The organism is Phaeodactylibacter xiamenensis, assembly GCF_965229835.1.
GTDB lineage: Bacteria > Bacteroidota > Bacteroidia > Chitinophagales > Saprospiraceae > Phaeodactylibacter > Phaeodactylibacter xiamenensis.
Genome location: NZ_OZ245931.1, coordinates 4,066,344 through 4,124,014, shown reverse-complemented (window position 1 = coordinate 4,124,014; position 57,671 = coordinate 4,066,344). Strand labels below are relative to the sequence as shown.

Annotated in this window: 40 protein-coding genes (2 of these 40 cut by a window edge); 21 read left to right on the top strand and 19 right to left on the bottom strand. The window is 53.2% G+C overall.

Annotation, left to right across the window (positions count from 1 at the left end; translation table 11 throughout):
• A protein-coding gene (htpG, locus tag ACO08I_RS15640; RefSeq protein ID WP_044217958.1) for a molecular chaperone HtpG crosses the window boundary here: on the bottom strand, positions 1-835 show its beginning. 1,031 nt of this gene lie to the left of the window's left edge; the window shows 835 of its 1,866 coding nt (coding positions 1-835); it begins with the start codon at positions 833-835; the stop codon falls past the left edge of the window.
• A 980-nt stretch (positions 836-1,815) separates the two neighbouring features.
• Here htpG and ACO08I_RS15635 point away from each other — a divergent pair.
• The gene (locus ACO08I_RS15635) at positions 1,816-4,596 is read left to right on the top strand and encodes a VPS10 domain-containing protein (protein WP_282779654.1); all 2,781 of its coding nucleotides are present in this window, start codon (positions 1,816-1,818) and stop codon (positions 4,594-4,596) included.
• 20 nt (positions 4,597-4,616) lie between these two features.
• Positions 4,617-5,465, top strand: coding sequence for a hypothetical protein (locus ACO08I_RS15630; protein ID WP_282779652.1), 849 nt, complete (start codon positions 4,617-4,619; stop codon positions 5,463-5,465).
• A gap of 3 nt (positions 5,466-5,468) precedes the next feature.
• Here the strand turns inward: ACO08I_RS15630 and ACO08I_RS15625 are convergent, their stop codons facing one another.
• The 5 genes from ACO08I_RS15625 to hemN all read right to left on the bottom strand — a co-directional run bounded on the left by ACO08I_RS15625 (position 5,469) and on the right by hemN (position 11,237).
• A complete protein-coding gene (locus ACO08I_RS15625; RefSeq protein ID WP_282779650.1) occupies positions 5,469-5,837 on the bottom strand; it encodes a YraN family protein in 369 nt (122 codons plus the stop codon).
• Positions 5,838-5,839: 2 nt separating this feature from the next.
• Positions 5,840-7,057 carry a M20 metallopeptidase family protein gene (locus tag ACO08I_RS15620; protein ID WP_282779648.1) on the bottom strand — a complete coding sequence of 406 codons (1,218 nt, stop codon included), beginning with the start codon at positions 7,055-7,057 and terminating at the stop codon, positions 5,840-5,842.
• Positions 7,058-7,114: 57 nt separating this feature from the next.
• Positions 7,115-8,419, bottom strand: a complete 1,305-nt coding sequence (locus ACO08I_RS15615; RefSeq protein WP_282779646.1) for an APC family permease — start codon at positions 8,417-8,419, stop codon at positions 7,115-7,117.
• A 3-nt stretch (positions 8,420-8,422) separates the two neighbouring features.
• A complete protein-coding gene (locus ACO08I_RS15610) occupies positions 8,423-9,778 on the bottom strand; it encodes a vanadium-dependent haloperoxidase (protein ID WP_421946416.1) in 1,356 nt (451 codons plus the stop codon).
• 103 nt (positions 9,779-9,881) lie between these two features.
• Positions 9,882-11,237: an oxygen-independent coproporphyrinogen III oxidase gene (hemN, locus tag ACO08I_RS15605; RefSeq protein WP_421946415.1), complete on the bottom strand. Its 1,356-nt coding sequence runs from the start codon at positions 11,235-11,237 to the stop codon at positions 9,882-9,884.
• A 622-nt stretch (positions 11,238-11,859) separates the two neighbouring features.
• Here hemN and ACO08I_RS15600 point away from each other — a divergent pair.
• From ACO08I_RS15600 to ACO08I_RS15590, 3 genes are all read left to right on the top strand, one after another.
• Complete coding sequence (locus tag ACO08I_RS15600) at positions 11,860-15,057, top strand: M43 family zinc metalloprotease (protein ID WP_421946414.1); 3,198 nt, start codon at positions 11,860-11,862, stop codon at positions 15,055-15,057.
• A 77-nt stretch (positions 15,058-15,134) separates the two neighbouring features.
• Positions 15,135-16,679, top strand: a complete 1,545-nt coding sequence (locus ACO08I_RS15595) for a hypothetical protein (RefSeq protein WP_421946413.1) — start codon at positions 15,135-15,137, stop codon at positions 16,677-16,679.
• A 419-nt stretch (positions 16,680-17,098) separates the two neighbouring features.
• The gene (locus tag ACO08I_RS15590; protein WP_044149575.1) at positions 17,099-17,707 is read left to right on the top strand and encodes a hypothetical protein; all 609 of its coding nucleotides are present in this window, start codon (positions 17,099-17,101) and stop codon (positions 17,705-17,707) included.
• 152 nt (positions 17,708-17,859) lie between these two features.
• Here ACO08I_RS15590 and ACO08I_RS15585 read toward each other — a convergent pair whose 3' ends face one another.
• Entirely contained in the window at positions 17,860-19,317 is a 1,458-nt protein-coding gene (locus tag ACO08I_RS15585; protein ID WP_421946412.1) for a RapZ C-terminal domain-containing protein, read from the bottom strand.
• 31 nt (positions 19,318-19,348) lie between these two features.
• Complete coding sequence (locus ACO08I_RS15580) at positions 19,349-21,742, bottom strand: TonB-dependent receptor (protein WP_421946411.1); 2,394 nt, start codon at positions 21,740-21,742, stop codon at positions 19,349-19,351.
• Positions 21,743-21,864: 122 nt separating this feature from the next.
• On the opposite strand from ACO08I_RS15580, the gene ACO08I_RS15575 reads away from it, so the two are divergent.
• Positions 21,865-22,728, top strand: coding sequence for a DUF4625 domain-containing protein (locus ACO08I_RS15575; RefSeq protein ID WP_421946410.1), 864 nt, complete (start codon positions 21,865-21,867; stop codon positions 22,726-22,728).
• A gap of 57 nt (positions 22,729-22,785) precedes the next feature.
• Here ACO08I_RS15575 and ACO08I_RS15570 read toward each other — a convergent pair whose 3' ends face one another.
• From ACO08I_RS15570 to ACO08I_RS15560, 3 genes are all read right to left on the bottom strand, one after another.
• Positions 22,786-23,208, bottom strand: coding sequence for a Fur family transcriptional regulator (locus ACO08I_RS15570; RefSeq protein ID WP_282784559.1), 423 nt, complete (start codon positions 23,206-23,208; stop codon positions 22,786-22,788).
• 259 nt (positions 23,209-23,467) lie between these two features.
• Entirely contained in the window at positions 23,468-23,914 is a 447-nt protein-coding gene (rpiB, locus tag ACO08I_RS15565; RefSeq protein ID WP_282784558.1) for a ribose 5-phosphate isomerase B, read from the bottom strand.
• On the bottom strand, positions 23,901-27,158 hold the full coding sequence (locus ACO08I_RS15560) for a protein O-mannosyl-transferase family (RefSeq protein ID WP_421946409.1): 3,258 nt from the start codon (positions 27,156-27,158) through the stop codon (positions 23,901-23,903). Before ACO08I_RS15560 ends, rpiB begins: the two co-directional genes overlap by 14 nt.
• A gap of 258 nt (positions 27,159-27,416) precedes the next feature.
• Between ACO08I_RS15560 and ACO08I_RS15555 the strand changes: the two genes are divergently transcribed.
• Complete coding sequence (locus ACO08I_RS15555; RefSeq protein WP_282784554.1) at positions 27,417-27,599, top strand: hypothetical protein; 183 nt, start codon at positions 27,417-27,419, stop codon at positions 27,597-27,599.
• Here ACO08I_RS15555 and ACO08I_RS15550 read toward each other — a convergent pair.
• On the bottom strand, positions 27,596-28,867 hold the full coding sequence (locus ACO08I_RS15550; RefSeq protein ID WP_282784553.1) for a GAF domain-containing SpoIIE family protein phosphatase: 1,272 nt from the start codon (positions 28,865-28,867) through the stop codon (positions 27,596-27,598). The genes ACO08I_RS15555 and ACO08I_RS15550 overlap by 4 nt on opposite strands.
• A 106-nt stretch (positions 28,868-28,973) precedes the next feature.
• On the opposite strand from ACO08I_RS15550, the gene ACO08I_RS15545 reads away from it, so the two are divergent.
• The 4 genes from ACO08I_RS15545 (at position 28,974) to ACO08I_RS15530 (ending at position 32,321) form a co-directional block, all read left to right on the top strand.
• Complete coding sequence (locus ACO08I_RS15545; RefSeq protein WP_421946408.1) at positions 28,974-30,077, top strand: tRNA-queuosine alpha-mannosyltransferase domain-containing protein; 1,104 nt, start codon at positions 28,974-28,976, stop codon at positions 30,075-30,077.
• A gap of 45 nt (positions 30,078-30,122) precedes the next feature.
• Positions 30,123-30,932 carry an alpha/beta fold hydrolase gene (locus tag ACO08I_RS15540; protein ID WP_421946407.1) on the top strand — a complete coding sequence of 270 codons (810 nt, stop codon included), beginning with the start codon at positions 30,123-30,125 and terminating at the stop codon, positions 30,930-30,932.
• Entirely contained in the window at positions 30,932-31,627 is a 696-nt protein-coding gene (locus tag ACO08I_RS15535; protein ID WP_052515830.1) for a PrsW family intramembrane metalloprotease, read from the top strand. The genes ACO08I_RS15540 and ACO08I_RS15535 overlap by 1 nt, the downstream gene beginning before the upstream one ends.
• A 388-nt stretch (positions 31,628-32,015) precedes the next feature.
• The gene (locus tag ACO08I_RS15530) at positions 32,016-32,321 is read left to right on the top strand and encodes a hypothetical protein (RefSeq protein ID WP_293567012.1); all 306 of its coding nucleotides are present in this window, start codon (positions 32,016-32,018) and stop codon (positions 32,319-32,321) included.
• 95 nt (positions 32,322-32,416) lie between these two features.
• On the opposite strand, the gene ACO08I_RS15525 is transcribed toward ACO08I_RS15530, so the two are convergent.
• The 5 genes from ACO08I_RS15525 to ACO08I_RS15505 all read right to left on the bottom strand — a co-directional run bounded on the left by ACO08I_RS15525 (position 32,417) and on the right by ACO08I_RS15505 (position 37,087).
• Entirely contained in the window at positions 32,417-33,244 is an 828-nt protein-coding gene (locus ACO08I_RS15525) for a DUF6089 family protein (protein WP_282784545.1), read from the bottom strand.
• A 190-nt stretch (positions 33,245-33,434) separates the two neighbouring features.
• On the bottom strand, positions 33,435-35,318 hold the full coding sequence (locus tag ACO08I_RS15520) for a CocE/NonD family hydrolase (RefSeq protein ID WP_421946406.1): 1,884 nt from the start codon (positions 35,316-35,318) through the stop codon (positions 33,435-33,437).
• Positions 35,319-35,359: 41 nt separating this feature from the next.
• Complete coding sequence (locus tag ACO08I_RS15515) at positions 35,360-36,028, bottom strand: HAD family hydrolase (protein WP_421946405.1); 669 nt, start codon at positions 36,026-36,028, stop codon at positions 35,360-35,362.
• A gap of 31 nt (positions 36,029-36,059) precedes the next feature.
• Positions 36,060-36,614: a PIN domain-containing protein gene (locus ACO08I_RS15510; protein WP_421946404.1), complete on the bottom strand. Its 555-nt coding sequence runs from the start codon at positions 36,612-36,614 to the stop codon at positions 36,060-36,062.
• Between the two features lie 17 nt (positions 36,615-36,631).
• On the bottom strand, positions 36,632-37,087 hold the full coding sequence (locus tag ACO08I_RS15505) for an excisionase family DNA-binding protein (protein ID WP_282784538.1): 456 nt from the start codon (positions 37,085-37,087) through the stop codon (positions 36,632-36,634).
• Positions 37,088-37,206: 119 nt separating this feature from the next.
• On the opposite strand from ACO08I_RS15505, the gene ACO08I_RS15500 reads away from it, so the two are divergent.
• Entirely contained in the window at positions 37,207-38,265 is a 1,059-nt protein-coding gene (locus ACO08I_RS15500; RefSeq protein ID WP_282784536.1) for an alkane 1-monooxygenase, read from the top strand.
• Between the two features lie 13 nt (positions 38,266-38,278).
• Here the strand turns inward: ACO08I_RS15500 and ACO08I_RS15495 are convergent, their stop codons facing one another.
• Both ACO08I_RS15495 and ACO08I_RS15490 read right to left on the bottom strand, forming a co-directional pair.
• Complete coding sequence (locus tag ACO08I_RS15495; protein WP_421946403.1) at positions 38,279-41,692, bottom strand: sensor histidine kinase; 3,414 nt, start codon at positions 41,690-41,692, stop codon at positions 38,279-38,281.
• 59 nt (positions 41,693-41,751) lie between these two features.
• A complete protein-coding gene (locus tag ACO08I_RS15490; protein ID WP_421946402.1) occupies positions 41,752-42,591 on the bottom strand; it encodes a dienelactone hydrolase family protein in 840 nt (279 codons plus the stop codon).
• Positions 42,592-42,746: 155 nt separating this feature from the next.
• Between ACO08I_RS15490 and ACO08I_RS15485 the strand changes: the two genes are divergently transcribed.
• From ACO08I_RS15485 to atpG, 9 genes are all read left to right on the top strand, one after another.
• Positions 42,747-44,747, top strand: coding sequence for an alpha-ketoacid dehydrogenase subunit alpha/beta (locus ACO08I_RS15485; protein WP_421946401.1), 2,001 nt, complete (start codon positions 42,747-42,749; stop codon positions 44,745-44,747).
• Between the two features lie 200 nt (positions 44,748-44,947).
• The gene (locus tag ACO08I_RS15480; RefSeq protein WP_421946400.1) at positions 44,948-49,591 is read left to right on the top strand and encodes a gliding motility-associated C-terminal domain-containing protein; all 4,644 of its coding nucleotides are present in this window, start codon (positions 44,948-44,950) and stop codon (positions 49,589-49,591) included.
• Positions 49,592-49,837: 246 nt separating this feature from the next.
• Positions 49,838-52,441: a transglycosylase domain-containing protein gene (locus ACO08I_RS15475; protein ID WP_421946399.1), complete on the top strand. Its 2,604-nt coding sequence runs from the start codon at positions 49,838-49,840 to the stop codon at positions 52,439-52,441.
• Positions 52,442-52,805: 364 nt separating this feature from the next.
• Complete coding sequence (atpB, locus tag ACO08I_RS15470) at positions 52,806-54,089, top strand: F0F1 ATP synthase subunit A (RefSeq protein WP_282784059.1); 1,284 nt, start codon at positions 52,806-52,808, stop codon at positions 54,087-54,089.
• A gap of 38 nt (positions 54,090-54,127) precedes the next feature.
• On the top strand, positions 54,128-54,319 hold the full coding sequence (atpE, locus tag ACO08I_RS15465; protein ID WP_044217773.1) for an ATP synthase F0 subunit C: 192 nt from the start codon (positions 54,128-54,130) through the stop codon (positions 54,317-54,319).
• A 119-nt stretch (positions 54,320-54,438) separates the two neighbouring features.
• The gene (atpF, locus tag ACO08I_RS15460; protein ID WP_282784062.1) at positions 54,439-54,960 is read left to right on the top strand and encodes a F0F1 ATP synthase subunit B; all 522 of its coding nucleotides are present in this window, start codon (positions 54,439-54,441) and stop codon (positions 54,958-54,960) included.
• 51 nt (positions 54,961-55,011) lie between these two features.
• Complete coding sequence (atpH, locus tag ACO08I_RS15455) at positions 55,012-55,578, top strand: ATP synthase F1 subunit delta (protein ID WP_421946398.1); 567 nt, start codon at positions 55,012-55,014, stop codon at positions 55,576-55,578.
• A gap of 54 nt (positions 55,579-55,632) precedes the next feature.
• Positions 55,633-57,237 carry a F0F1 ATP synthase subunit alpha gene (gene atpA, locus ACO08I_RS15450; protein ID WP_282784064.1) on the top strand — a complete coding sequence of 535 codons (1,605 nt, stop codon included), beginning with the start codon at positions 55,633-55,635 and terminating at the stop codon, positions 57,235-57,237.
• 55 nt (positions 57,238-57,292) lie between these two features.
• Positions 57,293-57,671, top strand: the 5' portion of a protein-coding gene (gene atpG, locus ACO08I_RS15445) for an ATP synthase F1 subunit gamma (RefSeq protein WP_282784066.1). Its footprint extends 524 nt past the window's final position; 379 of the gene's 903 nt are visible here — the first part of the coding sequence; the start codon lies at positions 57,293-57,295; its stop codon lies off the right edge, out of view.

The window sequence follows — 57,671 nt, the reverse complement described above, 5'->3', positions numbered from 1 at the left end:
ACAGGATACCGGTCAGATTGAAGGGGTAGTCGATATTCAGGTGGATCCAGAACATCGGTGGGGTGCTGAATGGGTAGAGCTCGTTGTAGAAGGCTTTGTAGTCCTCATCCGTCAGGTCAGCAGGCTGTTTGCGCCAGGCCGGGCTGGGGTTGTTGATGATGTTGTCAACCTCCACCTGCTTTTCCTCTGCGTCATCGCCTTCGCCCTCGGTTACGGTTTCAGTCCGGGTGCCGAACTTAATCTCAACCGGCAGGAACTTGCAGTACTTGTCGAGCAGCTGCTGTATGCGGTGGTTTTCCAGAAACTCCTTATCCTCATCATTGATGTGCAGGATCACATCGGTACCGCGGAAGTCTTTATCATTTTCCTCAAGGGTGTACTCCGGGTTGCCTTCGCAGGTCCAGGTAACCCCCTGTGCACCTTCCTGGTAAGAAAGGGTTTTGACCTCCACTTTAGAAGACACCATAAAGGCAGAGTAAAAGCCCAGGCCAAAGTGCCCAATGATGGAAGCATCATCTTTGTACTTTTCTAAAAATTCGGATGCGCTGGAGAAGGCCACCTGATTCAGGTATTTTTGTACTTCATCAGCGGTCATGCCGATCCCTTTGTCCCGGATGGTCAGGGTTTGGGCGTCCGCATCCAGCAGGATTTCAATCGTGGTATCGCCAATATCGCCTTTGACTTCACCGCGTTTAGCAAGGGTGCGCAGCTTGTTGGTGGCATCTACCGCATTGGAAACGAGTTCCCGCAGGAAAATTTCGTGATCAGAATAGAGAAACTTCTTGATGATCGGAAAGATGTTCTCCGTTTGTACAGATATGTTGCCTTTCTGCATTGGTCAGGAATTTTTTAGTTTTTTTGATTGCAAGTGTATTCAAATAACTATCAGGAATACAGCACCTTACAACAGTGCCCGGTGCAGGGATGCGTGCAAACAGCGTGCCAGCCGGAAAAAAACTGACAATTTGACGTAACCTTACTGTTTGGAGGGCGTACAAGTAGACAGAAAGAGCAAAAAGAGAGTATCAAACAAAAGCAACAGTTGACCTTTATTAGGATTTTTTCTAATATTGTGTCATCAGCGCGAAACGATTTTCGCCTGTTCTGAAAGAGCTATTCAAAAAGAGAGGTGCATCCGCATTGTTTGGGTGGTACCCCCTATCTACATACCAATTTTATTTACCAAGACATCGTTTGCACGGTAGCCCCAAACAGGTGGTAGCTGTGTATAAACAACAGGTTATGCGCCCCTGCTTCGCATACCTGGATAAAAGCCGATGTAGGCTGCCTTGTGTAGCTTACAAAGGTCTATTGTTGTGAGCAGCGTGGTCAATACTGGGGGGTAGTTGACCCGTTGCTCGCGCAATAGGACCTTTTAGAGACCAATGCCATCAGGCATTTAAAAAGTGCGTGCTTGCTCGTTATTGGGGGGTAAGGGCAAGTGCCACACAAAGACTGGGTGGAAGGTTATCCTTCCGCCCTTTCTTTTTGCGTAAAGTACACACAAGTTGCCATCACAAGGCCACGCTGTAAGTGCTCCGGCCCGTTGCCAGGCAAGGTGTGAACTCCATGAGTACCGCTGTATGCTGTATTGGCTCATCGTAACAGGGTATTTGCAGAAAATCAGTATTCCTTCCCGTTGGGTTGCTTTTTATCCTACCAAGTTCTTGCCCTATTCCGGAATGTAAATACAAGTCATTCCTTATCTTGTGGCAGGAGAAGTTCCGTTCAAAACACTCCGATAGCCTCATATCCTGCAAGCAGAGCACTTGGTATCTCTTATTTTGCCTTTTTGGCACCTCAATTGTAATCCCTATGAGAAACTTAAACCTAATCCTTTATTTTATTTTGTTTGCGCTGCTCGGGCAGGGCTGCCATTCTGATCCTGGTATTGCGAGTTACGAAGAAGAATACGAGGAGGAAGAACCCAGCGACTGGCTATTCCGGCAGCGGGCGTATCCGGATGGTATTAACCACAAGGTGTACACCCGCAGCGTGCGACAGCACCAACAGGCCATGGCGCAATTGCTGGCCCGCAGCCCGCAAAATGCCGGTTGGAATTTTGAAGGACCCATGAATGTTGGTGGCCGGATCACTGCTCTTGATGTACATCCGGATTTTCCGGATACCATCTGGGTCGGGGCGGCATCAGGGGGCGTATTCCGGTCCTATGACCGTGGGGACACCTTTGAGGCCGTCTTTGATGATCAGATCAGCCTTTCCGTTGGCGACCTTGATATTGCCCCTTCTGATCCCTCTATCATTTATGTGGGTACCGGTGAAGCGAATGCAGGGGGCGGGTCTATAGCCTACGATGGCGTTGGTATGTACAAGAGTACCGATGGCGGTGCTTCCTTCGAGCCCATTGGATTGGAGCAAAGTGGGAGCATTGGCCGGCTGGAGGTGCACCCGCAAGACCCCAACCGGGTCTACGTGGCAGCCATGGGCCGGCTGTATGCCGATAATCCGGAGCGGGGCGTGTACCGTACCGATGATGGCGGAGCGACCTGGGAGCAGGTTTTGTATCTCAACGATTCCACAGGGGCGATCGACCTGGTGCTGCACCCGCACAATCCTGATACCATTTATACGGCGACCTGGGAGCGGGTACGCACGCCTGGCTACTATCGCTATGGCGGCAATAGCTCTGGCATCTATCGCTCTTATGATGGCGGCGATACCTGGGAACATCTCACCAATGGGCTGCCGGGCGGAGCAACCGGTCGTATCGGCCTGGCCTTGTCGCCTGCTAATCCGCAAATCATCTATGCCCAACTGATTGATACGGTCGGATACCTGGAGGCAGTTTACCGAAGTGATGACGGTGGCGACAGCTGGTATAATGCCGGTATAAGTGGTGTCAACGGGGTCGACTTTATGTGGTGGTTTGGCCGCCTGTTCCCCCATCCGCATTTACCGGAAACGGTATTCCTGCCTAGTCTCAGGCTCTACCGCACGGACAACGGTGGTGGAAGCTGGGCCAATATCACGGGCACTTCCGTACACGTTGATCAGCATGATCTGTATATTGACCCGAATAACCCGGATTACATGGTCCTTGGCAATGATGGAGGACTGTACATTTCAGAAGACGATGGCGAAACCTGGACGCATAAGCCTACTTTACCCATCACTCAGTTCTACACCTGTGAGGTCGCTAACCTCAATCCTGACCGGCGCTTCGGTGGCACACAAGATAATGGTACCATACGCACCACTACAGCGGGGCTGGATGACTGGGGCCTGATCTGGAGTGGCGATGGTTTCCGCTGCCTGGTTGACCCCACCAATAATAACTTCGTCTATCTGGAATCTCAGCGTGGACGACTCCGGCGTTCCGTAGCCGGCGGTATCCCTTCTTTTGCTGCCCTGAATGGTATTATGAGCGGGGACCGGCGCAACTGGAGCACCCCCGTGGCCCTCAATCCGCTTAACCCGAATAGCCTTTACTATGGCACTTATCGCCTCTATAAGTCGACCAACCGCGCAGTGTTCTGGAATATTCTGAGCGATAACCTGACAGGTCCCGATGAACCCGGCAATCTGGTCTATGGTACGCTTACAGACATCGCTGTTTCTCCGGTGGATACAAATATTATCTTCGTAGGGACTGACAATGGCTTTGTTCAAAAAAGCACCGATGGCGGACTGACTTTTGAAGATGTCTCCGGCAGCCTGCCTGACCGCTGGGTGACGCGTGTTGCTGCGAGCCCCGTGGACAGCCTGACGGCTTACGTCACCTTCTCGGGCTATCGGTTTGACGACTACCTGCCCCACGTGTTCAAAACTGAAGATGGCGGGCAAACCTGGCAGGACGTTTCCTTCGGCCTGCCTGAAGTACCGGTGAATGAGATCATCATTGACCCTGAAAACCCGGAACACCTTTACCTGGGCAACGACGTGGGGGTCTACATCAGCTACAACGGAGGGCTGACCTGGCAGCCGCTGGGCTTTGGCCTGCCCCCTGTGGTGATTGGCGATCTTTGCCTGCATCAGCCTACGCGTACGCTTTATGCTGGTACCTACGGCCGGTCCATGTACAGCATCAACCTGGAAGACTTGCCTCAAACCGCTGGTACGATTTCAGGCGCTATACGGACTGCCTTTGGTGATGCTACTGACGCCACCGTTTCCATAGACGAAATCGGGCTCAACCTGGATGCCGACAACGGAACTTACGCCATCAGCGGGCTGCCCTTTGGCCAAAACTTTACCCTGAGTTTTTCTAAAGACGGGGATGATATCAACGGTGTTTCTACCCTCGACCTTATCCTCATCAGCCAGCATATCCTGGGTATTAGCCCCCTGGACAATCCCTACCTACGCATAGCAGCGGATGCCAACAACTCTCAATCCATTACCACCCTTGACCTTATTCAGTTGCAAAAACTCATCCTCAATCTGGATGTGGAGCTGCCCGATCAGGACAGCTGGCGCCTGATACCCGCTAACCATACCTTCATCAACCCGGAAAATCCCTGGGCAGAGCCACTGCCCGAAGTACTAATGGTGGATGACCTGCCCGCCCAAGCGGTGCAGTTGCCGGATATGATTGCTGTAAAAATTGGTGATATTAACGGAAGTGCGCTTCCATAACCTTCAAAATGACACTTAAAATGATTGGCTTGACTCGTTTTTTCTTCCTCGGACTGACGCTTGCCCTGCTCCTGCCCGGTTGTGCGATGCGGCAACTGGACCGGGCTCAAAAAGCGTTCAACGAAGCCGCTACTATTGAGAATCAGCAGCGTTTTTCTCCTCAGTCGGGCGTGTTTGTATCACCGACCTTGTCCTATGCAGTTGCCTACCGGCATGTGAGCAAGGCGGTAAAAAAGCGCGGCCAGCTCTCGCGAAACAACCTGGAAGGCAACGCCCTTGCCCTCAAAGCCCTCTGCGAATGGAAATTGAACGCCTATGATGTCTCAAAGCAATCGGCACTGGAAGCATTGCAAACTTTCAATCGGCTCGAAAGCGAAAAGCGCATCCGCATGTCCCGCGATGAGACACTGATGAGAGCCTTACCCGATATTCTGGTACTGGATCAGGTACGCAGCGACCTGTTTTCTTTTCATAAAGGCGCTGTCAATTTTGCGGCAGCAAAGCAGCAGTATCAGGAGCAGGTGTACCATAATGCCGAAGATACGGAGGCTGATCTGGAAGAAGCCCTGAACCACCTCCGGGACAGGGAACCCACGGCCGGCATCAGTACCGAAATGGAGACCTATCTGGTATTGGTGCAGCTTGCCGGTCTAAAGACCTGGGCAAAGGGCATCGACTTCCTGCGGGAGAGTATCACTGAAGACCGCAGCCTTTCGGACGAGGGGCGGCGGACCGCAACGGACTTCTTCCTGCAGGAGCGGCAGCAGCACTTGGCTCCACGCAAGGCACTTCTATTGGCTGAACTCTCGGCCCTCCTGCCTGGTGGTACTGGTCATGAGCTTTACCAATTCTGGGACAGCGCGCTTTAATAACTATTCCAGGCCTGGGAAAAAGGCATCCTCGATGTGCTTCACGCTGTACGATTGCTCATCAAGGTACAGGATGGCGATGATATCGAAGCGGATTTCCCAGTCGTGGTCGATGTGCTCCATGTACGCATGGGCTGCCGCGATCAGCAGATCTTCTTTTTTCCGGGTCACAAAGTCTTCAATTTCCCCAAAGGCAGTGGTGTTACGGGTTTTGACTTCCACGAAAACCAGGGTCTTTCCATCCATAGCAATGAGGTCGACCTCTGCACGGCGGTAGCGCCAGTTGGTTTCCAGAATGCGGTAGCCACGTTCCTCAAGGTAGCGTTTGGCAATGGATTCCCCGGCATGGCCGATGTCATTATGGCGGGCCATAACTAGGCTTCCTCCAGTTCCTGTAAAGCCAGCCAGGCCATAAGACCAGTGCTCAGCGCCAGGCAGTCCTCGTCCACATCAAAGGTATTGGTATGGATGGGGGAAGTGATGCCTTTGGCCGGATTGCCGGTGCCCAGGCGATAGAAGCAGGCGGGCATTTCCTGAGAATAGTAGGCGAAGTCCTCTGCTGTCATTCGGATGGGCAGTTCCACTACATTTTCTTTGCCCAAATAAGCCTCGGCCCGGGCGCGGGTTTTATGCGTCAGCGCTTCGTGGTTGTGCAGTACGGGGTAGCCAACCTGTATGTCCAGTTCGCAACGGCCGCCCATGCCCTCAGCAATGCTCTCTGCCATCTTCTTCATCCGTTGGTGGGCATCGAAGCGCCACCGCTCATCCATAGTGCGGAAGGTGCCTTTGAGCTTGACTTCATTTGGGATCACATTGGTAGCGCCCCCGGTGGAGGCAATCTGCCCGAAGGTGAGCACCGTTGGGGTCCCCGGATTGGCATTGCGGCTCACAATCTGTTGTAAAGCCGTGATGATGTGGGCGGTGATGACGATAGGGTCGATGCAGTCCATTGGCAGTGCCCCGTGCCCGCCCTTACCGGTAACGGTCATATAGAGCTCATCGGCGGAAGCCATGTACTGCCCGGCTTTGATGCCGATTTTGCCCGCTTCCAACGGAGGATGCACGTGTTGCCCCAAGATACTTTCGGGTCTGGGGTTCTCCAGCACGCCTTCCTTAATCATAATGGAAGCACCGCCCGGCAGCCGTTCCTCCGCAGGCTGGAAGATGAGCTTGATAGTGCCATCGAATTCCTCCCTGAGTGTATTGAGTATGCGGGCTGCGCCGAGCAGGGAGGAGGTGTGCACATCGTGCCCGCAGGCATGCATCACGCCCTCGTTTTTAGATTTATAAGGCACCTCGTTGGCTTCCGTGATGGGCAGCGCATCAATATCGGCACGCAAAGCCACCACTTTGCTGCTGCCATTACGGCCGTGGATAAGCCCCACTACACCATTGTCAGCTATCCCATGCTCGTAGGGGATGCCCATCGCCTCCAGTTGGGCAGCGATGTATTGCCCGGTCTGCACTTCCTCGTAGGAAAGTTCCGGGTTTTGGTGGAGGTGCCGGCGGATAGCCACCACATCGGCATGAAAATCTTTAGCCAGTTGCTGTATCTTTTCCTTAAGGGTTGTCGCGGTCTTGAGGGCGGTCATATTGATCTGATTTGCGACTAAAATAGGGAATTGGCAGCTGTAAGCCGAACGCCACCCTTATTTATGACGGAAAAATCGGAAAGCCGCCATGCCCAGCCCCAGCATAAACAACCCGGCAAGGGCCTGTACCGGGCGCTGGTAAAGGGTGTTGAGGACAAAAGCCGTACTGATGAATACGAAAATGCCCGGCACCAGCGGATAGCCCCAGCAGCGGTATACCCGATCCCGCTCGGGCTGTTTCCGGCGGAAGTAGAAGATGCTGCCGCCTGCCAGCGCCATAAAGGCAATATCCATGAAGGTGACGTAAGTGATCAGGTCGGAAAAGGTGCCCCAGAACAGCAGCAACAGTACCGCCCAGGCGGCCTGTACCAACATAGCTGCCGCCGGGGTGTGAAAACGGGGGTGCACCTTAGCCAGTTGCAGGAAGAACACCTTGTCCCGAGCCATGGCAAAGTAGATGCGTGGAGCAGACATGGTGTAAATTCCTATCGTGCCGAAGATGGAAATGGCAATAGCGACCGTCATGATTTGCCCGCCTGCCGGCAGAACTACCGCCGCTGCATCCCCGGCTACCCGGGTCGTTTGCGCAATCGCCTCCACCGGAAGGAGCAGCATGTAGCCGATATTGACCAGCACGTAGGTAAGCGTGACAATCAGCGCGCCCAGCACCATCGCCCGGGGCACGGTACGCTGCGGCTCTACGGCTTCCCCCGCCAGATAGGAGGCATGGTGCCAGCCGCCAAAAGACCAGAGAACGCCAACCAGTGCCAGAAGGGAAGCAGAAAGGATGTTATCAGGTAGATTATGGGCGGTGAAAGGGTCAAATGTGACTTGCTGCGCATCATAAAACCAAAAGCCCAGCCCAATCAGCCCGGCAATAGCCAGCAGCTTCAGCCCGGTGAATACATTCGACAGCCACTGACTGGCACTGACGCCGACCAGGTTGAACAGGGTCAGCCCGGCAATTACCCCAATGGCTATCCCGATTTTGGCGGAAGCCGAAAAAGCGTAGAAAAAAGAAAGGTACTCCGCAAGGGCAATGCCCAGCGCCGCCAAAGCGCCGGTGTTGATGACCAGCAGGATGGTCCAGCCGTACAGGAACCCGGCAAAGGGGCCGTAAGCTTCCCGAAGAAAGACATAAACACCGCCTGCAGTGGGGAACATGCCGCCCAGCTCCGCGAACGTCAGCGCACCGGTTAGGGCAATCAGCCCGCCCAGTATCCACACCAACAGTATAATGCCCTGATGGGGCACCGCCGCCGCCACCTCGTAGGGCGTTACGAAGATACCACTGCCAATACAGGAACCCACCGCAATCATGGTGAGCCCGTAGAGGGTGAGTTTGCGGTCGAGCCCCGGCATGGGTTACTTCGAGCTCAGTTGCTGCTTCAATTGTAGTTCTTCAACCACATATTCGCCCACTTTCTCGCCCTGCGCCACTCCGTAGTCAATGGCCGGCCGGTAGTGAATGCCCCCGTACAGGCGGCTCACGGCTGCTTCATTGGAGGCATGGTAGAAAGACTTGAATTGACGGGCGGGCAGGCCATATTCTTCTTCGGTGGTGTCATTAAAGGCAAAGTCATCGCCAAAAATCGAAGTCAGGGCTACAGCGGCAGCGCGGGAAATCACGCTATGCCCGCTCGTATGTTCCGGGAATGGTGGCGTTTGGAGCGTTGGCACCCAGTCTTCGTCAATGTATTTGTTGATGACCGTCTCAGGCCGGATTAGATTGCTCCGGTATTTCTCGTCCCAGCAGCTGATGAAACCATCGAACAGGGCGATTGAGGTCAGGGTATACGCCTCCACGCTTTTTATCAAGCTGGCCTCATCCTGTTCACAGGCAATCTTGGTAATGCCGATCCAGTGACCGCCCGGGGTAATTTTCTTGGTGGCAAACATAACATGACCAGTGTGGTGGGATACGTAGGGATTGCAATCCCAAAACTTAGCAATCGACCGGCGTTCCGTTTGCTCAGCGGTATCGGCAACAGCGAGAGCGTTGTAGACCTCCATGGTCTCCTTCATAAACTTGCTGTCCTTTTCCGTACTGAACTCAGTGGGCGGCGGTGGTGTAAATTGCTGTGGAGATTCCAGCACCAGCGTCCGGATTTCCCGCCAGTGGGGCTCAATACCGTCCATGTAGTCAGGAGGCGTGGGCTGCCAGCGGGCGGGGTCATCATTGATGGAAAACTTGGGATATGTCCGCGTTTGCTTGTACATATCTTTGTCTGCCCATTCCAGAATATGGTCGGCTACCGCCTCTCCGTACAGCAGGGAACGGTCCCAGACATCCTCCGGCACATGTATGCTGTCGAGGCGCTGATAGAGCTCCTGCTGATAGGCATCCATTTTGTCTTCTGAGAATGTCAGGGCTTTGCCGACTTTCAGAAAGGCATGCAGGGACGCAAGCGGGTGGCAGTAGACCTGCCCTTCCTCGGGCTGCGGCAATGCTTCCAGACCATTGATTTGGCCGGCCAGCGTTTTGTATTCCGGATAGTTCGGCTGCAGGGCCTCGTAGCCCGCAATGCTAGCGTAGGCATAGATGCGGCTCGCGACCGGTGGCGAAAAAATATCGTACACAATCACGTCGCTCAGCTTCTTCATGGACTCATGGAAGTAAGCCGCGTCATTGATGTCCTCCTGATAATTGGGGTTTGTCGGTTGGCAGGACCAGGTGATGGCCGCCAGTACAATGAGGTACAATCCAACTTTCCAATGCATAATCAACCGGGTTGTGGTTAAAAGTTCATCAAAAGTAACAACTTAATCCCCAATCTTGATGGGGAAAAGGGGATTCATTTACAAAGCTTGACTTTGGAAGGGCCTAAACCGCCTGACTAAAGAGCTGCCCTTCGGGTTTTTTACGCCAGTAGCGGGCATCAAGCGCCATGCAAATGTTGCGGATGAACGGCTTGCCGATATCGGTCACTTCGAGTTCGAAGGGGCGCCGGATGATAAGCCCATCGGCTTCCAGCTCGTCCATGCGGTCCAGCCCGGCGTAGAGCGCCTCGCACTGCAGCCCGGCATCGGCCCAGTTCGTCCGGTAGCGGCACATGATATTGAGGATGTGCTGCCGCAGGGTGCGGTCTTCTTCCGTCAGGAGGTGCCCCTTTACGATGGGCAACTCCCCGGCATTGACCAGCTCCTGATAGCGCTCGATCTTTTTCTCATTCTGCACAAAAGCGCCCCAGCTGTCGCTAATGGAGGAAGCGCCCAGTGCCAGGTTGAGGTGGGTCGTGAATGGGGTGTAGCCCATAAAGCTCCGGTGCAGGGAGCCCTCCTGCATAGCCTGATAGAGGCTGTCTTTGGGCAGTGCGAAGTGGTCCATACCGATTTCCACATAGCCCGCTTCTTCCAGCAGTTCCCGCCCCAGCTCGTAGAGTGCCCGTTTGTCTTTGCCTTTCGGTAAATCATCCTCGGAGTAGGCTCTTTGGGCAGGGCTGATCCAGGGCACATGGGCGTAGCTGTAGAAGGCAATGCGCTCCGGTGCCAGGGCTTTGGTCTTGCGGATGGTCTCCATGATGTGGGCCGGGGTTTGCAGGGGCAGCCCGAAGATGAGGTCGTAGTTGATGGATTCATAGCCCAGTTCCCGCGCCTTTTCGGTTACGAAGCGTACATCCTCAAAAGTCTGCTTGCGGTTGATGATTTCCAGAATCTCCGGTGCGAAGTCCTGAATACCGATGCTCAGGCGGGTGAAGCCGAGGTCGCGCAGGGTGGACAGGTGTTCGGCAGAGGTCGTGCCCGGATGGGCTTCGAAGCCAAACTCATAGTCCTCCGCCAGGTCTACATCCTTCAGGATATTGGAAAGCAGGTGGTGCAGGTTCTCCGGCGCAAAGAAAGTCGGTGTGCCCCCGCCCAAGTGCAGTTCCCGGAGGATAGGGCGGCCCGGCAGCAAGTCGCGGTACAAGGCCCACTCTTTGAGGACTGCCTCGATGTAAGGCGACTCCACAGCGTGGTTTTTGGTGATGCGTTTATTGCAGCCACAGTAAGTGCAAAGTGCTTCGCAAAACGGCAGGTGAAGGTAAAGGCTGATTTCGCGGCTTTCGCCAAAAGCCTGCAGTACACTGCCTTTCCAATCTCCGGTGGAAGGGCAGGAAGCATCCCAGTAAGGTACAGTAGGATAAGACGTGTAGCGGGGAACGGCGACATTGTATTTGTCGAGCAATTGCTGCGCGGTCATGTGTGTCTTGTTTGTGAGGTCAATTCAATGGGGCAAATTTAGGGCCTGGCTGCTCCCTTTCGGGTGATGGGGGTCATTGATGGCGGGTGATTAAAGTCAGGTCAAACCTGAAAAGTTTCGTAGGCCTGCACGTGGCTCTTTTCAGGTTAGCATAGCTGCCCTTGGACTGGCTTTCACCGCTGTACTTTGCATGGTCAGGGGTCAGCACGCCGGGCGAGGGAGCCTCACCGGGTGTACTAAGCCAAGCCGTTGCCTGGGCATTCACCCGGTGTGCTTTGTTAGGCAAGGCCAGTATGCCCGGCGAAGGGACCGACTCCGTTTTTAACTACGTCGGACGGAGAGTGCGCCGGGCGAGGCTGCTTCACCGGGTGCACTAAGCCAAGCCGTTGCCGGGGGATTCACCCGGTCTGCTGTGCCAGGTTATTGAACCAGCAACAAGTCCTCACAATGTTAAAGTTTTGATTTGGTAATCGAGCTTTGAGCTAAAATGTTATCTTGCAGTATGCGCTTGATAAAAAATGTACTGCGCTCATCTGTGGCTAACTATGTTACTATTGATGTAGAGTACATAAACTTTCAGCCGCTGTCTATCTGTATTCTAAATCTTTTAAAATAGTTTAACATGTTTAATCTTAACTTTTACCCCCCCGCCCGCGGTGCAAACCGCTCAAAATACGGGCTGCGGGTTTTTCTGTTGATGCTAATGCTAGCAGGCCTATTTGGAGCCGTTCCTTCGAATGCTCAGATTTATTGCGGAACAGAAACGCATACTCCTCAGCCGTTCATCAAGGGAGGAACTGGAATAAATCGGAATCCACCGGTCCAGGGTGTCATAACTATTCCGGTAGTTGTGCACATTGTTTATAACACCATGCAACCTGCTGGAAACATAACTGATGCTCAGGTAATCTCGCAAATTAACGTATTGAATGAAGATTTCCGACGTTTGAATGCCGATGCTGTTAACACACCTTCGGTCTTTTCAGGAGTAGCGGCTGATGTGGAAATTGAGTTTTGTCTGGCCTCAGAGGATCCGAATGGACTGCCTACAAATGGGATTACCAGAACGCATACTCCGCTCACACCGACATCCTATCAAATTTCGAGTAATGATATGAAGTCTAGTGCTACTTATGGTAAAGACGGTTGGCCTCCACAATCTTATCTAAACGTTTGGGTAGTTGGGTTGCAAACTGGTGCCTATGGAAAGTCTTCTACTCCTGATCAGTTAAGTACCAATCCAGAACTTGATGGAATTGTCGTCGAATATCAAGCCTTTGGCACAACTGGTGCTGTATTGCCTCCTTTTGATAAAGGTAGGGTGCTGACGCACGAAGTAGGGCATTGGCTTGATTTAAGACACACCTGGGGTGGTATAGATTTGAATACAACAGGCTGTAACATAGACGATATGCTTCAGGACACCCCTACCCAAAATGGTCCAACGATTGGCAATGCCTCAAATTGCATTTATCCAGGCCTCAATTCCTGTACTGATGCAGGAACAGACTATGCTGATATGTTTCAAAATTACATGGATTATACCGATGATGAATGCAAGAACCTCTTTACCCAAGACCAGAAAGCGGTGATGAGGGCGCTGTTTGAACCCGGCGGAATCAGAGCGTCCATCCTGAATTCCACCGGCTGCTGTACGCCAACGACTTGTGCCTGTGCTTCTGCTCAGGATTTGATATTCAACACGTCAGGCAATGTGATAGCTGGCACCCAAATTATAAACGGCACTATCTTTGTCGAAGCCGGAGGTGAGCTTACCGTTACCGGCACGTTGCGGTTTACGTCGAATAGTGGGATAGTGGTTCGGCGAGGAGGCCGTTTGCATGTAAATGGTGGTCATTTGACCCGCTGCGAGGACACAGGCTATTGGGACGGAATAGTGGTAGAGGGCAATAAGAACCTGCCCCAGCCTAATGTATTTGCAGTGCCAGGTCCGAATGAAGCCGGTATCCTGCGGTCCAGCAATGGTGCCATTATTGAATGGGCGCGGCATGCCATTTCAGCCAATACGTATAACCCATGGTGGGATGATACCTACCGGGGAGGCTTGGTGTATTGCACAGATACGGAATTCCTGAATAACTTCCGGTCTGCCTCTTTCATGAGCTATGATTTTACCAATAACAGCCGGTTCATTGATTGCAATTTTGATATCACGGACCTATCAGCCTCCCCTAACCTTGGCGGTGTGTCCATATGGGAAACGGATGGCATTGAATTCAATAGCTCTGACTTTTCCCAAATGACAAACTTTGCCATAGAGGCGGTTGATGCCGGGATGTCTATTATTAATGGATGCTCCTTCAATTCCTGTGGGCAAGGCATTAATTCTGAGGTGACCTATCCGTTCTCCAGTGGGGCGGGACTTTATGTGGGGCCTGGCGGCGGCGCTCAAAACGAGTTTCATTTGTTCAATCCGCAGCTAGGGATTATGCTGTCTACCCCCGAGTCTAAGGGTAATCAGGACGCCTTGATCGAACAGAACCGGTTTAATGGCGGAGATGGCGTATGGCTGGCCGGGCTGAACAACGCGGTCATACGGGAAAATGTTTTTAGAGACAATTCCGTTAGTATGCTTGGTGTGTACGGTGATGATACGGGCAATGGGATCGTTGAAATCACGTGTAACGATATGCTTGATAATGGAATATACCTGCCTGTCGTTTTCACAGGCGAAAACAATAGGTCATTCGTTACGCGAAATTTCTTCTTTTCCAATTACGGTAACATCACCCTTGACGGTTCTCATGTAGCAACTAATATTGCGCTGTCTCAGGGTTCCCCCGGCAACCCAGCTCGAAACTGTTTCACCAATGGGAGTGCCGAACACATTTGGACTTTTGGGACTACAACACCATTTAGGTATTTTCACTTGGCTAACCCTTGTGAAGCACCTCAAAGTTCTACCGCTACTGGAACCACTAATAATTACTTGCTAGCAAACACCTTTTTGAATGGTGATGAATCGTGCTACCTCTTTCTAAGAAACCCTAAGGAGCCCCCCTTTGGCTACAGTGATTATTCCGATGCAAAACAGCTATACAATGATCTGGAAACCGCATCAAATGACAACCCTGAGAACTTAGAGCTACAGTACGCCGCTCTTCATGCTCAGGAGCAGATGGAGCGTATTTCGCACTGGGTTATTAATGCAGGAATTAATGATGAGGCGCTTGCTGCCGATGCAGAACTGGTATTTGCTGCCGAAGAGGCGAATACTTCCTATCAGCGATTGGAATTTGGCTATCGGGTAAGGCGCGGCGAATTTGGACAAGCAGAAGAATTGCTGAACAACCTGGCGGAAGAGGGGGATCTCACCTCTTCGGATGGCTTGTTCAAAGCAGTACAAATGATCAACCTTCAGCGGCTTTCTGAATCAGAAGCGGCGTTTACGCTAAGCGCAGACCAAATCAGCACCCTGGAACAAGTCGCCGCCAAATCAGCCCCGGAAAGCAGTTACGCCAGGGCTTTGCTGGGGCTGTTGCTAGACCGGCAGTTTTGGCCGGATTATCAGTTGCCGACAGAAATAGACTTACCAGAAGTAAAAGGAGCTTCAAACAATGAGATGCTTGTCTTTCCAAACCCAAGTAATGGACTTATCAGATTAGAACTCCCGGCTTTCAATTCAGAAACAACAGTTTTACAAGCAGTCGATTTGACTGGGAGGAGTATCCAAACTATTGAACTTTTTCCAGGGAAAGTGTTTGACGTAGACTTTACATCCTTGCCTAAAGGAATGTATATTCTTCAGGCATATTCCAAAGAACAGGTAATTGGTTCTACAAAAATCATAATTGACTAAAGGACTTAAGCGTGTAGAGGGTTCATAGAAACGTTTTACGAATCCTCTACGCGATTTTTTAACTGAAAGCTACAGTAATGAAGGTTTTATTATTGAGTTTGTGCATCTGTTTGCCAGTGTTTATAGTTGCTCAGTCCAAATTTAGTATGCCCCTGGAGCTCCAGCATTATTCGAAGATTGCATCAATCAGGATATATGATAGTACTTATTATCTAACTGCTTTGAGTGAACCGACAGGATTGTCAGGTTTTGGAGGTATTTTGAAGTTCGCAAATATTTCGACGGAAGGTGAAATAAATTGGGAAGAAGATTATTCTAATGGGATTTATATGGGGCCACCTCAAGAATGGGGAAATCAAGGATTGTATAAACATAGTGAGACTGAAGTGTATTTAGCAGGCAACCATTTAGAACAAGAGAACGGCTACTCAGATGGTTTTCTAATGAAGACTAATATACAGGGCGATAGTATTTGGATGAAAACTTATGGAAGCCCATTTAGTGACTTGATTGGTGGAGTTGAATCACTAAATGATAGCACTTTGCTTATCTATGGCAATTACAATAAATTTTCCTCTGAACCTTCCCAGATTTGGACTTTTGCCGTTGATCTAGAGGGGAATGTACTTTGGGAAAGGTTTTACGCAGGGGAGTATGGATTTGTTACTCAAAGGGACATCGCTGTTCTGGAAAATGGGAATATAGTCATTCTCTACAATGAATGCCTTTCATATGAATCATGTGGTTCAGGGGTAGACAAAAGGCTACGACTATTGTGTATAGATGCTGAAGGAAATGAGCTTTGGACTACCACCCTAGCAGAATATTATTTACAGGGAGCACTCAGCAGTAATGTTATCGAATTGAATAATGGGCAATTTTTGGTCTCCTTTTTTCGAGAGATTGGACAGGGAATTCGGCGCCCACCAATTTTACTATGGGTAAGCCCGAACGGAGAAGTCTTACAACAATATAGCTTTGATGAGTATATAAGTCTTTCCAATTACATTACAGACTTATTTCTAACTGAGTCAGGTAATATAATTGGATTAGGGGTTTTAGACACAAGTATTGAAGGTGAGTTTTATGGTGGCGTTGGATGGGTGTTTTCCATGACACAGTCGGGGGAGCTCAACTGGGAGCGTATGTTTTTGGACAATAGCGGAAATTTCCATATTGGAGTATTGCACTGTGGGCTTGAGACAGAAGAGGGAAGTCTAGTTTTTGGCGGTTATCTTGAGGATAGTGTTTCTTTTAAACATACCGCCTGGCTCCTAAAACTAGACAGCGCCGGCTGCTACCACCCCAACTGTGAGGAAGGCCTGCAGTTTGTAGATGTGGAGGAGATTGCGGCACCGACCTCTAGTGTAAGCGCTTACCGTACCTATCCAAATCCGATTTCCAGCGGGGAAGTCCTTCAATTAGCAGCTCTGGTGGATACGCCTCGGGCAGCGCGGGCACAATGGCTGGATGCGTACGGCCGGCAACTGGCGGAGCACGGGCTTGACCCTTTGCCGCTCCAAACTATTCCAGTTGGAGACTGGCCACCGGGCGTCTACTTCTTGCGGCTTATGGAGGAGTCTGGGCGGGCTTTGCAGGTGCTGCGGGTGCTGGTGGAGTGAGGGGGGGGATAAGGTTAAAGTATTCAAGTTTAAAGGGTAAAGGTTTTAAGGTTAATGGGGTAATGGATAAAGGTTAAAGTGGCAATAAACTCACCGGGTGCACTACGCCAAGCCATTGCCTGGGCATTCACCTGGTGTGCTGTGCTAGGCTAGGGTAAGCACGCCGGGCGAAAGAAGAGCGCCCGGCGAGACCGCCTCACTGGGTGCACTACGCCCAGCCGCTGCCGGGGCATTCACCCGGTGCGCTTTTGGTTTGCTCATAGTCAGTACGCCCGGCGAAGGGACCGACTCCGTTTTTAACTACGTCGGACGGAGAGTGCGCCGGGCGGGGCAGCTTCAAATATGCTTCTGGCAGCCTGCCCCGCAAAACCTCCCAAAACAAACCGCCCGCCCCACTGTTGAACATTCCAAAAAGCACAATGGATAAGCTGTGGTCATATTTCAAGAACCTGTTCCAGCAAGCGGAGGAAAGCTCGCCTTCCCAGCCGCTTATCCATGAGATGATTGAGCGCAGTGCGGAAGAACGGGAAGACTACCAGTTCTGGAAGGAAACGCTGGTGCTGCGCCGCCTGCTCAACTGGCTCAACGAACAGTATGCCATCTACCGCATCCGGCCCGATGATATCGACGAGGCGCTGGACTTCCTCAATACGCCTTCCTCTAAAGGTTTTGTGGTCCATTTTAGTCAGACGGGCTACAGTCAGCGGGATGTGCAGCACTTTTTTGATTACCTCAAGGAGCAGGTGCTGGCACTGAAGTACCGCACGCAAATTTCCGACCGCCGCAGCTATCAGCGGGCCAACTGGGTGGAAACCATCGAGCGGCACTACCTCAAGCCGGGGCTGAGTATCCGCAGCAATCAGGAGGAGGATGGGCGCTTCGTGCAGCACTTTGGCAACATTATGATTGAGCTGGAGCACCGCAACGACCGGGTGCACAACCTGCGCTTCCGGGCGACCACTTACAACGACAGCCTCTTCAAAGCCCCTGCTGAGTTTGGAGAGCTGATGCAGGGGGTGCTGAGCTAGGGGAGAGCCAGGTTGAGGTTGAGGCTAAGGTTGAGTGGCTTTGCGATGGCTTCCAGGCGGGAATAGCTTCCTATTCCTCTCCCCTGCAGCCCAAACCTGGTCTCAACCTCAACCTTATCCTCAACCTCCCTTGGGATCCCTCCCGGAACCCCCTACTTATTAATCCAGTTTTTCTTCTCCTGCTCGATATGCTCCAATTCCAGCGCCACACCGTACTTTTCTTTCAGATGCTTAGCCAGGGCGTCGGCTGCGTAGACAGAGCGGTGCTGCCCGCCGGTGCATCCAAAGCTGACCATTAGGTTGGTGAAACTGCGCTCTATGTAGTCCTCCACGGCTTCGTCCACAATTCGGAAGACATCGTTCAGGAATTCCCCCATCTTGCTATGGTGCTGCAGGAAGTTGATCACCGGCTCGTCCCGGCCCGTGAGCTGTTTGTAAGGCTCATAGCGCCCGGGATTATGCAGAAAGCGGCAGTCGAAAGTGAATCCACCGCCGTTGCCGGAAGGGTCAGGCGGGATGCCGCCTTTTTTGTAGGAAAAGCTATGGATACGTACCGTGAGCAGGCTCTGCGCGCCCCGCTCCGTATCGAAGGGCTCAAACTGACCGGAAGCCACCACCTGCTCAATGGCTTTTTTCAGTTCCGGCAGTTCCACCGCTATGCGGCCCTGACTGAAGAGTTCCTGTACGTTATCGAGGGCAAAGGGGATGCTTTTGAGAAAATGCTCTTTGCGCTCGTACAGCCCGCGCAGCCCGTAGGCGCCCAGCACCTGCACACTGCGCATCAGCACAAAGCCGTAGTAGTAGCGCCGGAATGCCGCCCGGTCAATCTTCGTAAGCTGTGTGGCGGTGTCGAGGTAGTGGTCGAGTAGGGCTTCGCGGTGCTCATCCGGGATATTGGCTTTGGCCTGATACAGGAGGGAAGCCAGGTCGTACTGCAAAGCCCCCCGGCGCCCGCCCTGATAGTCGATAAAGAAGGGCTTGCCACCCCGCACCATAATGTTGCGGGACTGAAAATCGCGGTACATGAAGTGATCGGTGCCGGCTTCCAGCAGGAAGTCTGCCAGGCGATGGGCGTCTTCTTCCAGCCGCTGCTCATTAAAATCGGTACCCGCCAGCCGCAGAAACTGATATTTGAAGGCATTGAAATCCCAGAGCATCGACTGTTGGTCAAACGCAGCGCGGGGGAAGCACTTGCTGTAGTCCAGCCCCTGCCCGCCCCTGATCTGCACCCGGGCCAGGTCTTCCACCACCCGCTTGTAGATGGTCGTCAGATGATTGGGGAAAGGGCCATCGTCGCGCTGAAGCAGGTAGCTGTAGAGGGTCGTCGCCCCAAGGTCTTCCTGCAGGTAAACGTTATTGTCCAGCTGTTCCACGTAAATCTCCGGTACCGGTAGCCCCTTGGCATGAAAGTGGCGGGAGAAGCCCACAAAAGCCTCATTCTCCTGCCGGTTGGGGCTGTAGGTGCCTATCGCACTTTTGCCATCGTGCTGCAGGCGGTAGTAAATGCGCGCCGAACCGGAAGGCGCAAGGGGCAGCATCAGCTCCGGGCTGACGCCTGCCCATTCTTCAAAAAGGTCGGATAAGTGCTTCTCGAGCAGGGATGTCTTCATGCTGCGAAGTTGCGAAAAATGCGGGAGATTCTTATCGTTTCAACCGCCCCCAAAAGGGCACTTTCAGGCTGATATTGACGTTGCGGCCCTGCTCGGGCACATTGATCAGGCGATAGCGGCTCAGGTGGTTGAGGTAGAAGACATCGAGGGCATTCTGCAACTGCACATTGAACTGCAGCGGCTGCGGCCCAAACCAGTGCAACTTCAGCCCCAGTGCTGCCCCGAATAGTTGATAAGCAGGCGTGGAGCGTTCCGACCGGTCTACACGGTAGGGGCCTTTCGCAGCAAAGGCGTATTGATGGCTGACCTCAGCGTAGAAGGAAGCGACCCGGCTGTTCCGGGGCTCCACCGTATAGCGTAGGCTACTTTGTACCGTGGGCTGAGGCGTAAAGGGCAGCGCCAGTTGGGTGCGAATATTGTAGCTCTGCACGAAGTCGGCGGTTTGCGAAAAGCGCCAGCGGGGGAAAAAATCCCAGTCGTACTGCACTTCAAAACCGGTATAAATGGCATCATCCTGCCGGTACTGGAAAATCTGTCCGGACTCCGGGAGAGGCGAAAAACGGGCCGGGAAAGTCGGTCCCAGGTAGATGTAATTGTCAAAATAATTGAAGTAGGTCGCGACCATACCGGAAAAGCGGGGGCGTTCCCACTCCAGGTTGAGGTCAAGCTGATACCCATGCTCGGAGTCCAGCCCGGGCGTGCCCATCTCGTGGCGGAAGGTGCCGTGGTGGATGCCATTGGAAACCGTCTCTGCCGGGTAAGGCACCCGGAAGCTCTTGCCAATATTGGCTTTGAACTGAGCGCGGTCTTCCCAAAGCACAGCTGAAAGCCCAGCTGAGGCGGACCAGTTGAAAAACTCCGGCGTCGTGACCGGCGTAACCAGGGAATCGGTGATATTCTCATTGCTGTCCCACACCCACTGCCGGTAGAACTCCGTATCGTTGGTGGCATAGTCGAGGCGCAGCCCGCCGTTGACAAGCAGGTCCTCCGAAAGCTGCTTTTCCACCAGCCCGAATACCCCCGCCCGGAAGGTGCGGAAGTCAGGCAACAGGAACTCGAAGCCTGCCCGTTCATTGAACTGCCACTGCGCGTTGCCGCCGTAGACTTCCCGCCAGCCGTTGGCGCCTTCGCGCTCGTAGTGGAGGTCAGCACTGAACGTTTCCAGCAAAAACTGCAGCCCGAGCGTATTGCCGGGGTCAATCTGCGAACTGGGAATACTGTGGAATTCCGGAAAGGAAAACTCCTGCCGCAGATTCCGTTGATAGCCGATGTTGAAATTGATGTGCCCCTGCGGCAGCACCAGGTCCTGATGCAGGCTCAGGCGCGTATGCTCCACCTCTTGTTTGGGAATGTCGATATCCCGGCGGTTACCATCATCGGTGAGGGCGTAGGAACGGGGGATACCTACGGCGCCCGAGAACAGCCCTGCTTCCAGCTGATAGCGGCTGAAGGTCAGGCGGGTGATGCCCCAGTCGCGGTTGAGCCCGGTGGTGACGCTGATAGTGCGCTCATTGCCTGCCGTATTTTTGAGCCTTTCGTCGATGATGGGCAGCCTAAAGGTGTTGTAGTCGAAGGTCTCTGCCGGCACCCGGTAATCGGCAAAGTCCTGATGGCTGTACTGGGCCTGGGTAAAAAAGCCATTGAGGTTGAAGCCCAGCTTGGCAGAGCCGCCCCAGTGGGCGTTGTTGGTGCGGTGCAGGCCCATTATGCTGCCCAGTATCACGCCTTCCGGGGGCACTCTTCCAGGCATAATGTTGATCACGCCGCCCAGCCCGTCTGAGCCGTACTGCAGCGAAGCGGGCCCCTTGATGATTTCCACCCGTTCCACCCCGAACTGATCGATTTCCAGGCCGTGGTCCGCTCCCCATTGGTGCCCTTCCTGCTTGATGCCCTGATGGTTGACGATGATGCGGTTGGAGGACAGGCCCCGGATCACCGGTTTGGCGATGCCCGTTCCTATGTTGATGGCGCTGAGCCCCGGGAGCTTGTCGATAGATTGGGCAAAGGTACCCTGCAGGTTTTCCTCGATCACGGTTCCGGTAAAGTGCTCGGTGGCTAGGGTTTCTTCCTGCTTGGCGTGCTCTTCGGTGACGACCACAGTTTCCAGTAGCTCCTGCGCATCCTGCAGCGTGACGGGGGGGAGCTGAATGGGAACGCCCTTGTAGTGGATGGGCTGTTCTATCGTCTCATAGCCTACAAAAGATACCCGGAGCTGATGCACCCCAGCGGGCAATGTGCTGAATCGGAACCGACCTTCTTCATCTGCAATCCGGACCAGGCTGTCCGGCAACAGCAATACTGTGGCTCCGGTCAGTGGTGCCGCCTGTGGGTCAACCACCCGGCCGGAAACCTGCGCGGCGGCGGACTGTAGCATCAGAAATGAAAGTACGGCTAGTATGTATTTTGAAAAGGCTCTTTTTCTCATATGCAGCTTGTAAGGACCTAAGTTAGCCCATTTTGCTATCAGGCTTGCAAAATAACGCACTTGATGCAACATAGTTGCATTTGAGAAGGTTATCTTTGTGAAGTAAATGACGCTTTTGACTTATGAATTCAATTCAAACTATTTTTACCGGAACTGTCCTTTTCGTTTTGCTCGCCATGAGCTGTGGCGGATCTGATGAAGTGGATATATCTGCCCCATCTATGCAGATACTCTCCCTGACTCCTGCTCCTGAGGCCGGCCTTGTTTGCGGAAGTATTGAAGACACGGTCTTTACAGTTCTTGGTGGAGAGACCCTGGTGGCATCTTTACGCTTTGCTGACGACCGCTCTTTGTCCCAGTACAAAGTGGATATCCATAATAATTTTGACTGCCACGGGCATGGGGGGAGTGCCGCACCAGGCGTCGCCGTACCGAATGTGAGCAATCAGACGGAGGACTGGACGGTGCTCGATATTAAGGGGCTTTCGGGCGAGGCTGCCGAAGAGCAGTTGCAGCTGCAGGTGCCTACAGACGTTACTTCGGGCATTTATCATTTTCAGATCCAAGTCATTGATGAAGCCGGTAATGACAACCCTTTGGCCAATTTTTACAGTATCCGTGCGATCAATCCTACAGACGGAGAAGCGCCAACGCTAACGGTTAGCTCCCCCTCTCAGACCAGCTTTACTGCCGCAAAGGGAAGTACCGTCACCTTTTCCGGGACGGTTGCCGACAACTACTCCCTGAGCGAAGGGGGCAATGGCATTGTCTTTCTGAGCTATACAGACCTGAGTTCAGGCAACACTTTTAGCACAGGCGCTTATGTCGCCTTTGATGCAGGGGTGGAAAAAGATTACAATTTCGATTTTGAATATACCATTCCCCAAACACTGAAAGCCGGAAACTTTCGCTTTAGGGTGGACGCACACGATGGGGTGCGGAATACAGCTGAACCGGTTATTTTCGAAGTGGTCGTTACGGACTAGTGACTCAAGGTATAGATCTCTGAAGCTTGGGGTGTCAAGGATTTATGGTTTGAGGCACTAAAGGCATTCATCACAGAGCCCTTCAAGGGTGAGGTTTTCCCGCTCGACTTTATAGCCCTTCGGGGCTTGGGCACGGATGACGACTTCGCCTTCGAGGCAGATGGTTCTGCCGCAGGTCCGGCACTGAAAATGCGCATGCTGATCGTGGTGGGCGTGAGTGGTGCAATCGGCAAGGCACAGTGCATACCGGCTAATGCCACCACTGTCTGCTGCCAGGTGGATCAGCCCCTTGTCCTCAAAGGCTTTGAGGGTGCGGTAGAGGGTAATGCGGTCCGGGTTATCGAGTTGAGATTCGAGTTCCTGATTAGAAAGTGCCTCCCCTTCAGAAGCCATGAAAAGCTCAAGGACTTCCTTTCGGAAAGCGGTCTTCCGTAGTTGGTGCGATTCCAGTTTCTGGAGAATGTCTTCTTCCCGGACCATACTGCGCGGTTTATAAATTAATTGCCTTTCAAATGTACAAAATTGAGGGGGATTAGGTTGAATGGGAGGCGTACACAATAAAAATTATTGCAACGGCGTTGCATTTAGAAGGTTTGTTTTTTCATACTAATTCAATATACCGCAGCCCGGGATGGAAATTCCGGGCTTTTTGCTTTCGGAAGTTAAGAGATGAGCCCCGGGCAAAAAAAAGCCCCGCCTGATTTTGCAGGCGGGGCTTTTCCAGTACTACTACAGAGGGTTATCCACAGGCAATTTTGCCGACTCTCCGGGCGTGCCGCCCTCCCTCAAAGGAAGCGGCCAGAAAAGCCCGGGTAATCTCAACAGCGGTTTCTTCCTCAATGAAACGGACCGGCAAAGCGAGCATGTTGGCATTGTTGTGCTCCCGTGCCAGGCTCGCCAGCTCCGGAAGCCAGCAAAGCGCCGCTCTGATTTCCTGATGCTTATTGGCGGTTATCGCCACACCATTGCCACTGCCGCAGAGGACAATCCCGAGTTGTGCCTCGCCCGATTCCACCATCTCGGCGGTTGGGTGCACAAAGTCAGGATAGTCAACGGAATCCGGTGAATCCGTGCCAAAATCCCGGACCGTCCAGCCTTCCGATTCAAGGAAAGCAATGATCCGGTCTTTGTAAGGGTAGCCGGCATGATCGCACCCGATGGCGATTGTTTTTTTAGCGTCCTCCATTGCGTTGTTGCATCAGATTTTCCGGCATTTCCATTTGGAATGGCTCAAACAGGCGCTGTAGCTCCTGCGCAAATGCCTCGTCATTGTTTTGCCGGGCGGCTTGCACGATATCATCCATGGTGCGCATCGCCAGCATGTATTCCGTTTGGAAGCTACTCTCCAGAATTTCCGGATCGAGGGAGTTGTAGTAGTCCAGCTCGTCAGCGGTGCGTTCTGCCAGAATCTGAAGGTGCGGCTTCGCTTTTTCATACGCCCCGGCTTCCAGGTAAACGCTAATCATGTAGTAGGCCCGGTAATCGTAAGGGAAGTTCATATCCGGGAAGACCTCAAAGTATTTATCGATGAGCTCAACCGCTTTTTCTGTTTCCCCGTTACGTTGCAGCTGCAGGGCGGCGCGGCGCATACTCAGCTGATGGCTTTGTACACTTGGAGCATAACTGCGGTCCACAAAGAGCTTCTCATTGTCGAAGTTGCCCCACATGAAGTCGTTCATAACGTGCTCGTAGACCTTTTCACCGTCCACTCGTCCACTGCCAATGATGCCGTACTGCTGCTCACTAGCCGACTTCACAGGGACGATGCGCAGTGCCAGGCCTTCCAGTTGCATGTAGTCATCCAGGCCGAAGAGCTTCTCCTGCCGGGCCGTTACTGCAAAATAAATGGGGCGGTCCCAGAGGTTGCTGCCAATTACATCCAGTATCGCCAATTCATCCTTGATCATGTAATCTTTGGACTGCAGGTTGAGCGGTATGGCATCTACAATATTGGCGGTATCCTTTTCACTGACGACGCCTTTGGCAAGGACTTCCTGCTTATTGACCGGAATATAAACCTGCTTGGTATCGTAGTAGCTTTCCACCTCGCGGGCACCCGAAGAAAATGGCAGGGTGATCGGATGGTCGCTGCCCACAAACTCCAGGAAGTTCTGCAACGTTTTGGGGCGGTCCTGCCCGGTCGTATTGTAATAGAACAGCTGATTCCGCATATTGCCGCGCAGAGCCTCGCTCGGGATCGTCATTTTGATCGGTGGAGAGTCATTGACCTTCCGGCGCAGCAAATCAATGTACCAGTCTACGGCGATCAGGCTAAGGTTAACGACCCGTACATCGGTGCGGATGCCTTCTACTTCCTGTGCATACCAAAGCGGGTAGGTATCGTTGTCACCGTAAGTGAAGATGATGGCATTCTCCTCCACACTCTGCAGGAAGTTATTGGCATAGTCGCGGGCACCAGAGTGATCAATTCGGCTGTGATCATCGAAGTTTTGCGTGCCCATGAGTGCGGGCGCTATCAGGACTACTGCTGCTGCTACTGCTGCTGATGCCGGACCGGCGAGTTTGACACGTTCCCGGAGCAGCTCGAACAGGGCCAGCACTGCCATTCCAACCCAAATCGCATAAGTGAAGAAAGACCCTACGAGTACATAGTCCCGCTCCCGGGGCTCATTCGGAGGCTGATTGGAATAGATAATGATACCGATACCGGTAATGATGAACAAGGCCAGGAGCCCCGTAGCCTCATTAGGCCGTTTCCGGAAGTGGAAAATCAGCCCCAACAGCCCGAACAGGAACGGCAGCATATAGTAGACGTTGCGGCCTTCTGCATTTTTCTCGGCTTCCGGGAGTTTATCCTGATTGCCCAGGCGGGCTTCATCCAGGAATTTGATGCCCGAAATCCAGTGGCCGGCAGATTTATCCCATGGATAAAAACCCTGTTCTCCATTTTGCCGGCCGGAGAAGTTCCACATAAAGTAGCGCCAGTACATCCATCCCAGCTGATAATTTACCAGGAAGCTGATGTTGTCCGCCTGATTAGGCCGGCCCGGAGGCAGCGGCTTGCTTGGGTCCATGCCTACCCACTGCTTGTACAGCCCCGGGCGTCCCTGACTGTAATCGCCCATACGGGGGAATAGCATTTTGTCCTGATCCCGGTAGACGTAGGAAATTTTTTGGTCCACGATCTCATAGCGGTCGCCTTTACGGCCGTAGCGGTCTTCGATTTCTGTCTTCATGGGGCGCGCATCAAAGTGCGGACCACGCAGCAGGGCGCGTTCGCCGTACTGTTCCCGGTTGAGGTAAGGCAACAGGCGCATAGCATCGGTTGGCGCGTTCATGTTGATGGGCGGGTTTGCATTGGCACGGATCACCACCAGCCCGATAGTAGAGAAGGCGACGATGACCAACGCAGCGCCGATGGCAAACAATTGCATTTCCCGCCGATAGCGGTTGAGCAGTGAACTCATGAAGAAGCCTAAAGCGCCGATAACTGCAGCACGGGCCACCATACGGATAAACCGGCCACCGCCCATGCTGTTTTCAGCGTACAGCCCGATCAGCAGGAATACGCCCGCCAGCACGTACATCGGTACCGGAGAGGTAATCTTTCCGTGCACATACATGAGTAGTAGCACGATGATGGCAGCTACGACGATGAAAGTCGGGATGATGCCGGAGTGGAAAGGCAGCCCCAGCCCGTTGACCATCAGGAGGTCGAAGGTGGACCAAAGCCCCGGAATGCCAACGATCACAAAGTTTTGAACGGCCACGATGATCGCCACGCCTACTGCAGCAGCGATAGCGATGCCCTTCCAGGTGTATTCATTGTATTTTTTGAAGTAGTAAAACAGCGCCAGTGCCGGGAAGGTCAGCAGGCTGAGCAGGTGGACCCCGGTAGAAAGACCGGCAGCATATACTGTGAACAGCAGCCAGCGGTCGGCTGAGGGCGTGTCCGGCAGATTGTACCACTTCATCATTGCCCACAGCGTAAGGGTGGTGAAGAAAGTGGACATGGCGTAGACTTCACCTTCTACGGCAGAGAACCAGATAGAGGTGGCAAAGGCAGTGGTCAGACCGGCGACAATTCCTGCACCGGCGAGTGCAATATTCTGCCCGCTGTCCGGCGTACCTTCCCGGCCTACAAGCGCCATCTTGCCCAGGATGATGGTTGTCCAGGCAACAAAGGCGGCAGCAAAAGCCGTGGAAATACCCGACATCAGGTTGACCGCAAAGGCAATATCAGCGGGGTTGTCTGAAAGGAGCTCTGCGAACCAGGTGAACAACCGGCCCACCAGGATGAAGAAGGGGGCACCCGGTGGGTGGACCACCTGTAGTTTGTAGGCTCCAAGGATGAATTCTCCACAGTCCCAAAGGCTGCCGGTGCGCTCGGCGGAGAAAAAGTAGACCGTCAGCGCGATAGCAAATACCAGCCAGCCAGCGATAGTGTGTAAGCGGTTTGTTGATCCCATTTATGTTTTTCTTTTTTCGCCGGCTACTGATGGGCAATGGTAACTTTAGCCCGGGCTCCGGCAGTAAGAATTGCAAAAGTAAAAAAATCTTGGCAGTGCAGGGCAGCAATACCTGCTGAATACTTGGGGCTCCCTTCCCTGATTTAGGCCTTCTTTTTCGGGGGAGTCCGAACTAAGGCTTATTTTCGCTTCTTCATAAACCCGAAAACCGGCAGGGTTCAATTCCTTTCCGGAAATTCATGCCTAATCTGTTTTGATATGCTCAAGCTTCTTGTCACCGGACTGATCCTCTATGCTGCCTACAAATTCTTTTTTGGCCCCAATGCTATTGGCAGGGGACAGAAGGAGGAGCGGGACCAAATCCGTTACGATGACCAGCGCAAGGCGTCACGCCGTGAGGATAACGATGAGGACTACATTGACTACGAAGAGGTGGATTAGCCCTGACTGTGCCCGGGCGTGAAAATCTTGCACGTGAGCACCGTAAAGTCATCCGGGTAGATATTTTCCCCTTTGAAGGCCTCCAGGTAGCTCATCAGCTTTTGGTTGAAGTCTGTTGCCGTGAGCTTGTAGTTGGAGCGGACGAAGCTGTACAGCTGTTGTTCGTTCAGGTATTCTTCCTTCTCGTTTTGCAGGTCAGTCAGCCCATCGGTAAAAGTCAGGATGATAGCCTCTCCGTCCAGATTGACTGCACCTACTTCCAGTTCCGGCAGCTCGGGGAAGGACCCCAGGATGGTGCACCCCCGGTCCAGCAGTTGTACTTCGCCATCGTTGACCAGTACGGGCGGGTTATGGCCGGCGTTGACGTAGCTCAGCGTCTGCGTCTTCATATCGTAGGCTGCAATGAAGAAGGTGATGAACCGCTCGCCTTTGGTGATGAGGTTGACGGAATGATTGAGATCGCGGACAAATTCGCCCAGGTCGGCCTGCTTCTTGATCAGCGTATGGAAGTTAGCCTGAAAGTTGGCCATGAGCAGCGCGGCAGCCACCCCTTTACCGGAAATATCGCCTATGCAGAAAATGATGCGCCCGTTGTCAAACTCCATGAAGTCGAAGTAGTCGCCGCCCACTCCGTAGTGCGGCTTGTAGATGCTGTCGAGCTGATAGCAGCTGGTATAAGGCAGTTGTTTGGGAATGAGCATGCGCTGCATTTCGCCCGCCAGTTCCATTTCCCGCTTGAGGCGCTCCTGCTCCAGTTGGCGTTTGAAGAGGCGCTTGTTCTCAATGGCCACAGCCACGATATTGGTGATGGTAGTGATGAACTGCACCTTGTTGTACATGTCATCTTCCTCGTTAAAGCCACCGATAAAGACGTAGGCAATGGATTTTTCCTTGTGCCGCACCGGGATGACCACATCAAAACGTCGAATGAAGGGGTGCTCCTCCTCGTCTACACTGATCAGGCGGGTGTATTTGTGGAATTGCTTACTGACCTCCGGGGTAGGGATTTCCTCCTCAATACCGATACTTGCCATACACTTCCACATTCCGCTATCCTCATCCTGTACGAAGAGCGCCATTTTCTTCACGCCGATTTCCCAGCTCAGGAAAGACCGGTACATATTGAACAGCCCCTCAGCCGACACATTATTGTTGATGGCTTGGGTAATGTTCAGCAATCGGTTGATTTGGAGCTGTTTGAGGTTTAGCTCACGCTCCAGGGATTCGATGCTCGACAGTCCTTTTTTTAAATCTGAGAAACCAGGCATGGTTATTTTTGTAGTTTTCCGGAGGTATTCCCGGCCAGTGTGCAGTAAATATAGTAAACTCCGCTTCGGCACCTAAAGTCAAGGCCTGATTTAGCAACCTGTTAACATGAAAATTTTTCTTTTCGAACCTTTTTTTTCTGGCAGCCACCGGCAATGGGCGGAAGGGTATCAGGCCCACAGCGCTCATGAGGTCACTTTGATGACCCTGCCCGGCCGGCATTGGAAGTGGCGGATGTTTGGCGGAGCGCCGGCTTTGGCTGAGCAGTTGCGAAAGCAGGATGAGCGCCCCGATCTCATCCTGGCGACTGATATGCTGGACCTTGCGGGCTTTTTGGGGCAGGTGCGCCATCAGGTGCATGGAGTACCCGTAGCGCTTTACTTCCACGAAAATCAGCTCACCTACCCATGGTCTCCGACTGATGAAGACGTAAAAGAGCAGCGTGACCGGCACTATGCCTACCTCAATTTCACCTCAGCCCTGGCTGCTGATGCAGTGTTTTTCAACTCTAACTACCACCGCAAAGCTTTTCTGGAGGCTTTACCTGGCTTTCTGCGGGCCTTCCCGGATACCCGCGGCTTGTCCCATCTGCCCGGTCTGGCAGCCAAGAGCGAAGTGCTGCACCTTGGGCTGCCCCTCCGGGCTTTGAAGGGCGATGCCCGTCCGGTGGCAGGCCCGCCGGTCATTTTGTGGAACCACCGCTGGGAATACGACAAAGGGCCGTTAGATTTTTTCCAGCTCCTCTTTCGCCTGCAGACAGAAGGGCTACCCTTCCGGTTGATTGTACTTGGCGAAAACTACCGGGGTGCACCGCCTATTTTTGCGGAAGCGAAAGCGCGCCTGTCCGCCCACATCCTGCACTGGGGCTACGCAGAAAGCCGTCAGGATTACGCCCGCCTTTTGCAGCAAGCCGATCTGCTTCCTGTCACGAGCCGGCAGGACTTCTTTGGCGGGAGCGTGGTGGAGGCGATTCATGCCGGTTGCTACCCCATTCTGCCCGACCGCCTCGCTTTTCCGGAGCACTTGACAGCCGCTGACCGACAGCAATATCTATACACCACGGCAGAAGAGCTGTACCAAAAGACCAAAACACTGCTAGAGAAAGGCAGCGTCAGCGCCCCATCTCAGCTCTCTGATTTTGTAGCCCGCTACGATTGGAGTATTTTAGCCGGGGCTTACGACAAGCGGTTCGTGCAGCTGATACAGCCATAATCAAACAGGATCAGGGGCTTTTGAACCCCCTACAACTCACTAGATATGAAAAAACTCCGGTACGAAGGGCAGGAAATGTCCTACCATGCAGAAGGTAAAGGCACTCCGGTGGTGCTGTTGCACGGCTTCTGCGAAGACCACAAAATTTGGGAAGAATTTCAGAACGATCTGCGCGAAGAGCCCTATCAGGTTATTGTCATCGACCTGCCTGGCTTTGGGGCTTCCGATGTGGTAGAGGGGATTACCATCGAAGGGATGGCCAGGCGGGTACACGCCTTGCTGCAGGAGCTGGGTGTAGGGCCAGCGGTGCTCATCGGGCATTCCATGGGCGGCTACGTAGGGCTGGCTTTTGCCCGGTTGTTCCCGGCAGCTCTGCTGGGGCTGGGGCTTTTCCATTCTCACCCCTATGCAGATGAGGAGGAAAAGAAAGCGACCCGGCAGAAGAGTGTGGAGTTCATTAAGCGGCAGGGCCATATCCTTTTTGTGAAACAGCTGATACCTGGCCTCTTTGCCGACAACTTTGCCCGTAGCAACACCTTTTTGCTGGAAAAACTCATCTACCGGGCGGCCAAATTCCCCAGTGAAGGCATTATTGCGGCACAGCAGGCGATGATAAACCGGCAGGATGAAACGGAAACACTGCGCCAAATTCAGGTACCAGTTTTGTTCATCGTAGGGAAAATGGATAGTGCTATCCCAGCGGAGAAAAGCATAGCCCAAACCCATCTGCCGGCGGTAGCTTCCATCCACATTCTGGAAAAAGCCGGTCATATGGGGCAGTTTGAAGCCCGGAAGGCCACGCAGCGCTACGTGCGGCAGTTCATAGCCTTTTGCGAAGAGAAAGCCAACAGCTGATGGGCTTCAGGGACGTGCTCCTCTTTCTGGCGGCCATCGCCCCCGGGCTGCTCATCTGCTGGTACATCTACAAAATGGATAAATACGAGCGGGAACAGCCCTTTCCGCTATTCGCCACCTTCTGGTTAGGGGCTTTTGCCACCCTGGGCGTGGTCAGGATTGAGACCTGGGCGACTTACTCGCCATTCCTTCAGGGGGAAGGAGTATTATTTACCCTCTTTTCCTCCTTCATTGTGGTGGCCCTGACGGAGGAGCTGGTCAAATACCTTTGTTTATTCCTGTATCCTTACCGATCCCGTTTTTTCAATGAGCCCATGGACGGCATCGTTTATGCGGTGATGATCGGTATGGGTTTTGCAACGCTGGAGAACCTGATGTACGCCCTGCAGTACGGGTTGGAAACGGTTATTTTGCGCGCCTTTACAGCGGTGCCTGCCCACGCAGCCTTTGCCATCATCATGGGCTATTATTTTGGGAAAGCCAAGTTTGAGCCCGACCCGAAAATACGCCGGAAGCGGCTGCTCATGGCCTTGTTTGCGCCCCTTGTCATCCACGGATTGTACGACTTCCTCATTTTGCAGGAAATCTACGAGGGGCTCATTGCGCTCGCCATAGCTGTGCTTATAGCCAGTATCATTTTCGCCCGGCAGCTGCTGTTGGAACAGCAGGAGAATTCGCCTTTTAAGGAGTCGTAGGGTTTCGGTAATGGTTTGTCGTTGTGGAAGGTTCTTCACCCTTTTTTTCCGTCGAATCTTTACTTTCAGGCATCAAGTCTAATATATAGAACCTATTTTTGGAGGGGCATTAGGAAAAGAAAAAATCATGGCGATCACGACCTACCTCCTTGGTGTAGGGGAGCGATCTGAAGAAACATTTTTAGAAAAACTCAAGACTATGTTGGGAATTCGCTTTTGGAGCGAATGCAGTCAAATTTTATTCTGGACAAGGCGCGATGAAGGAGCCTAGCCAAAGCTAAGCGACTGAAGAGCAACGAAGTGCAGGATGAAATTTGGCAAATGCAGCCCAAAGGGTGAAGTCCCAGCGTAGTCTAATGACACAGCGTTGAGCGTAAAACCTGAAGTGATGAGTACATTAGAGCAAATTTTAGAAAGAGGCAGAAGGGAGGGACTGGACAAAGGGGTTTTCAAAAACCGTGTATTCAACCTCCTCAAAACCGTCCTTCTCTTTCCGAACTGGACTGCCATCAAACTGTCCGACTTCACAGAAATAGAGCCCGGTACGGTCCGCACTTTTCTGGAGGTACTGGCGCAGGGCGATGCAGCCGCGCTGCACAAGTACGTGAGCGAAGATTTACTTTCCGATATTCCTTTGAGTAAAGAGGACGAGGAGAAACTGAACCGGCTTATTGGGCAGCTTGCTGGTAGCTAGATTGAAGTGTGCCTTTCTGTTTTGACGCCCTACTCAAATAAAAGATGAATCAGGCGTTTTTCTGCCTTTTCAAAGCAACCTAACTTACCTTTATCCTACCGGCTATACTCCGGGCAGCGCACATCCCCGAAGTAGTACAGCAAGCCTATCCCCAGTGTGATGAAGGTGTCATTGTTGTTGCTGTTGCCCCGCTGTGTGCCTTCCCGGCCAATTTGGCTGTTGGGCGCGCCTTCCACTTCGATGGAGCGGTCGGACAAGGCAACCGCAAGCTCATTGCGGAGTTGCAGTATGTCATCTTTGTCGGCATAAACGGTGCTAACATCATCGAGGTAGTCGGTGAAGAGGGTGCGGGCATTTAGCTCCAAGTTCAGGCTCCACTCGTAGCTGAGGTCTACCTTGAAGCCGAAGCCATAAGCCAGGCCGCCGCTCACACTGTAGTATTCCTCGCCTTTGAACTGCCCTTCAGTGCCCAGCGGGCGGAGTTCTACCATTTCCCCCTGATACTCCGTCATGGGGTTGAAGTGGAAAACATTGAAGCCGGCAAACAGATAAGGGGTGAAGAATTCGTCCGGGTCACCGTGCTTGTAAGGCAGGAAATTGAACTCGAACTGAAAGGTCCCGTCGATGATGTTGCTTTCGAAACTCAGGTTACGTGCCCTTTCAAAGGCATTCGGGGAGTCCGCATCGGAGGCCGAGACTTGTGCAAAATTAGCGGAAGCCTTAAAGCACAACCGCTTGTTGAAATTGTAACGGGCAATCAGTCCGCCCGCCAGCCCGGGGTTGCTGAAATCATAATCGGTATTCAAATCCCCAAGGTAGAAGGAGCTGCCGATCCAGCCACCGGCTTCCCAGCCCTTTTGAGCATGAGCAGTGGTGGTGCAAAGGATGGCGAAGGCCAGTACGGCCCAGGTATATGTTTTCACGATGTTCATGTTATCCAACGCTAAAGTTTGTCTTTCCTGTAAAGGAACGCAAAGGTAGGAAACATGGTATATTTAAATGGAGATTAAATGAATTATCAGCAGAGGAGCACTAGTGAACCTCCCAATGCCCTGATCTGGCAAAATCAGCTGATTAGGGCATTGGGAGGCTAAGGTTAGAGGGGGGCAGGTGTTACCGTACAATCGGCAGTCGTATCTGTGAGGGGTACGCTGCAGAATGGTGCACCTGATTGCGGGCTTTGACGCCTTCGGTCTCGTCCCAGTTGTTGCCACCAGTGTTGAGGTTGCGGGTAAAACGCGGGAAGTTGCTGCTCGATACCTCAATACGGATGCGGTGCCCTTTCTCAAAGTAGTTGCTGGTGGACATAGGCGTGAGGTCGACTTTGTACACTTCTCCATTCTCCATGAGGACTTCCTTGTCGTAGCCCTCCCGGTAGCGCACGCGTTGGATGGTCTCGTCCAGGTTGTAAGCCCGCCCGTCCGGATACACATCGATGAGCTTGACCGTGAAATCGGTGTCTTTGGCATCAGAAGAGACGTAGAGGGTGGTCTCAATAAAGCCACTGATTTCCACGCCTTCTTCCAGGGGCGGGGTGGTATAGACCAGGATATCCTGCCGGGCTTCCAGTTCCTGCTGATCGAAGGCACCGCCGTCGATGGCACCACCGGTACAGCAAACGTTGCCGCCTACGCTGGGCACCGGGTTCATTGGGTCGTAGGTGAAGGCATCGGGCTGATCCGCTGCATCGGGCATTTGGGTAGTCAGCACACCGTTGCCGAAAAGGCTGTTGGCTTGCCCTTCACTGTCAAGGTAGAAGGTGGTCATTTCTGCCGATTGAGGAGGCCAGGTTTCGGCGGTTTGCCATTGGTTGCTGCCCATAGTGTAGTAGCGCACCCTTGGCATTTGGGCCGGGTCCTTACTTTTATCATCCTTCAGCCAGTAATCGAACCAGCCGTAGATCAGCTCATCGTAATTGAGGCGGGCGTCGCCTACACTTCGCTCTCCCACAATCGTATTTTCGGTGGCGCGGGTGTAGGCACAGTGCAGCACGGGGGCGATGACCAGGTACTGGTCCGCGCCCACTTCCGGATTTTCACGCACGTGGTTGAACAAGGCGAGATTGGGGCTGATGGACACATCATACCAGGAGGTAAACCAAAAGCTCGGCACGCCAAAGCCCATCGTATCGTGGTACAAGCCGCCCTCGAACCAGGCCGGATCATTGGGCTTGCGCTGAATCATTTCACTGTAAATACCACGTGGCCCATCCACGTTTTCGATGATGTCCTTTACCGGCAGATGCCTGAACGCCTCCTTCCAGTCCACATCAGGCGGATCGGGCACAAGGTCGAAGAAGCGCGACATGCGGATGAGCTCTTCCTGCGTCGCATCCTTAGGAAACATCGGGCGGATACGGCCATTCTGAACCCAGTACAACCAGGAGGTAAAGAGCATCTGCTGAGCACCGCCCCGGTACCAGTTGCCCTGCTCGTAGTAGTCGCCCACCGTGCCAATACCGGCACCATAACCCTGTGGTATCATAGCAGCATGGGAAGGGTGGTCGAGGGCAGCCACGGCCATTTGCCACTCCGCCGTGGAGGAACAGCCGAGGGTGCCAATTTTCCCATTGCACCATTCCTGATCGGCCATCCAGCTAAAGGCATCGTAGCCATCAGTCAGTGGGACGCCAAGGATGTCCCACTCCCCTTCGGAAAAATAGCGGCCGCGCTCATTTTGAACCACGTAGGCGTAGCCGCGCTTTACGGCTTCCATGGCTCGTTGGATTTGGCGCTTGTTGAGCTTGCCCTCCGAATAGAGGTTGAAATTATAAGGTGTGCGGGAAAAGATGACCGGTACGGGCTCGTCCGTTTTGGGCCGGTAGATATCGGTGGCCAGGCGTATGCCATCGCGCATAGGCATCATGACTTTTTGCTCCACGATGGCGATTTCCTGCACTTCTGCCCAGAAGGCGTCAGCTTCGTCCTGGCTAAATGCAGGCAGGGCAACGGCAAGTAGGCCCAGAAATAGCAAGGCCTGTAGAATGTGTTTTTTCATACTAATCGAAAGTGTTATTGGTCAAAACAGAAGTCCGGCATCTATCGGATGTCGTACTCCAGGGCATTAAAGTCCTCAATATACGCCAATACATTGGGCAGGTGGCTAAACTCGGCTGGCTTGTGCGTTGTGGTGACGACAATTACCGGGCTGCCGGCGTTGTGGGCTGCTTCGGCGCCGGTGGGGCTGTCTTCAAAAATAACGCAGTTTTTGACCGGTATGCCCAGCCCGGCGGCCACCAGCTGATAGATTTCAGGATCGGGCTTGCCTTTTGTGACATCGCCCGCATGTTTCACTGTGGCGAAGTAGTCGCGCAACTCCAGATTGTCCAGCACAAAGTCCACGTTTGCCTGAGGTGCCGCCGTGCCAATGCCCATAGGCAGTTCCGCCTCCCAGGCTTCTTCCAGAAAGTCCGACAGCCCATCGATCAGTTGCAATTGCTCCTGAAAGACCCGGCGGTATTCAGCTTCCTTGTCCTGCGCGTGGTATTGGCGCTCCTCGTCATTGAAGCGGTCTCCAAACAGGCGCAGCAGGATTTCCTCGTTCACCCCGTGGATTTCCCTGCGGACCTGCTCCAGCTCCATGTCCATGCCAAGGCTGCTGAGTTTACGCTGCCAGGCTTCGTGGTGCGCCATCATGTTGTCGACCATCGTGCCGTCCATATCAAAGATGAGGCCCTGAGCAGTGGTTTGGTATAAAGTGATTGGCATGCTTGGTTTTTGTGGTGAAGGTAGTGTTTTCTTAGAGCAAAGGTTTCAGTAGAGCTGGAAACTGCTTAATATCATTGACTTTCAAGGTGTCTAAGAGCTTCCCTTTTGGTATGGGAGGATGTTTTAGCCGGTTGTGCATTTTTTTGAAAGCCGTCACGCAACTGTTTGGTTGACGCTCAAATAAGGTACATAAAAAGTGATCTGGATGTTTGACTTCTACTCCAAACTGATTAATGTAACCTTGTTGAAAATCTTTTAGATTAAAAGTGACTAGAATGTCTGCTTCAGATTTAATAGCAGCAGCTAGTACATGTCTGTCATCGGAGTCAGGTAATTCAAGCTTTGAAATTAGGTTTTCGTAGCCTTCAATCAGTGCCATAGGGAATGCTTTGTCCATGAGGTCACAAGTTCTTTGAAGTTGCGATCTGCTTATATCAGGTCTGTTTTGCAGTAAGTTTTTTACCCATTCTTCATTAATTTGCTTAGTCCAAAGCGGCTGGAATACCTCTTCCGCAGCAATGCTAAACAAGAGGTCCCTCAGCGGGGCAGGGTAAATCACATTTGCGTCTAAGAGCGCTCTTATCATTTGTGCAAATCAAAAGTTTAGTATCCAAAATTGAGCTTTTGCGCTTGTTCAGCTAAGGCATCCAACGCTTCTGATTGTAATTCTTTTTGGTGTTGCTGGTACGCTATAATAGCACTCAGGCTGATCCTTCTATGGGTACCCACCTTCTTAAAAGGCATTGCTCCATCCTCTAATAGTTTAATGAGGTGTGGTCTTGATATCTGCAGTAAATCAGCCGCTTCCTGAGTGCTAAGCTCTACATCTGATGGCAAAAGTGAAAAAGGCTTGCCTTCAGAAATAAGGGAAAGCACCTCCTGAAGCACCTGCAAAGCTTGTTTGGGTAGCTTCAGTTGTAGGGATGGCAGGCCCTGTGCATCAATTGATAAGTCAGTCGGAGAATCTGCTTTTTTTTCCAGTGCTGATGTGATTGCTTTCGCAGAAAACGCTGCCATCTGACGTTCTTCCTTGGATAATACCGGATATGTTTTACTCATATTGAAATCATGTCTTTAATATAAACGAAATAATCGAAACATAGTTCCATTTCCATGACCGGACACTACTTTTTTGACTGAAAAACCGTATTTTTAAAAAGCCAACCAAATCTCAAATTATGAACCGCCGCGACACCAAATACCTGATCGCCTACCTGCTGCCCCTGTCCGCCTACGCTGCCATTTACATTGGGGGCATCTGGTCCTTTGCAGCCATTTACCTGGGCTTTATTGTCATTCCGGTTGTGGAGTTGTTTGTGCCGCAGTCGCCGGAAAACCACCCGCAGGCCGCAGAACCGGAGCGTGCCCGGGCCCGGTTGTTTGACTACCTGCTGTACTTCAATGTGCCTTTGGTGTACGGGTTGGTGGGCTACTACCTCTATACCCTGTCGCAGGGCGGGCTCGCCGGTTACGAAATCACGGGCATGACCTGCAGCGTGGGGCTCATTTTGGGCACGGCGGGCATCAACGTCGCCCATGAGCTGGGGCACCGCGCTGATCGCTTCGAGCGCTTTTTGGCGAAAGCCCTGCTGCTGCCGGCTTTGTACACCCACTTCATCATTGAGCACAACCTGGGACACCACAAGCATGTGGCCACGCCCCAAGACCCGGCTACTTCCCGCCGGGGCGAGCTGATCTACACGTTCTGGTTCCGCTCGGTCATCGGGGGTTACTTCAGTGCGTGGCGGTTGGAAGCCGCACGGTTGGAAAGGCAGGGTAAGCCTACACTCAGCCTGCACAACGAGATGATTCGGTTTACAGGGCTGCAGCTGGCTTACCTGGCTACTGTTGGGTGGGTGTTTGGCTGGGCATTAGTGCCTTTTGCGATTGCGGTTGCCGTGTTTGGATTTCTAATGCTGGAGTCGGTCAACTACATTGAGCACTATGGGCTGCAGCGCCGTCAGCTCGACAGTGGGCGCTACGAGCGTGTGGGGCCGCAGCATTCCTGGAATTCTGACCATGAGCTGGGTCGTATTTTTCTGTATGAGCTGACCCGTCATTCTGACCACCACTACAAGGCATCACGCAAATACCAGATCCTAAGGCATCAGGACGAGAGCCCGCAGCTGCCTACCGGTTATCCGGGAGCGATCCTGTTGTCGCTTGTGCCTCCGCTTTGGTTCCGGGTGATGGACAAGCGGGTGGCTAAGCACAATCAGCAAGTCGGGGTAAACTAATTTCTCCACCTTATTAACTGGCTACTGAAGCATCCGGCAGTGCCATAAAGAAGGTCGTACCCTTGCCGGGTTCCGTTTCGAAGTAGATGTCGCCGCCCGCTGCGGTCATCATATTCTTGCACATGGCCAGCCCAAGCCCCATACCTGAGGATTTGGTGGTGAAGTTGGGCTGGAATACTTTGGGCTGCACCTCCTCCGGAATGCCCGTCCCGTTATCAGTAACAGTAATGAGGTGCTGCGTTACGCCGGGCTGTACCCGGATGTGGATGAGCCCCTGCCGGTCCTCCGGAATGGCCTGTTGTGCATTTTTGATCAGGTTGTTGAGGACGCGTACCAGGTGGCCCCGGTCGGCAAAGACGGGCACCGGCGTATCCGGTAAGGTAAGCTCAATGCGCTCTGCCGGTTCCTGATGTTCCGTAAACAATCGGTAAACGCTTTCCACCACTGTATTCAAATTCAGGGATTCCGGTTCCGCCTTTGGCATTTTGGCGAAGTTGGAAAACTCGGTGGCAATACGCGCCAGCCCGTCAATCTGCTCAATCAGGGTTTGGGCCACGCTGCTGATCATAGCGGCTGCCCGTTCGGGGTCAGATTTGCGGGCGTGCTCCAGGTACTGAATGCTCAGTTTCATGGGCGTAAGTGGATTTTTGATTTCATGTGCCACCTGCTTGGCCATCTCGCGCCAGGCCCCTTCCCGTTCTGATTGCCGTAGCTTTTCGGCGCTTTCCTCCAGTTTTTGGATCATCAGGTTGTACTCGTTCACCAGTTTGCCGATCTCGTCTTCGCTTTCCCATTCCAGCGGCTCATTTTGGCCAAGTTGGAAACTGCGCAGTTTCTCGCCGATCTTCATCAGCGGGCGGGTAATGGAATTGGCGACGGTGATGGCGATGGCACCGGCAATGAGCAGGAGGAAAACATAGAGGTTGAGCAGGTTGCCGATAAAGCCCAGCACATTCTGCTGCAGGTTGCGCGTACCGGAAGTGAAAGGGATTTGGAAAAAGTAACTCAGCCCCTGCGTGGGCTCAGCCACCGGCACATAGGCCGACAGATAACGGAGCTCCCCCGCCCGTTCTTCCAGTAGAGCCGGCTTGAACCCCTGCCGGTAGTAGGCCCGTACAGCCTCCGGGTTGATGCGGGGCGATTGCCAGCCCTGGAAAAGAAAGAAGGGCACCGAAGTCCGGATCAGGCTGCCCCCGGCATCATAAACCGAAAGGTCGACCTGATGAATTTCGGATAGCTCCCGCAACGCATGCTGATCATGCGGGTCAAAGTCTTGTTTCTGCAAATCACGCAGCAGCACATCTACTTTTTCCAGCAGCCGTTCCCCGTGATAGCTGACCGAAGACTGCTGCAAAGAAGCTACCGTAACTGCACCGATAAACAGGAAAGCAAAGAGCGTAAGCCCAATGACTGAAAGCTGTATGCGGTGGCGCAGAGAAGGCGTGCCGAAAAGCAGGCTGCCCGGTGTGGCCGGCAAAATGGGGTAGAGCCGGTTGAGCCCAAAGACCAGGAGCGACAGCACCGTGAGCAGGGCAAAGAGGTAGGAAAACAGGGAAATGGGTTTCAAATAACCGCCCAGGGCTTCCCCAACGATGATCGTGTAGCCATCCGGATGGGCATAGTAAAGATTGGCCCGTTTGCTGTTCAGGCGTTCCCGGCTTTCTCCCTTCGCCGGCCAAAGGTCGGCAGACAGCCATTCCCGCAGAAAGTAGCCACGCTGGGCGATGCGCACGGAGTCTTTAAATAAGCTGATGGCATAACGGGTTTGCTGATGCGGAGCAGAAGGTACGAGCTCCTGCAGTACCCGGCGGTTGGGCTGCAGGGCGGGTTGGAAAACCAGCGCACTATCCTGGCGCCAGGGGATGCTGTAGGTGTAGTAATGGCGGTTGGGGGACAGCCGGAAGGCAGGGTCCGCCGTTTGGTGGCGGCGAATGTCGCTTTCGGGCAGAAGGTGCCAGTTGAAATTCTTGTATAAATAAGGTGTGTAAAGCAGCAGCGTCTCCAGGCTATCCGCAGGCGGGCCGGCAGCGAGTTGCACCTGTAGTTCCAGCAGGGCTTGTTCTGCCCGGTGATCTTCGGGGTCCGTAAGCTGTTTGGCGAAAGCCAGCCGCTGTTCGTGCCCGTTGTCGAGGTTATACTTGAAGAGTAGCCCTGCGGCAAAACCAGATAGCAAAGCCAGCCAGAGCATCAGCCATGCCGGGCTGGCCGCTTCGATTTCCACGAAAAGGTCCAGCAGGGCGATGTAGAGCAGGGGTAGCAGCAAGACCGGCAGCAATCCCAGTCCAAGGTTGAGGATCAAGGCCGTTGGTATGCCGGGCAGTATGGCAATGCCCATCGCCAGGAGCCGCTGATTTCGGTCAAGGGGCAGTCGGTGAATACCCTTGACGGCCCAAAGGCTGAAAAGCAGAAAGGTCAGCATGAGCAGCACGATAGCCGCCAATGCAATCAGCTCCGCAGTGCCCAGCATGAGCACATTGCTGAAGTCGAAATCCAGATCGGTCTCCAGAAGTAGTGCACGGAACAGGGTCCCACCAATCAGTAAGCCCGTAACGATACTTCCGAAGCCCAGCGCTGCCAGTACACCGTTTTGCCAGGAATGCCGGTCGCGGACCCCTATTTTCAGCGGCAGGCGTTGTCCCAGGCTTAGCAGCCAGAATAAAAGCAGCGGTAGCAGGGTGAATTGCGCCAGGTTGCCAACAGGAAGGCGAATCGACAGTAGGTTTTGCGGAAATTCCAGAGAAGGGTAGCTCAGCATACCTGTCGTCCGTAGCCATAGCGCTCCAACAAGGACTGCTGTCAGAAAAACCGGGGTAGGGCCCAGGCGGCGGATCAGCAACCGACTCCCTTTATCGACCAGGAAAAACAGCGCCAGCGAAAACAGGAGCCCGGCAGCGAGATGCACCTTTTGCCAAAAGGCAGGCAGGTGTTGCACCTGATCGGGCACGTAACCAATAACCGTCCCGGCTGTATTGTGGACAGGGTAAGGAGAAGGGGACCACTCGTCATTGACTATAGCCGGCAAAGGGATGGCCACTGCGACGGAATAGGGCCCCGGAAGCTCACGGGGAATGAAGTACTGTGGTGCTCTGCCGGGGAACTTAAGGGCTTGGGGCCTCTGCAGGCGGTCAGGAAAATAGATGTGCGTATCGGTCCAAAACACCCGTTTTTCACCCTCATAGCACATAAAAGAAAAGCCATATGGCAAAGGTCGGTTTGCCGAATGGCTAAAGGGCTGCCGGCACTGTTCCAGCCACAAGCTGTCCTGCTCCAGCCACCGCAGTGCCTGAGCTTCATTAGCCTGTAGCTGCACTTCGGCTGCCTTGGCCTGTGCCGCCGCCGGGTCGAGTTGCTGAACGTAAATCAGCACAAGCCCGGACAACAGCAGTGTGGCAACAGCAAAAGCGATGATTCCATTTTGCCTGCTCATTGTGCTTTAATGTTACGTTGAAGATAGAGCAGGGTTGCAAGCTACGCAAGTTTTGGTGGCTAGAGATTCGCTTTCAGGAAGGCTTGTGCGGCCTGATTGGCCGTACGCGCTGCCTGCTGATCGTAGCGGGGGCTGCTGGGATTGGCAAAAGCGTGGTCGGCATCGTACGACTGTACTTGTACCGTTTTATCAGTTTCTACCGCGAGGTCCTCAAAGCTTTGGGCGACCTCCGGCGTAATCCATTCGTCCTGACGGGCGAAGATAGCCAGCACGGGTGCTTTCAGCGACATCAACGCTTCCTTGTCCTGCACAGGCATGCCGTAGTACATGACACAGGCTTCTCCACGGTCGCCCGCCTGTATGGAAGCTTTGAGGGACCATCCGCCGCCGAAGCACCAGCCAATCGTGCCAATCCGGGCGTTGGGGCCTGCCAGGTCGAGGGCACCCTGTATGATGGCTTTGGCACGGTCTTCCCTGACACTTTTGGTCAGCTCTCCTGCCCGCTCACGGGTGGTGGCTACCTCCCCGTCGTACAGGTCGAGTGCCAGTACATTGACGGTATCAAGCTCGTCGAAGTACCGCTCGGCTTCCTGCCGGATGTGGTCATTCAGGCCCCACCATTCGTGAAAAACGAGGAGGTACTCTTCGCTGGGCTTTGCCGTCATCAGAGCGTAGGCGCTGCCTTTTTTGCCATCGGGCGTATCAAACTCGATGCGCTTGCCGGTATTGGCCGGGGTGGCCTCGCCGGGTATTTCGTGCTTGTTTTTGAAGTTGTCATCGTCCGCAAACTGCCCCATGCTGGTGGAGTCAGTGCTGTTGGCTGTGCTGTCGCTATTCTGGCAAGCTGCGAAAAACAGGCTTAATGCCATTAGAAATATGGGGAATGGGTGTCTAAGCATAATTATTGTTGTTTGAACTTGGAAATATCTCACCTTATTTAAGGTGGGAACGGAGCCAAATGTTTAACAAAAAACCGTAAACAAAGCCCGGTTTTTCTTGCACGGGCATTCGGAAACCACCTACCTTTGTGCCCGAATTTAACCAAACTAAAACCATGGCCGACGTCATCTCAACACCCGTCCTTGCCTACGACCGTAGTGCATTTTCTGATGAGGAACTCCTGAAATTATACCGAGGGCTGCTGCTGCCCCGCATGATCGAAGAGAAGATGCTGATCCTGTTACGGCAGGGCAAAATCAGCAAGTGGTTTTCGGGCATTGGGCAGGAGGCGATCTCTGTGGGCGCTGCACTGGCCCTCCACCCTGATGAACTGCTCTTTACCATGCACCGCAATCTGGGCGTATTCACCAGCCGGGAAGTGCCGTTGGAGCGCTTGTTTGCCCAATGGCAGGGCAAAGACCTTGGGTTTACCAAAGGCCGGGACCGGTCCTTTCACTTTGGGACAATGGATTACGGCATAGTGGGTATGATTTCTCACCTGGGGCCACAGTTGTCGCTGGCCGCAGGGGTCGCGCTTGCCAACAAGCTAAGCAAAGCCGGCCAGGTCTCCCTGGCTTTTACCGGCGAAGGAGGCACAAGTGAGGGCGAATTTCACGAAGCACTCAATACGGCAGCGGTCTGGGAACTGCCGGTACTTTTTGTGATTGAGAATAATGGCTACGGCTTGTCCACCCCTACAAGCGAGCAGTACCGCTGTGAGCAGCTTGCCGACCGGGCTAAAGGCTACGGCATGCGGTCCGAGGTCATTGATGGCAATAACATCCTGGAGGTTTACGAAACCTTCACGCGCTTGGCCACAGAGCTGCGGGAGCGCCCCGAGCCTGTGCTGATCGAGTGCCGCACTTTCCGCATGCGCGGGCATGAGGAGGCTTCCGGCACCAAGTATGTCCCACAGGAGCTGATGGACGAATGGGCGCAGCGCGACCCCCTGGACAACTATGAGCGCTTTTTATTGCAGGAAGGTGTGCTCGATGAAGCACAAGTCAAAGCCCTCCGCAAATCATTCAAGCAGCAAATCAATGAAGGGCTGGACAAAGCCTACGCCGAGCCGGCTGTAACAGCTGTACTGGAAACAGAATTGGGGGATGTCTATGCACCTGATACACCAGTCCCAAAACCACCACAGGGGCCGTCCACCGAGCTGCGCTTTGTAGATGCCATCTCCAAAGGCCTGGAGGCTGCCATGGAAGCCCACGACAACCTCGTCCTCATGGGGCAGGATATTGCCGACTACGGCGGGGTGTTTAAAATTACGGATGGCTTTACAGAAAAATTTGGGCACGACCGGGTACGCAACACGCCCCTTTGCGAAAGCGCTATCATAGGCATTGGCCTCGGACTCAGCCTGAAGGGATACAAAGCGATGGTGGAAATGCAGTTTGCGGATTTTGTGAGCTGCGGGTTCAACCAGATTGTCAACAACCTGGCAAAGCTTCACTACCGATGGGGGCAGAACGCCGATGTGGTCATCCGGATGCCCACAGGCGGGGGCGTAGGTGCCGGACCTTTCCATTCCCAGAGCAATGAAGCCTGGTTTTTCCACACTCCTGGACTGAAGATCGTCTACCCTTCCACCCCGGAAGATGCCAAAGGCCTGCTGCTGGCCAGTTTTGAAGACCCCAACCCGGTGCTGTACTTTGAGCATAAAGCCCTGTACCGCCGACTGACGGCGGCAGTGCCTGACGGGTACTACACCACGCCAATTGGCAAGGCCCGCCTGGCGGCGGAGGGCGATGAAGTCTCTATCATTACCTACGGTATGGGCGTGCACTGGGCGCTGGAGGTTTGTGCGGAAATGGGCGTCGATGCTGATATCCTGGACCTGCGTACCCTTTTGCCTCTGGATTACGACGCCATCCGGGCAACGGTGCAGAAAACCAACCGGGTGCTACTCCTGCACGAAGATACCCAAACGGGCGGTATTGGCGGAGAGCTTTCCGCTTACATCAGCGAGCACCTGTTTGAGTATTTGGATGCACCGGTGCTTCGGGCGGGCAGCCTGGATACCCCCGTGCCTTTTTCGACTGTTTTGGAAGAGCAGTTTTTACCCAAAACCCGCTTCCGGGCGCAGTTGGAGCGACTGTTGTCGTATTAAAAGGTTCCTTGTACACTTTTTGAGCAGCAACATCGTTCAATTCAGTATTGTACGGGTACCTTTCCGTAAAGGAGCCGTATTACAGACCATTAAACTTTTCGACAAATTACAATAGTCGGAGGGCGATGCCTATTTTTGTGCCCTGTTGAAATATGCCCTTACCCAAATCCCATTAACGATATTCAAATCAATCCGGAACAATGATTAGATTTTTCCTTCCAATTGCCTTACTGCTGCTCGCCAATATGGGGCTGTACGCGCAGGTGCCTCAAAATGTTTCTGTACTGGGTTCTTCTGAAAGTGCTTTTCGGGTGCCCTGCAATCAGAATAATGCGGGGACGATTCAGGGTTTTGGCCCCTTCGCAGGGCAATCCAATGATATTGACCCTGACACCATTTATTTGTGTATGGGCGATACGCTGCGATTGACCCACAACATGGATTTTTCCTTCGGTGGCGATCCAAACCCGGCTACTGCGCCTGGTATCGCTTACGCCTTTTACGATGATATCCCAACTATTGACGGGCCTGACCTGACCACTGTGCTGACGGACCCGGCTCTGAATACGACTTCGCCCATTATACTCAATGGTTTCGAGTTTGATCAGGAGAATGGCATCTGGCTGGCACCTACCATCAACAGTTTTGGCAATCTCGACCTGATCAACAACGGCAGCTTGCAGGAAGCCTATAACATGGGCGTGCCGGCGCCGATTCAGTTTTGGTTTGCCCCAATCACCGTGGACAACGCCTCGGCTTTGGAGTACGAGCAGGGCGGCCCCTGTGTGAGCGTCAGCATCGATGAAGCCTTTTCGGTGGTGTACCTCGAAAGCATTGCCATTACCGAAACCTTTGTCGACCCCGCCGGAGGGCTTGAAGGCAGCTTTGTCCTGCAGGGCGGTCTGCCGGAGTTTGACCCTTCCACTTCCTACACCATTACCATTAATGAAATCGGAGGCGGCGCAATGGGCACGGTCCAAACGGTGACGCCCGGCCACAACGATACCATCACCTATACCGTACCCGAGACAGGCACCTATGAAGTCATCGTGGAAGATGGCAAAAGCTGCGGCCTGATCGATACACTCGTGATGCCTGTGCTTTTTGATGTAGGCGACCTGAATGGCGCTCCCGGCGATACCGTCTGTGTCCCGGTGACGACGACCAACTTCGTTAACCTGACCAATGCTCAGTTTTCCATGGCATGGGACCCTGCGCTGCTTGATTTTATAGGTGTTGACAACCTGACGTCTGACCTGCCCTCCTTTGATCAGGGCATTTTTAATATCTCTCCGGCCATTACCGATACCGGGCGGCTGACCATGGGGTGGGCAGACTTTCTGGCCACGCCCCGTACCCTGCCGGATGGCGCGCTTCTCTTTGAAGTATGCTTTGAAGTCATTGGGGACCTGGGCGATGAGGCAGCGGTGACGATTATTGATTCCCCTCTGGATATACAGGCCGGAAATGCCAATTCAGGAAACGCGGATATTCCAACTATTATTGATAACGGGCAGGTCAATATCACCAATGCAATCTTACTGGTACAAGGCACCGTGGATAGTGTCTCCTGTGCCGGTTTTGATGACGGCACCTTTACCGTCACGGCTACAGGTGGCGTGCCCCCTTACACTTATGCCTGGAATGCAGTACCCCCTGCCGGCCCGGACAATACCGGGACAATTGCGGCTTCGGGCGACAGCTTCACCGCATCAGGGCTGGGAGAAGGGGTATTCTCGATCACTGTTTCAGACAGCGATATGCCTGCCAATATTGACACTATAGAATTGCAGGTGCTCGAAGGCCCGGCTCTCGGGCTAAGCCTCCTGGAGACCCAGCCTACCTGCAACGGCGATAGCGATGGCAGCCTGACCGCTCAGATTACGCTGGATGGTGTGGCTCAGCCCAACCCCGGGCCTGGCTTCACTTTTTCCTGGAATACCGGGGACTCCACCCAAACCATTACCGGGCTTTCTTTCCAGCCACAGGCCTACGCCGTTACCGTTACGGATAATAATGGGTGCGTTGCCACAGCCAGTACGACCCTCAGCCAACCCGGTGAACTGCTGCTCCTGGCTCAGAATACCAATATTACGGATGCTACCTGTAGCGGTGCCATGGATGGTGCCATTACTGTAGGCGCTTCCGGTGGCGTAAATGATATGGGCAGTTACTATTATCAGTGGGAAGGGCAGCCGGTAGATACTGCTGCAACGGCACAACTGACGGACCTCGACCCTGGCATGTACAATCTGACCGTTACGGATGCAAATGGTTGTGTGGTTATTGACAGCTTCCCGGTAGGAGCGACCAAGCTGCTGGGCGTGACCCTGGTAGATTCTTCCCATGTTAGCTGTAATGGTGCAGGCGATGCGTTCCTGCAGGTACAGGGCACCGCCACCGGCCAACCGCCATTCGGTGCCTTCACGTACAACTGGACCGCACTGCCCGGCGGAAGCAGCCTTGCCGGAGCCAACATCAATGACCTGGCGCCCGGTCTGTATGTCGTTACCGTAACCGATCAGGACCCGCTCGGTTGTTTCACCATAGACACCTTTAATATAGGACAGCCTGATTCGCTTCAGGTGACTCTGCTGGACCTGGCCAACGAGAGCTGTACCGGCGGTGGTATGGATGGTGCTATTACTGTGGGCGTAGATGGTGGTACGGCTCCTTACACTTACGACTGGTCGAATATGGATACAGACTCTATCCTGACGGATCTGGTACAAGGCCTCTACATTCTCAATCTGGAGGACGCCAATGGCTGCACATCGATCGACACCTTTGCGGTCACAGCACCGGCACCGCCCAATATTATTGAGTTTGAAAATGATACCCTGCTCTGCTCTGATGATACCAATGGTAGCCTGACGATCACAGCGACGCCCGGCGGCTCTCCAATCGAGAGTTATACCTGGAGCAATAACGAGACCGGACCGGCTATTGCCAACCTTGCACCTGGTACCTACTTTGTGACTATTACGGCTGAGGATGGCTGTGAGCTGGTCGAATCGGCACAGGTTGTTGCACCGGCACCACTGGTTATCGACAGTATTGGTTCATCCTCGCCACTCTGTGTGGGGCAAAGCAACGGTAGCCTTACGGTGTTTGCAAGCGGGGGTACAGCACCTTATCAGTACATCTGGGGCTCAGATACGCTTTCCACCGTGCTCAATCCGGGGCTCTCTGCTGGCCTTTACAACCTGACTGTTGTGGATGCGAATGGCTGTGCAGGCGTAACGGCAACAGCAGAGGTGGTTGACCCGCCGAGTATTGAGGTGTCCTTTACGGATGTCCTGCCGGTCAGTTGTTTCGAGGGCGTATGCGATGGGCAGGCAACGGCAACGGCCATGTACGCTGATGGCAGTACCGGCCTCTTCAACTTTAACTGGGAAAGCGGGGAGATTGACCTGGATGTACTGACGTCCACCGCAACGCAATTGTGCCGGGACTCCCAAACGGTGGTGGTGACAGATGAGAATGGATGCGTACAAACTGCAGAAGTCATCATCCCGAGCCCTGATCCGATTGCGCTCAATGTATCTTCTTCAAGCGTGAGCTGTAATGGAGGCACAGATGGTTCTATAACGCTGACGCCTTCGGGGGGTGCAGGAGGGTACACATTCCTCTGGCCTGACCTTAATGAGACAACTGCCACTGTGTCGGGCCTGATGGCTGGTGCCTACAACGTTATTGTTACTGATGCCAATGGCTGTGAGCAGGATGGCCTGCCCGAAATTGGCGAACCTGATGCCCTGGAGCTGAGCATCGATCCTGTTAATACCCGCGATATTTCCTGCTTCGGTGAGGAAGACGGGCAAATAGCGGTGACTTATAATTTCAACGACAATATTAATCCGGTTGGTAATACCCCCTTCTCTTTCTCAGCCAATGTACCGCAGGGGGCGGGCAATGCCGCTACCGGATTCGCGAGCGGACTGACGGCTGGTACCTATGGTATCACGATCACAGATACGCAAGGCTGTCAGGATTCTGTGTCCATCAGCCTGATCGAACCTACTGAAATCATGGCCATCATCCCTGATCCGGAAGACCCGCCCTGCTTCGATGCCACTACGCTGGTTTTCATTGACACCGTATTTGGAGGCGCAGGCACCACACCGGATGATTACCGGTACATGGTTGATGGAAATGGGGTGTTACTGACACCTGATGTCCCTGCAGATATCTTCGGTGACGGGGAGCACACCATTGAAATATTCGACCCCAATGGCTGTTCTGCGGCCTTCTTTGTGGAAATCGATCAGCCCGATGAGATCACCGTTACCTTCCCTCAGCCGGTGGTGGAAATTGAGCTCGGCGACAGTACCACAAGCCTCATGCCGATCATCAGCCCGGCGGGCACGCAGGTTGACTCCTTTATCTGGACCCCTGCTATTTACCTGTCCTCAGATACAGTGGAAAACCCCACGGTCTTCCCATTGGAATCGCAAGATTACACCCTGCGCATTGTGGATATAAATGGCTGTGATGCGGAAGGCTCGGTATTTGTGGAGCTTGATGCCAACCGGAATATCTATATCCCGGGCGCTTTCTCACCTAACGGTGACGGCACCAACGATGAATTCCGGGTTTTTCCCTGCACCGGCGTCACGGCCATTCGAAGTGTGAATATCTTTGACCGCTGGGGCAATCAGGTCTACCAAAATGGTGGGTTTGATGTCAGCAATGGTCTGTTCTGTACAGGAGGGCTACCGCTTTGGGACGGTTCCTTTAAAGGCGAGTTCATGAACATGGGCGTCTACGTTTATGTGATTGATGTTGAATTCCTGGATGGCATCCGGCTGGTCTACCGGGGCGATTTGTCCCTGATCCGTTAACGGAGGCAATGAGCTGATAAGCTGCCGCTTTCCACCTGAGTGTGGGGAGCGGCAGTTTCGTTTATAGCTGAGCGTTTGTTTATATTTGGTTGATTTTAAAACAAATATTGTTTATTTTGCGGAGCAGATTGTCGATCGCTTCGTTCGCAGCCGGAAAAGGCAATTTTTCATGCACAAGGGGGAATAAAAGTGCAACGCCCGGCGTTAGACAAGGTCATTTTAAAACAAACAGATACAGGGATTTAGATGCAGCAGTCCAACTCCAATTTTTTTGAACAAGCAAGGACCTGGTCCGTCGCACAGTGGCAGCAACTCCGTCAGTGGTCTTTAGGCTTTTACGGCCGGCACCCCCGCTGGGCCATCGCCGGGCTAATAACGGGCGGGCTCGGTATTTTAGGCTTTCTGTCCGTCCTGGTAATTGCAGCGCTGGTGTATTTTGAAGCACTGGGGCCGGTGCCGGGTTATCCGGAGCTGGAGGCCATCAGCAACCACAATGCCTCTGAGGTATACGCGGAAGACGGCGTGCTGTTGGGCAAGTACTATGTGGAAAACCGTATCAATGCCGACTTTGAGGAGATCTCTCCTGATTTGATCAATGCCCTCGTCGCCACCGAGGACGCCCGTTTTTTTGAGCACAGCGGGATCGATGTGCGGGCTGCGGCCCGGGTACTGGTGAAGTCGATATTGCTGATGGACGAATCTTCCGGAGGGGGCAGTACTCTGAGTCAGCAGCTGGCCAAGAACCTTTATCCGAGAGAGGATTACCTTATGTTGTCGATGGTGGTAAATAAAATGCGGGAAATGCTGATTGCCCGCCGCCTGGAAAAGGTCTATGCCAAGGAGGAGCTCCTGCGGCTGTATCTGAACACCGTATCCTTTGGCGAAGGAATTTTCGGGATCAAAGTCGCAGCGCAACGCTTTTTCAATAAATCCCCGGAAGCCTTAAATCTGGAGGAAGCCGCCGTTTTGGTTGGCATGCTCAAAGCCACGACTTACTACAGCCCGGTGCGCCATCCCGAAAATGCCGAACGCCGCCGCAATATCGTTTTGGGGCAGATGGTGCGCTATGGTTATCTGGATGCGGAAGTCAAAGACTCACTGATACAGTTGCCCCTGGAAACGGACTACCGGCCCGAAGGCCACAACAAAGGCTTGGCGACCTACTTCCGCGAACATCTGCGGCATGAACTAGATGATATTCTGAAAGATTACACCAAGCCCGATGGCACACCTTATAATCTATACACAGACGGGCTTCGCATTTATACCTCTATTGATGCCCGTCTGCAGCGCTACGCCGAAGAGGCCGTGCAGGAAGAAATGACCAAAGTACAGGGCAACTTTTACGAGGACTGGAAAAAAGGGACACCCTGGGGCAGCAGTGAAGTGCTGGAACGGGCCGTTCGGAAGTCGGAGCGCTATCAGAAACTAAAAGACAAAGGCCTCTCAGAGGAAGCAATCGATGCTATCTTTCAGCAGCCCGTCCCTATGACGGTTTTCAGTTGGGAAAAGGGAGAGGAAGAACGGGAAATGAGCCCGCTCGACTCCGTGAAATATTACCTCACCCTGTTGAATGCGGGTTTTCTTGCGGCGGATCCGTCCACTGGCCTGATCAAAGCCTGGGTAGGCGGTATTGACCACAAGTATTTTCAGTATGACCATGTTTTTGCCAAGCGGCAGGTCGGCTCCACCTTCAAGCCGGTGGTGTATGCCACAGCCCTGCAAAGCGGCATGCTGCCCTGTGAGTACACTTACAACCGGCAGGTGGCTTACGCCAAATACGACAACTGGTCGCCCCGCAATGCAGACGGGGAGTACGATGGCGTCTACTCTATGGAGGGCGCACTGAGCAATTCCGTCAATACCGTCAGTGTGGAAATTATGATGCGGACCGGTATAGACTCGGTCCGTCAGCTGGGGCAGGCGATGGGCATTGAGAACCGAATCCCGGCGGTACCTTCCATTGCATTGGGCGCAGTGGAGGCTTCTCTTTACGAAATGACGAAAGTCTACGGCACCTTTGCCAACCGTGGCCGCCGCCCGGAATGGCACTATCTGGACCGCATTGAGACTGCTGACGGCACGGTTTTAGCCGAATTTGACCGGCCTAACCCACGCCGCTTTCCACGGGTGCTGGAGCAATCGCAGGCTGATATGATGATAAGAATGCTGGAGTCGGTGGTCGATAGCGGTACGGCCCGGAAGCTCCGTTACCATTACGGGCTTTACAACGACCTGGCAGGTAAGACCGGGACGACCCAAAATCAGTCTGATGGCTGGTATATGGGCTTCAACCCCCGGTTGGTCGCCGGTGCCTGGGTGGGCGGTTCCTGGCCGCAGGTGCATTTTCGCACCTTGTACCGGGGGCAGGCTTCGTCCACAGCCCTGCCGGTTTACGGCGCGTTTATGAGAAAGGTGTATCAGGACAAGGCTTTCAAGTCTGTACGCTACGCCAAATTTGAAGCCCCGGCGGACACGGTTACGGCGCTCATGCAGTGCCCGCCCTACCTTGAGGAGATGCCCATCCTTGCTGCGCATGAGGACGGCTATTACTACTTTGAAGACAACCGAAGTTTGTTCGGCCGTTTGACCGATCAGCCCTACAAGGATGAACAGGGCCGGGTCATCAACGTACCGCCCCGGCAGGCCGGCGAATCAGATGAAGCTTATGTGCAGCGCATACGGGCTTATCAGGCGCGGCTGGAGGAGCGCGAGGAAAGACGCGAAAAACGGAAAGCTTTCTGGAGCAATCTTTTATTCGGTGAAGAAGGCAAAGGCGAAAATCAGGGAGAAGGCGGAAATGACCAAAAACCGACCACCGGCTACAAATACTACGACCGGAATAATTAGACTTAATGCCGGAATCCCTAAAGATTTTGGAATCAAACCACTACGCAAAAGCCATGCGGCCGTTTAGCTCTCCTAAAAAATACCGCTAAGGTCAAGGGGGAGTGGTATAAATAATTATTCCGCAAGTACCGTATTTCGGGAAACAAAAAACGCCCCGGAGTACCTTGTTTGCAATCCCACCTTATTTTATTGGAGAATAACGACTATAACTCGCTGTTTCTCAACCCCTGTAAATCAAAAGTCCATTTGAAAAAAAAGGTTGTACGTTTCACTAATATGCCAAAGTGCCTTACTTTTGTGCCGATTTCTAAAGGTCCTGGTTTTTGCACCTCTATTAAGCAAAGCCTACTAAAGCATAAGAATAGTGAAAGTGGACATCAAGAAGTTCTGCATACTGACGCTGGCCCTGGCCCTCACCGGCTTTATGAGCCCTGCGTTTGCGCAACACGACGATCACGGCCATGACGACCATGCCGGGCACGAACATGCCGAAGGGCACGAAGAGCACAATCAGAACGAAGAGCACGGCGAAGGCTACGATCCGGTAGCGACCGTCATGCACCATATTGCCGATGCCAATGAGTTCCATATCTGGAAAGGCGTGCACATCCCACTTCCTGTTTTTCTTTATGCACCGGACCATGGCTGGACCACCGGTACTTCTGCCATGTTTGAGCACGGCCACACCGCCGTTGATGGCTACGTACTCAACCACGGGCGTATCAACCGCGTCGCCGATGCTTCCTTCCCTAAAGGCGAAGTACACGTTGGACACATCGATCACAAGGTCGAGACGGACGAAGCAGGAAAAGAAAAAGACGTTTACTACGTCAACTACGAAAATGAATCTTATAAGCTTGACGCACCCAGCACCCTCGACGGTGGCATGATGGGCGGCGGCATCACTTCATTTTACGACTTCTCTATTACCAAGAATGTCTTTACCATGTTCCTGGCAGCCCTGCTGCTGATCTTCATCTTCAATGCGGTAGCCCGCGGGTACAAGAAGAACGAAGGAAAGGCACCATCGGGCATTCAGTCGTTCTTTGAGGTGTTCTTTGTATTCATGCGTGATGAAGTCACAAAGCCCATGATCGGCGAGAAGCACTACGAGCGCTTCCAGCCTTTCGTGATGACGCTGTTTTTCTTCATCCTGTTCTGCAACCTGCTGGGCCTGGTTCCTTTCTTCCCGGGCAGTGCAAACGTTACCGGCAATATTGCCGTGACGCTGGTACTGGCGGTGTTTACCTTCATCGTGGTGAACCTGAACGGTAAGAAAGACTACTGGCAGCACGTATTCTGGATGCCGGGTATTCCGGGCTGGGTGAAAATCATCCTGACGCCTGTGGAAATCCTTGGCCTGTTTATCCGCCCCTTCTCCCTGATGATTCGTTTGTTTGCGAATATCTCGGCCGGGCACATTATTATCCTGAGCCTTATCGGTTTGATCTTCCTCTTTGGCGACAACGGCGCCAATACCGGAGGAGCAGCAGCGGGTGCAGTGGTAGGTGGCTTGTTCACTGCCTTCATGAACCTGATTGAGCTGTTGGTGGCCGCGTTGCAAGCCTTTGTGTTTGCAATACTGTCTGCTTCCTACATTGGAGCAGCGGTAGAAGAGCACCACCACGACGAGGCACACGCACATTAAGCATTTTATTTTACTCACTCATATAAAATCTCATAACAATGGGACCAATTGGAGCTGGATTAGCAGCACTCGGCGCAGGTATCGGTATCGGTTTGATCGGTAGCAAAGCAATGGAAGCTATCGCTCGTCAGCCAGAGGCTGCCGGTGATATCCGAAGCAACATGATCCTTGTAGCAGCACTCGTTGAGGGTGCGGCACTGTTCGCGATCGTTGTAGGCCTGTTGGGCTAAGCCCTACGCCACGGAATTAAAGCACAGGGCGGTTGCAGCAGCGGTTGGCTGTCTGCGCCTCCTGTCTTGAGTGAGCTGGCTGGATTAACAAAAATTACCTTCTAAACTTTTTCGATACAATGGCTAACGTATTGTTTTTGGCTGACTTCTCCGTTATCAAGCCCGATCCGGGCCTGATCTTCTGGACGACTCTGATCTTCCTGCTGGTTTGGGCCCTGCTCGGCCGCATGGCTTTTGGACCTATCCAAAATGCCCTGAAAAAACGGGAAAATGACATTCAGGATGCCCTCGATGAGGCCCGCAATGCCCGTGAAGAAATGGCAGCGCTGCAGTCTAAGAACGAAGAACTGCTGCGTCAGGCTCAGGAAGAGCGCGCTAAAATCCTGAAAGAGGCTAAGGAAACCAAAGAAGCGATCGTCAAAGAAGCTAAGGAAAAAGCACAGGACGAAGCCCGCAAAATCGTCAACAACGCTAAGCAGGACATCGAAAATCAGCGCCTGGCTGCTATGACGGACCTGAAAAATCAGGTAGGCGTGCTGTCTATCGAAATCGCTGAGAAGCTGCTGCGCCGCCAACTGGACGACAAGAAAGGTCAGGAGCAGTTTGTCAGCTCACTGGTCGATGACATCAAAATGAACTAAGCCATCGGTAAGCGTTGCCCCGGCATTTCTTATCGAAAACTATAAATTGATATGTCTGTACAAAGAATAGCTTCCCGCTACGCAAAGTCGCTCATTGAGCTGGCTCAGGAGCAAAATAAGCTCGAAGCCGTCACGAAGGACATGGAAACCTTCAAGGAACTGCTCAGCAACCGCGACCTGTACCTGTTGCTCAAAAGCCCGGTAGTGGGAACTGATAAGAAAAGGCAGATTTTCAAAACCCTCTTTGAAGGGAAGTTTGATAAACTGACTTCCGCTTTCCTGGATATCCTGGCCGTTAAAGTGCGTGAAAGCTATATGCCGGAAATCGTGACAGAATACCTGGCACAGTACAAGCGCATCATGCACATCTCCACTGTTACGGTCACTACGGCGACCGAGCTGGATGAGAAAACCCTGGCTGCTATCAAGGCCAAATTGCTGGAAAGCAAAGCTACAGACGAGAAGGTAGAGATTGTTTCCGTTGTGGACCCCGACCTGATCGGTGGGTTCGTACTGGAATTCGACGATAAAATTTATGACGCCAGCTTATCCAGCAAACTGGATGGGCTTAAGCGTCAGTTTAAGGATAACCTCTACGTTTCGCAGGTATCCAATTAACGACTTTAATACTAGAAAACCCGCTGCACCGCGCAGTGATAAAATTTTTCAGACATGGTTGATGTAAAACCTGATGAGATCTCAGCAATACTCAAACAACAACTCTCCGGTTTCAGCTCCGCAACCGAACTTGAAGAGTACGGTACCGTACTTCAGGTAGGTGACGGTATTGCGCGTGTGTACGGTTTGACCAAAGCACAGGCTGGTGAACTGGTGGCTTTCGATAACGGCACACAGGCGATCGTTCTGAACCTGGAAGAAGACAACGTAGGTGTGGTACTCATGGGCCCAAGTGATGGCATCCGTGAGGGCAGCCGTGTACAGCGTACCAACCGCATCGCTTCTATCAAAGTAGGGGAAGGCTTCGTTGGCCGCGTAGTGAACGCCCTGGGCGAGCCGATCGACGGTAAAGGTGCTATCAAAGGTACGACTTACGAAATGCCACTGGAGCGTAAAGCACCGGGTGTAATCTACCGTCAGCCGGTAAATGAGCCGCTGCAGACGGGTATCAAGTCTATCGATGCCATGATTCCAATCGGCCGTGGACAGCGGGAGCTGATCATCGGTGACCGTCAGACGGGTAAGACGGCGATTGCGATCGACACCATCATCAATCAGCGCGAGTTCTACGAGCGCGGCGAGCCGGTTTTCTGTATCTATGTAGCTTCTGGTCAGAAGGCCTCTACTGTTGCCAACGTAGCGAAGACCCTCGAAGATAACGGAGCGATGGACTACACCGTTATCGTTTCTGCTTCAGCTGCTGACCCTGCACCGCTTCAGTTCTATGCACCATTTGCCGGTGCTGCTGTGGGCGAGTACTTCCGTGATACAGGCCGCCCTGCCCTGATCATTTATGATGACCTGTCCAAGCAGGCGGTAGCTTACCGTGAGGTATCCCTGCTGCTGCGCCGTCCTCCGGGCCGTGAGGCCTACCCTGGTGACGTATTCTACCTGCACTCCCGTCTTCTGGAGCGTGCAGCGAAGATCATCAGCAACGACGAGATTGCCCGCAATATGAACGACCTGCCGGAAACCCTGGCCAACGCCAAAGACGAAAAAGGCGAGCCATTGGTAAAAGGTGGTGGCTCACTGACGGCCCTGCCGATCATCGAGACGCAGGCGGGTGACGTTTCTGCCTATATCCCGACCAACGTAATTTCCATTACCGACGGTCAGATCTTCCTCGAGTCCAACCTCTTCAACGCTGGTGTGCGCCCTGCGATTAACGTAGGTATCTCCGTATCCCGTGTGGGTGGTTCGGCTCAGATCAAGTCCATGAAGAAAGTATCCGGTACCCTGAAGCTCGATCAGGCACAGTACCGCGAGCTGGAGGCGTTCTCCAAGTTCGGTTCTGACCTTGATGCTGCAACAACGGCCGTGCTGGAGAAAGGTAAGCGCAACGTGGAAATCCTGAAGCAGCCACAGTACTCTCCGGTATCGGTTGAGAAACAGGTAGCTATCATTTACCTGGGAACCAAAGGCAAACTGCGTAATGTACCGGTAGAAAAAGTGAAGGAGTTCGAAGAGCTCTTCCTGACCACTCTGGAGAAGCAGTACCCTGAAGTGCTTGACACTTTCCGGGCAGGTAAACTCGACAAAGACGCTACAGACAAGGTAGAAGCACTGGCAGCTGAACTGTCTGCACAGTACAAGAAGTAAGACAATACATTATTTGATCGGCAGCCCCTGGTGGCTGCCGGCAAAATTGCTATAGATGGCTAACTTAAAAGAGGTACGGGACCGTATTAAGTCGGTTCAGAATACTCAGCAGATCACCAAGGCGATGAAGATGGTGTCAGCGGCTAAGCTGCGCCGTGCGCAGGATGCGATCCTGCAGATGCGCCCCTATGCTGATAAACTGAATCAGGTACTGCGCAACATCCTTTCCAATCTGGAAGGAGATGCCGGCAGCAGCCTTGGCGTAGAGCGCGAGGTGAAAAAAGCCTGCATCGTCGTGGTAACGTCCAACCGTGGCCTTTGCGGTGCGTTCAACTCTAATATCTCCAAAGCCGCAGCTCATCTGGTGGAGACCAGGTATGCGGCTGTACGCGAAAGCGGCAACCTGAGCATGCTGTGCATCGGCAAGAAAGGAG

Coding starts and splice junctions, on each gene's coding strand:
- ACO08I_RS15635 (WP_282779654.1), top strand. CDS start 1,816: ATGAGAAACTTAAACCTAATCCTTTATTTTATTTTGTTTGCGCTGCTC.
- ACO08I_RS15630 (WP_282779652.1), top strand. CDS start 4,617: ATGATTGGCTTGACTCGTTTTTTCTTCCTCGGACTGACGCTTGCCCTG.
- ACO08I_RS15625 (WP_282779650.1), bottom strand. CDS start 5,837: ATGGCCCGCCATAATGACATCGGCCATGCCGGGGAATCCATTGCCAAA.
- ACO08I_RS15620 (WP_282779648.1), bottom strand. CDS start 7,057: ATGACCGCCCTCAAGACCGCGACAACCCTTAAGGAAAAGATACAGCAA.
- ACO08I_RS15615 (WP_282779646.1), bottom strand. CDS start 8,419: ATGCCGGGGCTCGACCGCAAACTCACCCTCTACGGGCTCACCATGATT.
- ACO08I_RS15610 (WP_421946416.1), bottom strand. CDS start 9,778: ATGCATTGGAAAGTTGGATTGTACCTCATTGTACTGGCGGCCATCACC.
- hemN (WP_421946415.1), bottom strand. CDS start 11,237: ATGACCGCGCAGCAATTGCTCGACAAATACAATGTCGCCGTTCCCCGC.
- ACO08I_RS15600 (WP_421946414.1), top strand. CDS start 11,860: ATGTTTAATCTTAACTTTTACCCCCCCGCCCGCGGTGCAAACCGCTCA.
- ACO08I_RS15595 (WP_421946413.1), top strand. CDS start 15,135: ATGAAGGTTTTATTATTGAGTTTGTGCATCTGTTTGCCAGTGTTTATA.
- ACO08I_RS15590 (WP_044149575.1), top strand. CDS start 17,099: ATGGATAAGCTGTGGTCATATTTCAAGAACCTGTTCCAGCAAGCGGAG.
- ACO08I_RS15585 (WP_421946412.1), bottom strand. CDS start 19,317: ATGAAGACATCCCTGCTCGAGAAGCACTTATCCGACCTTTTTGAAGAA.
- ACO08I_RS15580 (WP_421946411.1), bottom strand. CDS start 21,742: ATGAGAAAAAGAGCCTTTTCAAAATACATACTAGCCGTACTTTCATTT.
- ACO08I_RS15575 (WP_421946410.1), top strand. CDS start 21,865: ATGAATTCAATTCAAACTATTTTTACCGGAACTGTCCTTTTCGTTTTG.
- ACO08I_RS15570 (WP_282784559.1), bottom strand. CDS start 23,208: ATGGTCCGGGAAGAAGACATTCTCCAGAAACTGGAATCGCACCAACTA.
- rpiB (WP_282784558.1), bottom strand. CDS start 23,914: ATGGAGGACGCTAAAAAAACAATCGCCATCGGGTGCGATCATGCCGGC.
- ACO08I_RS15560 (WP_421946409.1), bottom strand. CDS start 27,158: ATGGGATCAACAAACCGCTTACACACTATCGCTGGCTGGCTGGTATTT.
- ACO08I_RS15555 (WP_282784554.1), top strand. CDS start 27,417: ATGCTCAAGCTTCTTGTCACCGGACTGATCCTCTATGCTGCCTACAAA.
- ACO08I_RS15550 (WP_282784553.1), bottom strand. CDS start 28,867: ATGCCTGGTTTCTCAGATTTAAAAAAAGGACTGTCGAGCATCGAATCC.
- ACO08I_RS15545 (WP_421946408.1), top strand. CDS start 28,974: ATGAAAATTTTTCTTTTCGAACCTTTTTTTTCTGGCAGCCACCGGCAA.
- ACO08I_RS15540 (WP_421946407.1), top strand. CDS start 30,123: ATGAAAAAACTCCGGTACGAAGGGCAGGAAATGTCCTACCATGCAGAA.
- ACO08I_RS15535 (WP_052515830.1), top strand. CDS start 30,932: ATGGGCTTCAGGGACGTGCTCCTCTTTCTGGCGGCCATCGCCCCCGGG.
- ACO08I_RS15530 (WP_293567012.1), top strand. CDS start 32,016: ATGAGTACATTAGAGCAAATTTTAGAAAGAGGCAGAAGGGAGGGACTG.
- ACO08I_RS15520 (WP_421946406.1), bottom strand. CDS start 35,318: ATGAAAAAACACATTCTACAGGCCTTGCTATTTCTGGGCCTACTTGCC.
- ACO08I_RS15515 (WP_421946405.1), bottom strand. CDS start 36,028: ATGCCAATCACTTTATACCAAACCACTGCTCAGGGCCTCATCTTTGAT.
- ACO08I_RS15510 (WP_421946404.1), bottom strand. CDS start 36,614: ATGATAAGAGCGCTCTTAGACGCAAATGTGATTTACCCTGCCCCGCTG.
- ACO08I_RS15505 (WP_282784538.1), bottom strand. CDS start 37,087: ATGAGTAAAACATATCCGGTATTATCCAAGGAAGAACGTCAGATGGCA.
- ACO08I_RS15500 (WP_282784536.1), top strand. CDS start 37,207: ATGAACCGCCGCGACACCAAATACCTGATCGCCTACCTGCTGCCCCTG.
- ACO08I_RS15495 (WP_421946403.1), bottom strand. CDS start 41,692: ATGAGCAGGCAAAATGGAATCATCGCTTTTGCTGTTGCCACACTGCTG.
- ACO08I_RS15490 (WP_421946402.1), bottom strand. CDS start 42,591: ATGCTTAGACACCCATTCCCCATATTTCTAATGGCATTAAGCCTGTTT.
- ACO08I_RS15485 (WP_421946401.1), top strand. CDS start 42,747: ATGGCCGACGTCATCTCAACACCCGTCCTTGCCTACGACCGTAGTGCA.
- ACO08I_RS15480 (WP_421946400.1), top strand. CDS start 44,948: ATGATTAGATTTTTCCTTCCAATTGCCTTACTGCTGCTCGCCAATATG.
- ACO08I_RS15475 (WP_421946399.1), top strand. CDS start 49,838: ATGCAGCAGTCCAACTCCAATTTTTTTGAACAAGCAAGGACCTGGTCC.
- atpE (WP_044217773.1), top strand. CDS start 54,128: ATGGGACCAATTGGAGCTGGATTAGCAGCACTCGGCGCAGGTATCGGT.
- atpF (WP_282784062.1), top strand. CDS start 54,439: ATGGCTAACGTATTGTTTTTGGCTGACTTCTCCGTTATCAAGCCCGAT.
- atpH (WP_421946398.1), top strand. CDS start 55,012: ATGTCTGTACAAAGAATAGCTTCCCGCTACGCAAAGTCGCTCATTGAG.
- atpA (WP_282784064.1), top strand. CDS start 55,633: ATGGTTGATGTAAAACCTGATGAGATCTCAGCAATACTCAAACAACAA.